This window comes from Scytonema sp. NUACC21 (assembly GCF_054684315.1).
This window is the reverse complement of record NZ_BAAFZH010000081.1, coordinates 57,672-115,342: the sequence shown is the minus strand read 5'-3', so window position 1 is coordinate 115,342 and position 57,671 is coordinate 57,672. Positions and strand designations below refer to the sequence as shown.

Sequence of the window (57,671 nt, the reverse complement as noted above, 5' to 3'; positions counted from 1 at the left end):
CATAGGGAATAGTAGCGATCGCCAAAGCACTTTGAGGAACAGCCCCCATTGCAAAAATATCGCTCAAGCAATGGTTAGCACTAATTTGTCCAAAAATATACGGGTCGTTAATCAAAGCACGAAAATAATCAATAGTATGTACCATCAACTGTCCTGTTGGCACTTGTACCACTGCGGCGTCGTCTGGTGCATCCAAACCAATAACAATATCTTTTGTTTCTAACCCACTTGGTTGTTCTGCCTTAATGCGGTACAAAACTTTCTCTAAAACCGTATTACCAACCTTAGAACCACATCCAGAACAGCGCATTGTTTTGTCATTGGTTAATTCTCCAGTGTCTTTTGTCTTTAATCTTGTAGCATTAACAAAGGACAAAGGACTGATGACAGATGACATATCCGGCAAATGAGTAAACCGTTCCATAAATTTGCGGTCGATGGAGTCTTTCCAGCGCCACAAGAGTTGGTGAGGTGGTAAAGTAAAAGAACCGCGTGTTGCAATTGCCCGTCCATCTCCAGTGCCAATTAAACTTAAATATTCTTTTTGCGGAGTATAAGATTTAAGAGGTTTTCCTAATAGAATTCGCTGCAAATTCTCAAATAAAGGTTTTCCTTGCCTGACAGCAAATACACCAGCCTTTGGACGGGCGTGATTTACCATTGTGGCAATATCACCAGTAGCAAATACATCAGGATGAGATAAAGATTGTAAAGTATCCTCTACCATAATAAAACCATGCTCATCAGTCGCCAATCCTGCTGTTTTTATCCAATGTGGGGCTGATGCATTTGTCACCCAAAAAATTGAATGGCACTCTACTGTTAACCCAGATTCACAAATGACTGCGTGGGGTTTGACTTCACACACAGCTTCTCCTAGGTGTAATTGAATACCTTTCTCCAACAAAGATTTTTTAACAATATGCCGTACTGACTGGTGATAATGAGGCATCAGTTCGGTATCGCGTTGGAATAAATGAATTTCTGGACTTGGGATGGGTTGTCCGGTTGCTTGCTTCAAAATCCGCTGCAAATTAGCTTTCATAGATAGTGCCAATTCCACACCGCCCGCACCACCCCCTACAATGGCAAGGCTTATTTGTTTCTGTGTGGAGACCATGCATGGCAAGTCCCTACAAAGTTGATGCCAGTGTTGTAGAAATTGAGAGACTGGCTTTGCTGGAATTGCATATTTTGCTGCACCTGGTACAAATACTGTAGCTGGCGTGCTTCCTATATCTATTGACAGCAGGTCGAAAGAGACAGGAGGGCGGTTGGCACAAATGACTTTTTTGTTTTCCAGGTCGAGATTCACGGCTCGGTCTATATACAATTGTGCCTGAGCAAAGTTTGCTAAACGTCGCAAGTCTATATGACATTCATCATAACTATAAAACCCAGCGATATGTCCTGGTAGCATCCCTGAGTATGGTGTATTATAATTTTCACTAATCAGGGTTATACGTACTCCAGGTAAGGGTTTCATGCCAAGCATTCTTAAAGCGATCGCGTGGCTGTGACCGCCGCCTACAAGTACTAAATCTTTAACAATCGGTTGTAAACTTTGTTGCATTTCTTGCTTTGAGGCAAATGCTTTGTTTTCTCTGCCAAGAGTGTTGGGTTTACTTTACAAATTTACCTTATCAATAATAATGCACGACTATCAGCAGAGTATAAGAACCACAACTTTCTATGTTAGCTTAGATTTTGCAATTTATTTATTTATTCACCAATGAGAGTTTTTATATTATTAAGTCAATAACGAAGAAGCGTAAACGTTCCTGAAGGAGGCTGCATGAAAATTTGATTGAGTATTAATATTTGCCATCTTACTATCGGCAGATATTGAAATTTTGAGACAAATGGTATACCCTTTTTCCCTATAATCTACGTATAAATTCCGTGTTGTGAGAAGTAACGCTACTATGTCTGCTACGAAAACAGACTTTGTAAAAAATTGGTTGATAGCAATAACAGCTATATTTAGCCTATCACCAATGCTTATTTGCTTGGCGTTTAATAAAATGGAGGGATTGTCAACTCAGCAAAAAATAGAAGCGAGAACGCAGGCATTATCTACAACTGCAACTTTCTTTTTAGGATTGGCAGTGATGATGAATGCCTACTTTGCAGCAAAGCGTGCCGAGGCTAGCCGTATTGGAGCGATCGCAGCAGAGAAAAGCAATGAAATTGAGACACAAAATGCTCAACTAGCTAAAGAAAAGCTGATTGCGGAAAGATTTATGACTGCAATTACCCAGCTTGGGCATGAAAGTGTTGCTACAAGAACAGGTGCGATTTATACCTTAGAAAGAGTTGCCCAGGATTGTCCCACAGAATACTGGACTCATAGAGCGGGTTTCAGCCTTCATCTTAGTAGTTCATTTGTTCGCGTTGAAAGGACTGGGTGGGCACTGCCCACCAACCCTCCGGTTGCTTAATATCTTTGAGCCAGTTTCAGCCCCGTTGCCGGGTATCGCTAGGTTTCAAGAAAAACAACAAGCAGAATTTAAAAAACGTCAACAATGTTTCAGTCCCGTTTCCGGGTATCGCTAGGTTTCAAGTCCCCACCCCAAAGCTTCAAGCACTTTATGATAGGTTTCAGTCCCGTTTCCGGGTATCGCTACGTTTCAAGTTTTTGAGCGAGCATCCAGAGCAGACTGTCAGCGATGTTTCAGTCCCGTTTCCGGGAATCGCTACGTTTCAAGCAAACAGTATTGATGTCAAACAGCAAATTGTCGCCAGTTTCAGTCCCGTTTCCGGGAATCGCTACGTTTCAAGCCTCCCAAAATCCCCAAAGATGCTCTCCCCCGCACTCGTTTCAGTCCCGTTTCCGGGAATCGCTACGTTTCAAGCCGCACTTAAATCGGAGTCAAAGCGGTCTTCGTCAAGTTTCAGTCCCGTTTCCGGGAATCGCTACGTTTCAAGCCCGCCATCTGAGACCCTTACAGAGCAAGGATTCTACAAGCAGTTTTGGCAGATCGAAAAAATGACTTCATTTCAGCCTCGCTTATTGACACAAAATATCAATAATGCTAAATATCAAAACGCTGTAACTATTAAATTGTCAAGGTTCTGGCGATTTTGGCAGAACCCCCCTGGTTTTAGCCCCCGCTTTGGTCTGCCAAACATAAAGCTACTAACCTAGTATATGATAATTGCTGCTTCTTGTCGAGGCTTTTCCGAACCATAGGTAATAGTTCGCTTCACCGCACCCGCATCAAGTACGTAAACCCGCACCGAATCTTCCTCTGGTTTGATTAACTTTTCAATCTTGATTTGCATCTGGGTAAATTTTACCGCAGTTAAAAAACATTCAAACACGCTGTATTGCGTCCAATTTCCATAACCACTTAGCATTTTATGTAAGCGATTTCGACGCTTGTTTGCTGCTTTGTTGTCGGGTAAATCGTAAATAATCAAATAAAATAGTGTTGTCATCAAGGTTTGGAATTTTAAAAATTGTGTATGATGCAGGCATCCCTTGACTTCGTTCTAGGGCAAGCTTGCTCGGGTTGGGTAGAAAAAAGAACTTTTCGGCTCCTACAGCCAAAATTGCGATCGCGAAGCATGGGCTTTGTCCAATCGTCTTAGGGACTTCCAGGTAAAAAATATCCAACTTTCTCTTGTGGTGCGGGCTTCCAGAGAGCCATTTGTACGGGAAGGGAGTCCCCGCCCGTTCCACAAGATGGATAATTTATTTCTTGAACATCCCTTAGCATCCACTACCGCAAAGCAAGTGGTTTATATGGAATCCCTTCTTGTAAATGGCGACTTAGCAACCTGGCTTGAAGCTCGATTGCTCGTCGGTAAGTGCAGCGATAATTAAAGACTGGATGGGTAAATTCATCATTCATCTTTCGCTCGAAAGCTTCTAAAAAAGTCTTTCTTCCAGCATCGGAAAGGCGGTATGCACCTAAACTTTCGGTAAAATCCTGGGGTTGAATTTCCCGTTTGCTATGGCGAATTATGGTATCCCCTTCGGTAATCATTAGTTCTTCGTTAATATTGCGGTGTAAATGACGACCTAAAATAATATGCTCGTTATCTTCCATTTCCCCCAGCACATATTCCAGGTAAAATCGGCGCGGGCAATATTCCCAAGCGTTAAGATACGCCAGGGGCAAATAATTTTCAGTCATGGGTTTCAGATTTTGAATTTATGCAAAGATACCCGTAGGGGCGTATGCTGAAAGCGTTCTCGAAGAGTACGACCCTGACTTAATTAGGGATTTCAACCTGTCCCATACCCATCGCAGTTTTTCTGCCAACTCCAGCAAATATGGCAAAGTGGGCTAAGATAGTGGCAATTCTGGCTTGTTCGCTGTCTGCAAATTTATATCGAACTAATCCCTCCGCACCGATTTCCGCCCCACCTTCCATTTTCATGGCATAGGTTTTTAGGTCGTAGGCAGAAACAATGGCATTCCATTCGATTTTAGGGAATTTCAAGGCTTCTGGTGCAAATGTATTCCAACGTCGTAATAGTCCGTTAAAAACCAAGTCGGGTAGGGGAAAAGGTTGGACGTTTTTAACTTGTTTGAAGCTAGTGGGGGTGAGAAATCGCAAATCGATTGTATTTTGGGTTGGGACTTGGGCAATTTTCTCGAAGCTAGTTGTTTGGGTAATGTCAATCCAACCTTCCATCCGACAGGGAATATCTGCTAGGGTAAATTCCTGCCCTAAGTCTGCATTCATTCCCCATAATAAAGGTGCGAGTAAATCTTTTTGCAACAAGCTGATTTTGAGGAGAACTTTTTTAGGAGAACAATATTCCCATCCTGTTGTCAGGGGTAGGGTTTCTTGTTGGTGTATGATTTGGGCTAATTCTGGGCTGGTGTTGGCAAACCAGCGAAGACACAATGCGTGGATAGCGCGTGATAGGGTGGGAGGAAAGGGTTGAACTGAATTAACAGTGATTTGAATTCTGTGAAGAGAATCGGAATTAACTTCCAGACCACTGATTTCATAGAGTTTTTGTCGCCATTCAACCAGATTACTACGGGCAATTTGCCTCCACAGCATCCCCATTAAATTGTCGTATAAATTTGCGTTTGGCAGTACGGGCATAATTTTTGTCACGCCATCGGTTTTGCGTAGGGGTATCCAGATGGGGTTAATATCATCCTGAATATCTTCCTGGTGTAGCCATTCGCTTAAATTAACCGGGGCGGCGTTTGTTTGAGTGGGGCGTAAAATGACATTTAGTCCGGCGAAGGTTGGTTCTGTTTTTGGTTGATTGACCCAGAGATTCGCAGTTTTTGAAGTATCAGTCTCTTTGGTAGAAGTCATAACGGGCACTGGTAGAGCGAAGTTTTAAGGGTAAAAATCCTGGTTTGATGATTCTATCTTTGTCGAGTTGGGCTTTGTCGTTAGAAAAGGGATTTATCCGGTTGAAGGTAGTTTTTGAACTAAAATCATCCATTGGTTGGATGGTAAAACTGTCGTTAGGGTTGGGGATAAAAGTAGGTTGGTTTGTTGTTTGGGTACGGTCAGGCAAGTATTGAAAGAAGCAACCTTTTTTACCAAAATAGTTGATTTGGGCAAAAAGTTGGGTTAATTCTTGTAACTTATTTGACTCATCTTCATGAATGCCCACACAAATTTGCAATTCTCCCTGGAAATGTATCCATTCCCGAAATACAAACCCGTCCTGCATGGGAACAGTTGTTCTACTTTTGTCGGCTTTATCTGCGGTTTGGTCGTAGTATCGGAGTTTGTAACCGTTGCGATTGACTACTAGTTGTTCCGGTGGGAGGATATATATTTGCAAATCCCGAATCCAGGTAAATTCCCTTTTTATCCAGGTATCAAAATTGTCCTGGTGTTGTTTTCCCTGGCTCTCAAGTAAGGCTTTGAGTAGTGCCATTTTAATTGCATAGGGTGTGGGAACCAGGTTAGAACGAGCTGCCATACTGGTTGCATCGGAACGTTTGAGGGTGAATAAGCTCACGGGTTGGTATGAGACTGTCAACCATACCCTCTCTAACCTCTCCCCTAACCCCTCTCCTCGTAAGGGCGGGGAATTTGCATTATTCGACTGCTTCGGCATTTTCGCTCTCCCAGGGTTGTCCTTGTTCTATAACGATTTGGATTTGTTGGGCGAATTGTGCCATTGAATCGAATTCAAAGCAGCGAATTGTTCCTTCACCGTTGAGGTTATTTAAGGTGTCTGCCAAGCTGAGAATTTGACGGTTGTAACTTTCTTCCAACGGGCTTAACATGGGTGCGGGACAGCGACGGGTACTAACGGTGATGACTCCCTCAAAATAGTCGGGGTGAGGTAAATGGGTGTTGCGTTTGGCTCCATTGGGTTGCATATAGGTGTAAAGAATACTTTTGAGGAGTGCGTCTAAGCGTTGTTTGCGTTGGGTTGCGTCGATGCTGTAGCTAAAATTGTGGGGATTGTAACCGATACGGAATGCTTCCACATTGAGGACGGTTGCATACAATCCGGAACTGACTTGGACGTTGTAAGGGGTAGGATTTTCGATACCGTATTTAGCGTGGAAATAGCTTTGGGTTTTGACGTAGGTGGGTAAACCAACAACCGCACCAAATTCAATGACTGATTCTCGTTTCAGGGTTTGTCCCTTTTTTTCTGTCACCATAAATCCTTCTAAATCGCTAATGGTGCAAAGTTGCAGAACTTTGGCGGTTTTGGCGGCTAAATCCGTATCTTTGTCAGTAAAGACAGGTAGGTTTTTCTCGATATCGTAACCAATGCGATCGGGATTAAATTGTTTTCCTCCAGCGGATAAACTTAAACCAGATTCTAAAGCGATGCGGTGTAAATGTTCGGCTTGAATATGTTTGAGCATATCGCCAGAAACACCGTTAACATATTCGGGTTCGGTTCCGCCTTTTTGGATGATATAAAAACGACGTGTTAATGATTGATTACCTTCATTACCTTCGTTATTGAGGGCGTGAATTTGCCAGGAAAGTAAACCGCTAATAGAGAGGGAATAAACTGGAAAAATTTGGTTAGACATTTTGGTTTGATTTGTGAATTATGAATCGTAACATCATGTTCGGTTAAGAGCTTATAAAATAATTTGTTCGTAGTAGCGCTATGGCTGACGCCGAGCTACGCGAACAGCGCATGCATCGTCACGACAAACCTAGTGTAAGTGTTCATCCGAACACGATCTAAGTTGTAAATTGGATAGTTCTGGTTTTATGCTGCTTCGCTTTCGCTATCAGTTTCATCTTCTATATCTTCGCTTTCTTCATAAATTTTATCGGGTTGTTTCTCGTCTCCTTGGTTATCTTTACCTTTAGCCCAACCTTTGGCATATCCGTAGGCAATTAAGAGATTGGCTACTAAACTAGAGCCATGTCTCTCTATTAAATCAATTAGCCGATCTAAATCATCTTTGGTTGTCCAAATACGACGGGGCTTATTCTGTTTTCTGAGTTCGTCGTCAATACGTAAATTCTCATTTTCATAGCTGGCTAAAAATGCGCTGATTTCAATAATAAAATCTTTTTTAGAGCCTGATTGACTGCTCAATCTTTGTGCTAATCCATAGATTCTTTCCCATCCTGTTTCCTTTGCTTTCCCTTCCTTATCGTAGATAGTTCCTGCGTAAACTGTAGCACTATTAATGGCTTTAGCGATATTTAAAAAGCCTGGGTTTGTGGTAATTTCTGTTAAATTCAAATCGCTATCATTTTGCCGTAATTTACTACTAAAACTTTTCACCATAATATCGATTCCCTGTTTTGAGAATAAACAAACTCTTGATTTTCCGTCGGCTAATTTCTTTGTGATGTAATCAGCATAGCTGACTTGGAAGCGGAAAAATTGATATAATTCATTCCCGGTAATAAAATCCCTGTATGCTGCAAGTAACTCGCTAGTTCCCTCGTCAATTGATAGAGAATACACTATTCTCAGATGCTCTTCCAAGATATTCAGATATTCATACAATTCATCTTTGCTGCGGGGATGTATCCAAGCTGGAAGTCCCAAGCTAAAAAGTTCTTTGAATGCATAAACCTGTCCTTTGGAACCGAAATTAGTTCCCGCAAAGTTGCTGGCAAATTTATTGACGGGTTTAGCCGAAATGTCAAAATCATCAAAATCATCGTCTGACTTTTCCGGTTCTTCGATTTCCTTGGGAACAAAATGGTGGTTGAGCAATTCCTGACAGAACCTCAGTACTAACTCCGCATCAAATCGAGCAATTCCATGTCCTCCTCCTGGCGGGTTGTGTACAAGTAATTTTTTAATGACACTGCAATAGTCCTGGAATTGGATATCATGGGGTTGCAGTGCTACAACTCTCCAATCAAAAACGCGATCGCTTATTTTTACCCTCTCAGCAATTCCATAATGAAATAACCCGGTAGCAATTAACCACAAACTCAACCAATCTGCTTTTTGCGAATCGAATTTATTGCTATCGGCTTTAATCCGGTTCACTCCTTGTACAGAGGTTGGTAAATAAACTCTCACCGCACTCCCCATACTTGGTAATTTACGACCCGTGTTTTTTTGGAATATCCCTGCAACCGTCTCAACTCCCCCATCTTCCTGACTAAAACCCTCAAAAAGTGCTGCGATTAAAGCACCATAGTTTTCCTGCAATTCCCAACTACCCATCCATAGGTCGTTATGATTGCGATCGCAACGCATTTGTGTGAGGAAAACACCATTTTGGGTGCGTGAATCCGGTGGTTTGGGTGCTTCTTCTGGGTTGTCAATTTTTCCTCGCTGTTGAAAGAGAAAATCTCGATAAAGCTTGCGAGTCTTGCTTTGTTCTACCGTGTCAAAAATTTCCACATCAGGGGGAATTGTACTGATATCGGTTTTTTGTCCTTTCACCACAGGAAAAGGGTCAGTATAACGGATTTTGGTAATGGGTTCGATATTGATAGGCTGTTTGAATTGGAGAATATAGGCTGTACCTCTATCTATCAATTGAATTGAACTTTTTTGTTTTGTTTTATGCAAAGCATATTCGGCAAGTCGGGCTAAACCCAACATGAGAAATGTATCAGCGTAATTACTGAATACTTTAGTAATAATTAATCGCTCTGTCATCGGGACTTGAGCCTTAGGTTGTTTGCTGAATTATTTATAGCATGGCTATGGAAAGGGGATGTTCCGGTTGCGCTTGCTTTAGCTGAATTATTTATAGCACGGCTATGGCAAGGGGGTGTTCCGGTTGCGCTTGTCTTTATTTGATTAATTGGTTTAATATTGATAAGAGTTGTTAGGGAGGTGAGATGATAGAAAAGTGAAGGCTTGGAGTTTTAGATAAGGTTTATAAAGAGAAACTAAAAAGATGAACGCATTAGAGGTAAAACTTCCGCCGAATATTAGTGTTGAAGAAGCACGACTGCTGTTGATGGTTAAACTGTTTGAAACAGGAAAATTAACGGTTGGACAAGCAGCAGAAATGGCAGGTTATTCTAAACCTACTTTTATTGAATTACTTGGTAAATTAAGTGTTCCCGTGATTGACTATCCTCCTGAAGAATTAGAGAAGGAGATGAACTTTTGACCACAGAAGCGGTTACGAATAGCACCTGTTTAATTGGACTAGAACGCATTGGGTAGTTGAAATGGTATGGGTTCAAACGATAATGTAGAGCGTCTCTATTCCTTGTTATTCTTCCTCAAAAATAGCTGAAATATTTCGTGCTGCATGAATTACCCGTACCACCTCGACATACTCATCAGTATACAGGTAAAAAATCAGGTACCTTTCAAAACCCTTTACAGCCCACCTCCGCATATCAACCAAGCGGGAATTGATAGATTTGCATGAGCTACCAATCCCAGGAGTTTTTGCCAACTGGGAAAAAGTTAACCTGATTGCATCAAAAAACTTTAATGCTGCATCATAATTATCTTGAGCAATATAAGCAAACAATTCATCAATATCTTCGCTTGCTTTTGGCGTAATAATAATACGTCGTGTCATTTATTTTTTTGTGGAAAACGTTGCATAATTTGAGCGCGTTTTTGTTCCCACCATTCATCTGTCACCTCAATCGGTTCTCCACTATCTAAACCCTCTAACAACATTACTTCTAACTTTTTTTCTTCAGCCTTTTTCTGAGCTTGACGAATTAAATCGCGAATATACTCACTGGCGGTACTGTAACCACCCTTGGCTACTTCCTCATCAATAAAAGCTCGCATTGCTTCAGGCAAAGAGATGTTCAGCGTTGTCATTGGCTATTGACCTTGGCTACGTTTATTTAAGTATGACAAAATTTGCCAATATATGCCAAATATCAAGCCTGACATGAATTTTACGGCAGTCCCGTTACCGGGAATCGCTACGTTTCAAGAGAAGAATTTATCATCATAGCTTCAGCCTCAGGAATAGTTTCAGTCCCGTTACCGGGAATCGCTACGTTTCAAGTTAATCGAGAGAAAAGAAGAATATGACGACTTCGATGTTTCAGTCCCGTTACCGGGAATCGCTACGTTTCAAGAAGGTGGTCACATTCAAAAATCTCAAAGGCGAAGTGCGGTTTCAGTCCCGTTACCGGGAATCGCTACGTTTCAAGGGATAATAGGAAAGCCTTTATTTTCTCATTTAAGTTTCAGTCCCGTTACCGGGAATCGCTACGTTTCAAGCCAAAGAATTATTAGAAGAAGATGTAGAAATTAGATCGTTTCAGTCCCGTTACCGGGAATCGCTACGTTTCAAGTTTTAGATGTTGGATGCGGTTATGGGAGAAAACTGATGTTTCAGTCCCGTTACCGGGAATCGCTACGTTTCAAGTCAAAACTTCTTGTTACTTGAACCATGAGATGGCAGTTACTGCCACGATGTGCTTCCACAAGGGTACTGCCACGATGTGCTTCCAGATAGAGGAGAAAGTATAAAAGTAGGGAAGATAGTAAATATTATACACGAGGTTTAAAAGAAGACTTGTTGTGTAATTTATAACGTGCAGAGATTTGGCGACACAAATCGGGGAAGTGTCGGTACAAATCGGCTGGGTCATAGCCAATTTTAAATGCAAGTTGTTTTAAAGATTGGGGTGGGCTTGATTCTTGATGTAGCTCTAAAAATTCTCGGACTTTGTCAGCATCAAATGAGCGATTAGTTTTAGAGTATTGTTCGGAGAGAGGTAACTCTTTTAAAACTATAGGGTGCTCAATTTTCAGCCGACCTAAATAGATATCAATTAAAGAAATTGAGAGTCGGTAACACACACGTAAAATCAAATTGAGTTGGGGTAATGCTTTACCAATACGCCAATCTCTAGGAACAGTTAAACTTAAATACATTTCTTGTGCAAAAGCTTTGGCATTACCAAGAGTAGCAACTTCAATACACTGATTGATAGCGGGAGCGACTGATTCTCGACTGGGGGATTCAATCAAATAGACAGCTTGAGCAATTAGTTCTCCAACTTGTTGTGCAACAAAATTTTGCCATTCTACATCTTGGTTATGATATAATTGCGACTCAAGGGTTGAACAACTTGTGCCTAACCAAGAATGACATCTACAACAAAATCCACTTTTAGTATTCCATGCTAACAGATAAACATTTTGACCACAATTGGGGCAATAATTCATTAAAGGATATTGATGTATAGGACAAATTTTAACAGCTGAGACACACCAAATTAATGGTTCGTAAAGCGGCATTCCTTTCTGGCTCCATTCCGAATAACATAACGGACACCAAGCTTTGTATTTACGCAGCAAATTTCTGGTTGGCAAAACTTTTGACCAAGGCATTAATGTTAAATATTTTAAAGTGGGTTGTTTAGTCAGCTTTTGTAAAACTAATAGAGGTTCAAGTGCCATAGTTCCAGTTCCATTCCATGCACCTGTCTGGTTAAAAAAAATATGGAAAAATACCTGTGACAAACTATCTGGATTTGGTCCTTGATAACGGCTAATTTTAGGAGCTAATTCTTGAGCAAGTAAAACTCCTGTGGGGACTTGGTGAGTGGCAGCTAAACGTGTTATGTAACTGGTAAAACTTTCAGTTAATGGTGTTCCTAGCAATAGTGGTGGTAACGGATACAAATGGCTACGCTGTGGTATATTTCTTTGTTGAGGATACCAATGGGATTGTAGATTAAATTGATTATCCTGCATTTTCACCACCTCCAACAATATCCCTATTTAGATTTCGTTCACCAGGACGGCGTTTGTTGTTTTTAATTTTCTTTGACGAAGTCGATGAATAATTATCACCTGGTTTAGCTTGAATAGTTGTATTTTGAAGAGAATTAATTTCTAATCCTAAAGATGAGCGAAGTTTTTCTACTTGACTTTCACTTGAAAGGAAAATATTCTCGCCCTCAATTGCTTCAGTTAACATCCGCATAGATTTAGATATGGCTGGTGCATAAGTTTGTAAATGCTTTTCATTTAAAGAATTTGACGATTCAGATAAAGCTTTTCTCAATGATTGTGTTAACCAATCTTTAACTATTCCTACACAACCAATACTACGTTCATAAAAATAATCCCAACGCTTTTCCAAATCAGGAGTTTCAGGTAAAGGCATAGCGATGGAAAAACTTTTTAACACTCGTTGAAAATCTTTTAGATCTTCTGGATTTTCACATTTGTAGCGAGGAAAGTGGATATCTATACTTCTTCGACTGAGTTGACCACTCAAATTTCTTAACTGTAATAGCTCGTAGGTGCCAAATAGCCCATGTCTTGTTTCAGTGAAGCTAGCCATTGATTGAATTGCATCCATTTGGTCTTGTTGCTTTCGTCCAGATGCTATCTTTGCAAAACGCTGTGCTTCGTCAACTAAAAAAACTCTTAACCGTCTTTGTTTAAAAATCTGCTCCACATCTGCTCGTAAATCTGCCAGATTCGGCTTAACTTTTACTGTTTTTTGTTCGCTACCACTCCCATAAACTCTACTACTAGATGTTCTCACTTTATAATCAGCAAATGGTTCACTTAAAGCAATTAAAACACTTTTGTAATAACTTTTCCAATCAAATGAGCCACTGTCTGGAGAACGTGCTTCTACTCCTGCAATTGGAAGATATACTAAGTCTTGCATCATTAAAGCTTGATTCTGTTCCTCGATGATTTTCATCACTTGACCCAGCAAAGTTGTTTTCCCAACTCCTGTGGGACCAAATAAAAAAATTAATGATGCACCTCCGGGATTATTTACTGCATCTAAAAATTCTTCATAAGCTTTTTTTAAAAGTCTATGTACAACGGTAAAATTCGTAAAATAATTAATCTTATCAGCATCAGACGCCGTGAGTAATTCTCTGGACTCTGAGGTGGAATGCATTACCAAAACTCCTCGTATGGGTGAATTTCTTCTGTCATAATTTCTGGAAATTCTGGTTGTTTAATTGTTAGTTCTAACACCTGATTTTCCAGTTTTTGGATGAATCCTTGATTGACAAAACCGGGATTATATATTTCTTTTGCTTCTAGATCTTGCATTCTTTGTAGTAAAACTGTTTCTTGCTGTTCTGACTGATTTAAAAATTCTGCCAAACTAGAAGCTGTAACTACAAATTGTTTATTTGTAGAACTCTTTAGCTTACGTACTTCTTCAGATGCCATCATAATTTCTCTTTCCGAATGCCCTACTAAACTGCTATAGTGCTGTGAGATGCAACTCACCCACTGGTTTTTAACATAAGCGTAAGCAACCCCCATATCATATGGGTCATATCGTACAGCTACTTGAGTTTTTTCCACCTCTGGGCTACGGAAACTATTATGCCAGTAATAAATATTATTGATTTTTATGCCATTATTTGGTACTACTTTTGCAGTTCCTTTAGTTGTTGTTGGTAAAGTAAAAATTCTAAAATTCTCATCATATGGAATGATTTTGTGGCTACGTAATCCGGTTTTCACTAATCCATATTCAAAACATTCACGGGGGCTTTCATTCAACGCTTGATGTTCTTTCTTATCATAAAATTCATAAGCCCAGTCACACAAGTTTTGGTATAAACTACCCAATGTCCAAATCGCTAAGTTTTTCGGATTTACACTTTTAGTTACACCTCTAGGATGACGCATAATTTGTGTATTACCTTGAAGATTGTGAATGAACATCGTGTTGGCTGTACCAAAAATTCTCTCACATACTGAACCAAATCTTGGTTTGGCTCCAGGTCGAGTTTTTTTAGTACAAGAAAAAGCGGCTAACAACGTTTCAAAATAAACACTTTGAAATTCTTTTCCTCCGTCTACTACTAAAGTATTAGGAAAACGTCCATAACGACGAACGCATTCTCTTATCACCATCATGCAACTCCGGTAAGAAGGTGGGTCAAACGTTAAGTAAATTGCTAATATTCGTCGGGAGTAAGCATCTACGAGAAACGTTAACCAAGGACGACCAAGGTTTATTTTAGAGAAAGAACTGACTAACTCAATATCAAGTTGTGTATGATCTATATGGCAGATTTCAAATGGTCTTCGATGGTGGGGCACACCGTATTGATTGAACCATTGTATACTGCTGTGATGACAAACCTAGTGATGTATACCACTCGCTTAACTGAAATTCTGTCAACATTGCTACCTCGGTATACAATTTCTACCTTAATTGCATACTTCCATTCAAGCGAATATTTTGCCTTCAAAACTTAAGAAACGTTAATTTTCTTCTACTTACTGCCACGCACTGCTTCTATGAAAATTTGCTTTGCAATCGCTCAAACCCTTCTGTGTTACTATATCTAGCGCTTTTACCAGACCGATAAATTCTCATAGTTCCATCATGAAATTTTCCTCAACTCCATGCTTTTGTACTATTAAAGCGGGCTACTTTGGTATCTTAGTACTAATGCAGATGGCCTTTTTCGTTTTCAAATTAGTGTTCTCACAACCAAAGTCCGCTCAATGCTCTCTCTTGTAAAACCTTAAAACCATTCATATATCAAGGCTTTTGTGCTCTTGAAAATTTTTACATACTTACTGCCACGATTGTGGTTCCATTTTTCTACTTACTGCCATCCACTGCTTCCACTTTTTACGAATTGCCTTTTTGGCACAACCCATTAATCAGCATTTCGGGCTTTTTTACTGCCATCAACTGCTTCCACTTAAAAACCAAGGTTTGGAAGTCCTGTTTATGGACTCCTTCATCGACACCCACTTTATTAACTTCTTAGAGCGGGAATATAATGATGTCAAATTTACACGGGTAGATTCTGACTTAGATAACACCCTGCTGGATCAAGACAAAGATAAAGAGATTGTCGATCCAAAAACAAACAAAACTCGGAGCGAAACTGTCAAAGAGCTCTTCGAGAAAGCTCTCAACAAACCTAAGGTGAACATCCGCACCGAAGCTTTGAAAGCAGACGATCCCCAAGGGACACCACCAGCAATGGTGCTTTTGCCAGAAATTCTGCGCCGATTGCGGGAGATGAATGCTCTAATGCAGCAACAACAAGCAGAGTTTCCCGAAGACCATATTTTGCTGGTAAACACATCTCACCCGTTGATTCAAAATTTGGCGAGTCTCAGTCAAAGCAGTATTATTCAAGGGGAAGGTGAGTCACCTACCGGACAACTTGTGAAAATGATTTGCCAGCACATATACGATTTGGCACTGATGTCCCAGAAGGGCTTCGATGCTGAAGGAATGAAAGCTTTTGTTGAGCGTTCTAATGACGTGCTCACCAAGCTGACTCAAGAAGCTACAAAGTAGAATAACCCCAAGCCTTTCCCTACAACCAATGTAGAGACGCGCCATGGCGCGTCTCCAGACACCTAAAATTCTTACCCACAAATCTTTTATCAAGCTCTCCCTCATGTCCTGACAATCAGTCAGCCAGTGGCTCAAAAAGAAATAAGGACAAATTGCCACCGATTTGGCAGGCAATTTTATAAAATAGGAGATTGTGCCCAAAAGAAATCGGAGAACTTTGTTATGTCTCGTCGCTGTGAACTAACTGGTAAAAAGGCAAATAACGCCTTCGCAGTTTCCCACCCTCACCGCCGTACCAAACGCCTTCAGCAAGTTAACCTGCAAACCAAGCGTATTTGGTGGGAAGGAGGAAATCGTTGGGTGAAAATGCGTTTATCTACCACAGCCATCAAAACCCTGGATAAGAAAGGGTTGGAAGCAATGGCGAAAGAAGCTGGGATTGACCTTAACAAATACTAAGGCATTACCAACAAATAAATTATCCAATTTGTAGGATGGGCATCCCTGCCCACTCAAATAGACACAAGACATTTGGATATTGTGTTATTAGGAAACCCCTAATAGCTTGTGTATCAAAGCGTTGTAGTAACTGGAAGCTTTTTAACCCCCATTTACATGGGGGTTGAAATTTTTAAGTGAGGTTGCCAGAGCAATACCTGCACACAGCATTAAACAATTTTATTTGATGCATTATGTACCTGACGATTAAGAAGAATATTTTTTATTTTTTTGCCAAAATTTAACAATGTGTAAAAATCATTTTGAATAGCATGGCATCCGATGTAAGCCTCAAAATCATCTAGAGGTTTACGCTTCTCTGTGTAAGAAAACTCACCTTGAATTTTTTCATGCCATTTTGTTTGATTTTTAGTTGCAATACAAAATATATATACCGAAGCATTTTTATGACCGTTAAAACTTAGGTATAGTAAAGACATCCCGTTCTCCTCAAACATTCTTTTAATAGTTAAAGGAGTAAATCGCCAGTAATCTCCATATTCTGTGTGCATTTGTTGAAGAAATGGAACAACGAGAAGAACAATATCTCTACTTATTAAACATAAATTTTTAAAAGCAGTATTGAACTGGTAAATATGCTCTAAAACTGTATGATTAAAAACCACATCAAATTTATTTAAAAGTTCCTCTGGTATTTCATCTTCTAAATCCAAATAAATTTCATTAGTATAACCTTGCAATCCACATGCTTCAGTCTTGTAGTTTGTGATCGTGTAACTACTGGCATTTATAAAGTAGTCTTTGTATTTTCTACCCTCTTTGTCTCCATCTTGCCAACCACTAACATTGACAATATCACCAGAAAAAAAATGGGCAAATTTTTCTAGCTCTCTATTCGACCAGATTCTCGGAATCCAGTACTTTCTATCTATAAATATAGATGGTATTGTTCTAGTAATTTTTTTAACCTGTAACATTGTTATGTTCTCCATTGTTCTTCAACTGAGTTATTAACCTTTGCAATGTTTTTATTGTTTACTTCCTTCCCAACAGAAGACTAACTAAAAGTTTAGGTTGAACATGACTTGCCATTGAATGTCCGGCAAAACCCTACTTAGATAAATCAGTAATTTTAGAGTGGGAAGGAAGTAGCTTAGTGTCAAGAGCAAAATAGCTGGTAGTTAAAATTGCCGACTTTCTAAGCTGTAAGAGAAGTGATTGTTCAATCAATAACCTTCATACTAAGTGACGACAGCATGGCAATTTACTTACCTGTTTACGTACACTTAATGCTATTCAGTTTTAACTGACTATAAGGTTAGATGGCAATTGCTAATAAGCTGTTACACACTGAATTTACATATTTGCCCTAAGGACTGTTAGTAAGACGGTGAATGGTCGTGAGACCAGTTCTGTAGACAGTAATCCTTGCCTCTTTCTTTAGTACGCTTCGCTTTCGGGGCATAATATATGGCAGTAAGCCGAGCATGAGCTTTGCTCTTAACGTTTCCGCAAGAATATAGCTAAGGGAGTTGAGCGTGCCTTAGAAACTAAGACATCAGAAGGGTTGAAGAAATGTGAAGGTCATTAGCAGTCTCTTAACAGCACTTAGATCTCAGAAGTTTGATATGAATTTTTACCTGAGTGATATGTTTTCTTCAATAGATGGGTATTATAAGCTTACTCTGTCAGGTACTAATGTTTGATAAAGTCAGGTTCGGAAAGAATCAATTCCCACAAATTTAATATTAAGTTATGACACCATTATCTTTTTTCTGTATCAATTTGTTTGGCAAAAGCGGTATTTCCCGTAAGAAGTCGAAGAATTAGCAAATGGTATAACTTCAAATAGTTAGTTTGTCTCAAACTACTACTTTTATAAGTTCTGAAATTAGGGAGAAGGTAGTTTAATACTAAATCCCTTACTTTTTTCTACAAACTTTTATTAGTAGTTAAGAAGTCTCAACATTAAACAATCTCAAAGAGCCGGATCACACTTAGCAGGGAAATGGCTATGAAATCTAATAGCAAGTTAGTCAAAGCGATAAAACTCTTCTACCAAAACCTTTATAACCAATCTAACTCTACCATAAAATCCCAAAGATTATGGTTACTGCGAAGTTTCTTAATTACTAATAAACGCGCAGAGTCACTTAATGCTGGTTTTGTATTGCCAACAGTGGCAATGGTATCGCTAGTAGTTGTACTGCTAACAGTGGCTATTTTATTTCGGTCGTTTGAGCGCTCGAAAAATGCTAGTAACGTTCGTATTAATGAAGCCGTTCTTAATGCAGCTTCACCATCTCTTGAAAGAGCAAAAGCAAAAGTCGATCAGTTATTTAAAGACCCCAGATTACCTCGGTCTACACCCTCAGACTTCTCACTTTCCCAAGTCATTGCTGATAACATTAACCAATTTACATTTGGCGATGAGACTCAGTTAAAACTTGTTAGGGAATTCAACGGATCAACCAATATTCAAGACGAAGAAACTCTCAAAACAGCTTGGAAATATCCTACTGATACAGATAACAATGGGAAATTTGATACTTATACACTTTACGGTATTTATTTTAGAACTCCAACCACTGATAGACCCAGAGGTCCTTTAGAGGCAAGAGCACAACCGATGGATGAAGGCGCTGTTGGTAATCGATGCTCGAGCCCTATTGCTACCAGTGCTAACTTAGTAGGAACACAAGGTTGGTATAAAGTTGGCAGTAAACTAAAGCGAAGTATTTTTGTATATAGCACTAACGTACCTATAACCGAGATCGCAGGGCTAGATGCCAATAAATATGAGAAGTTTAATGGCAGTAAAGGCTTTGTGGCACTAGAATATCAGCAAGATCGAGAAAGGGTGCCTCTGAACAATAACGCAGTGCTCTATGAAAACGATCTAGAAGTTGCTCCTGGATTTGGTATCAACATAAATGGACGCATTTTCACCAATGGTAATTTGCTAACTAGAAAATCTGGCTTTGATATAAGATTTTATCTAGTTAGCAGCCCCAAATCTTGCTATTACACAGAAGAAAACAGTAAGGTCTTGGTTGCCGGTAACGTTATCAATAGCCGTATCAGTGAAAGTAGTGATGGTAGTGCTGTACAAGTAGATTTATTTGATAAATCCTATGATGTTAATGCTGCCAACCTAACTATTGCACAAGGCGAGATTAGCTCCACAAATAAGACCGTTCCTAGTAATGTTTATGGGACTACAGCAGCTTTCAACGATGAGGCATATTTCAAACGTCTCGATCGCTTAGTAGCAGCAACAAATGCGTCGTACCCTAATAATAGTGATTTGCCAGATGAAGTGCAACAAGAAATTAGGCGAAGTACTAGTTCTGATGCTACCTTAAGTCAGGCTCAAGCTCGTAACGAGCAATTGAGAATTTACTTCAAAAAGAGAACACGCCGTGTTCCTTATGCTGAAATCCCTGTTGGTGGTAATGCAGTAACATATACGGTCAACAGTGAAAATTACGACTTTGAAACCAACAGTCCCCTGACAGGAAGTGGTAACTCGCTGCGCCCAGTAGATGTATGGGTATTTCCTTTCGATCCTGCTAATGGTACTGATGCCAGTAAACACGCCAATATAGGCATTAAAGAAGTGAGTGGTGGCAATAAAATTTATCTACCAGCAACAGACCCAGCAATACAGACCACTGAGGGAAAAGAATCACGACTTGGAGATCGCGTTTTGGTCGGCAATAACCTACCTCAATATTGGTATGACACGACCAGAAACAAATTTGTGAGTTCAGAAACAGGACAGCCCATTTCTGGTAAGGAATGGGACAACAACACTAATCCACGCCAACGCTTTACTCAAGCTTATCAACTTGATGATTTAGGTAATACAGAGCGAGACGGTTTTTGGGAAAAATCAGCTACCCAACAACCTCAGGGTCCTTTGGATGTAGTTGGAGGTTTGCGAGTTATCACAGGAGCAGGAATTTACCTACCTAATGATTACGATCCAAGCAATCGCACTTTTACCAACTCTCAAAAAGTCGTTTGGTCAGATAGTATGCCAATGGGTGTGAGAACTCAAGCTCAGGGTTTGCCTCAAAACGAAACGCCTTATTTACAAATGCGAACTACAGTAGTTTATCACTACCAAGATGACCCATACGATCCTAAAGCTCCGACCAATTATCAAACCCCCATTGCCTGTGTCAGTAGCTATTACGACCCTACAAATGAAACAACCGCAATCAACCAAGATGGACTCATAGATGTTAGACAAAGAGCTACGACACCTGTTTCAAGCAGAGCCTTAGCATTGACAACTACTGTTGCTGCTGGTACAGAGGGTAAATCCAACAATGGTGTTGTATATGACCCTGGGACTTTGTCAGTTACAACTTATCGAACAGTGCTAGATTACCAAGCACAGTTAAAATACCCCAACGGGCGTTTAGTGAATGAACAACTCAAAAAGGCTTTAGCAAGAATCGATGCTGCTGAGTCTCTAACTCTTTCAGAACAATCAGCAATTGATTCTGCTATTTGCTCCTTGAAAATTTTGGATGGTAGTATTGGCTCTCCCACAGATACTGCCATTCCTCACGGCGCGATTATGGAAACTGCTTTTTTAGATCCAAGGCAGATTCAGGCAATTGATAAGCCTTCAAGTTCCAGAGCCTACGATTTAGATGTTGAACTGCGTCAGCCTTTAGAAATTCGTGCCACAATTTTAGATCTAGATTTGATACGCAGAAAATCTAAAAATTCTGGAGAGTTTTTACTGCCAAATAGTGGAATTATTTATGCTACTCGTGATGATGCATTACCAGATGATAGTGAACCTAATAACAGAGATGTAAGTAGTACCGACTTTAAACTAGATCCTACTCGCAAACCAAATGGAATCCTATTAATTAATGGTAGTGATTTGAGCCGCAATAGCGTATACAAGCCAGAAGAAAAAGGTTTAATTCTAGCTACTAATTTGCCAACATATATCCGAGGTAATTTTAACGTCCACACTCAGGAAGAGTTTACAGATATTTTATTAAAAACAGCAGCTTCCTGGGGGACTGACTTTTACAAACGTAAAGCTTTGAATCCTCAATTTGCTTGTCGTAAAAATCAATTTTCTAGTTGCGATACTGGTGAAACTTGGCGACCAGCATCTGTGATTGCTGATTCAATTACAATTTTGTCTGGTAATTTCCGCTTTGGTTTCCGCCAAGAGGGCGATTACGATCTAAGAGATAATTATGGGTACCACCCTATAGGCTATGACGTTGATGGTAGCGGTGGTTCTCTTGGAACAACACAGATATCCCTGAATGAAGCAGCTATTAGATACGATCTCAATAACAACGGTAATATAGATGGCGATGTCAATACTCTAAATGAAACTTCTATTGGTGTTGACATTGATGGTGATGGTCTTAAGACAAATACATCTGTCCCTATTACCGAGAGCAACATTACTGCGACCATAGCAGCAAGGCTTAATGGCTTCTGGGATAATAATTTCGTCACTAGCCGTCAATTTACTGATACTGATTACTCAACAAATCCCACAACTCCCCCCGCCGGTAGTTCTTACTTCAACAATTTTGTTACACCAATTCAGCGTCGGGTGACATTTTCAGAATATGTGATGGAAGTATGTCCCAAGCTAACAGTGACAGCTTGTCAACCTAATGACTGGGTGGTGGGATACGATCTAAATGGGGATACAAGCTTTAGTAACACAGAGCAAAACATTAAGGCTAATGATCTCGTTAAAGCATTGTCTGATGCTAGTATTACGTCAATACAGACTACTAGACTCTGGGCTGGTACTACAGCAACACCTGCGAAAGATCAACGCTATCCTCGTCGAATTGCATTTTTAAGATACCGTAGTGGTTTAACAGCCACAAACAGTGGTACTTCAATCATTCCCGTTTCTCCAGTCAACAACGCATTAATATTAGACTCTGACAAAACTCCTGTTCCTCTGGGAATATTTGATAACAGCGGCAATTTAGAAGTCAGATATTTTCCTTTTTCCAACACTTTAAAAATAGACGCTCGGGACTACTCTCCACATTCAAATACTAACCAACCTCGTACTCAAAGTAACAGCTTGTGGTTTAAAACATATAACAAGGACGGTAGTCCCAAAGATAGCTATAACTTTCAATATCCTTTATGGATTGAAAATCTCAGTACCTTAACTGGAACGAGGGCAACAGAACAGCCGATTTTAGCGCCAGTACTGCAAATTCACTATCCACTTACAACAAATACCGATACTGACGATTCCATTACTCTAACAGGGGATGAAGATGCAAGAAAATATGGCAACTGGATGCAAACTGCTACTGAGACGGAAACAAATCTCGTTTTCGCTCAAGGTGACACTCCAGGACGTCCAACAGAAAGCAATGGTGGTTTGGAAAACTTTGTACGTTACATAGAACGCTGGCAAAACGGACCAAATGATACCGATCTTATCAAGCATATAGCCTCTGGTGCATTCATTCAAATGAAACGCAGCGCCTATGCTACGGCACCTTTCTTGACTCTCACCAGTAATTTTGATAATCCAACGATTTTGAGAAATCGCCAAGGCTACAGACTGACTGTCAATCAAATTGGAACTTTAGGACGTACATCATTTTATGCAGCACCTAGACGTTTCTGGGGTTATGACGTAGCTTTACTAACTCAGTTGCCTGACTTGTTCTCTCAGCGCTTTTCTGCACCATCGGTAGGCGCTCCTAATGAGTTTTATAGAGAAGTCGGTCGAGATGATAATTGGGTGAAAACCTTGTTATGTGCCGCTCAGAAAGATACTGGCTATGATGATGCTCCTACTACCTACGGAACTGATTTCAAATACGCTCTTAGCCCAGATCAACGGCCACAAGACCTATGTCCTAAGCCTTAGTTGCCAACCAAGCTTGACTACAGATAAAAAACTCGTGTCATTTCATGACTAAAGCTAAAGCTATGATTGACCAAAAACAACAGCCAATACCCTCATCTAGCGAATCAGGTTTTACTATTATCGAATCATTAGTAGCAATCATTGTTGTTAGTATCTTGTTAGCAGCAATCTCACCTGTGATTGTTCTGTCTGTGGCAACAAGGGTACAGGCAAAGCGCGTTGAATTAGCAACTGAAGCTGCAAAGATCTACGTTGAGGGTCTCAGGACAAAAACAATTCCTGCGCCTCCCATCGCAGTTAGAGATGCAACGGCAACAGCCGATCCATCGTCACCAGATCCCCCTTCAGGTACCTTGAGTTGTTCTACCACTGGAGTCTGTAGCATTTCCCCTACAACCACATCATCTCAACTCTTTTGCGTAGATGGAGATACAGGAGGGTGTACAAATTCCAGAGACATGGTTATCCAAGCCTTTGGGTATAACTCCAGTTCCACAGATTTCCAAAAAGGGTACAAATTGGGGTTACGAGTCTACAGGGCGGATGCTTTTAAAAGTGGCATCACATTGAAAGCATCGAAAGACTCTAATGTCAAACTACAACAAACTTTTACTGGAGGAACTGGTTTGCGATCGCTCCAAGCTCCTTTAGTGGAAATAACAACAGAAATATCACATGGCACGACGACCTTTAGCGATTTCTGCGATCGCCTAAAACTTCCAGCTAATGGTAGTAATATTAACGCTCAATCTCAGTGCTAAAAATCCGCAGCTTTAAGGGGAAAAGGTAGCATCATGAATCCACTAAAATGGCTTTTCATTAACCAGCTAAAACATTCTAGGTTGAAACAAAAATTTGGTGGTTTTACCTTACTTGAGTTGTTGGTGGGTATGATTCTAGCCTTCCTAATCATCACACCTTTGATGGGATTAATGATCAACATCATGGCATCCGATCGCCAAGAGCAAGCAAAGACAAATACCGAGCAAGAAATTAAGGGCGCACTTGATTATATTGCAAGAGATTTGCAGCAAGCTGTTTATATCTACGATGATGATGGTATTGCTGCCATTAGACAGCAATTACCCAAGTACGACGAGAAAGACAATTACTTTCCTGTTCTCGTATTTTGGAAGCGCCATTTTATTCCTGGAGGATTAACTGTCACTGGTGGGTCTGATGATACCTTTGTTTATGCCCTAGTTGCTTATTACATGATTAAAGATAATAACTCTGCATGGTCTGGGGCTGCTCGAATTGGTAGATTTCAAATTAGTGGTGGTTATGGAGCCTCGCAGACAGATAGAGACAACACGCGAGACAGTGGTTTTCAATTGTTTGAGTTGAAAGATTCTGGCGACCTGAAGACTAAGATGAATCGATGGACTAAGAAAAGCGGAGAAACTTACGACCAGCAAATTTTACCTCTCGTTGATTACATCGATCAGACACCGATAGATAGTAGTACGAATCAACGACCCACCTGCCCTGACACTAGTGATCCTGACACTAGTTATAAGTTAGTACCGAAATACACTGGAACTGGAGATGCTGTTGCCACTGGTAATGTAAACACACGCGGTTTTTATGTCTGTGTCCTAGCAAACAATGCAAACAACGTTGCAGCAGAAGTTTATTTACGTGGTAACGCTCTTGCACGTCTTCAGAACAATAACCTCAATTTCAGCCAAAACCGAGAAAGCCAAAGATCTTATTTTCCCCAAGCAAGTATTAGTGTGAAAGGACGCGGATTCTTATTTACTGAATAAGCAAGTGTAAGCCAGCCAACGTTAGTTAGGACAATGATTGAAATTTTTCATATGTAGAGTTATTTAAGGGAAGCGTGCTATCATGTATATCCTAATTTTATCCAAAATATTACAGCAAATCCCTACAAGGGTACTGGCTGGAAAACCACACCGCTCTTCTTACCTTTCTCAACACAGTTCTGGCTTTACCATGATCGAAGTCTTAGCTGTAGTCCTCATAATTGGAATTTTATCAGCGATCGCTGCTCCTGCGTGGCTTGGCTTTGTCAACAGACAACGGGTAAATAAAGCTAATGATGTGATTTTGGCAGCAATTCAAGAGGCTCAGCAAGAAGCTAAAAAGCGAAAACTTAGTTACAGTGTTAGCTTTAGGATTAACAATAATATCTCACAAATTTCTGTTCATCAAGGCTCAACACCAAATGTCTGGCGCAATCTGGGCGAAGACTTGGGAATCAAACCAGGAGAGATAATACTAGGTACAAATCTCACTGATAAAAATACTACAACTGCCACTACTGCTGTATCCTATCCTCTCGCTTCCAATGTCACACAAACAATTACTTTTGATTACATGGGTGCTTTAGATTTGTTAGTTAAGACAAAGACTAACGGCTTAACAGCAGTACAGAACACAAATCTTGGTAATAGAGGATTAATTGTAGGAGTAGCTGGGACTAGACCTGGCTCTTCTAATCAAGCTACTAATGTCAGACGATGCGTAATTGTGAAAACTCTTTTAGGCTCAGTAAAAACTGGAAGAGATAATGAGTGTAACTGAAAGTTGGCATAGAATTACTTCATTGAATAAATTCAGTAACGCTACTGAACACTAAACATACACCTAAAGTTCAAAATTGATTTACTAGGTGTGTTTTTTGCGTGGTGTAATGACAATGCACGTTGATTTTACTGTAGCTATACCGACTTACAACGGGGAAAGCCGTTTACCCGAATTGCTAGACAGATTGCACGCTCAAATTCAAACCGAGCATTTTTCTTGGGAAATTATTGTTGTAGACAATAACAGCACAGATAATACAGCTAAAATTGTTCAAACTTATCAAGGCTATTGGCAGCGTCCTTACCCCTTAAAGTATTGCTTTGAAAAGCAACAGGGGGCAGCATATGCCCGTAAGCGAGCAGTTGAAGAAGCAAAAGGTCACTTAATTGGTTTTCTAGATGATGACAATTACCCAACATCAAACTGGGTTGCAAAGGCTTATCATTTTGGTCATCAATATCCACAAGCAGGGGCTTATGGTAGTCAAATTCACCCTAAGTGGGAAGTAGAGCCTCCAGAGCATTTCCAACGTATTGCTCCATTTTTGGCAATTACTGAGCGAGGAAACTTGCCATTGCTGTACGATCCGAAAAAAAGACTATTACCACCCTCCGCAGGACTAGTTGTCCGCCGAGAAGCTTGGTTAAAAAGTGTACCACATCAATTGGTTCTTACTGGCAGAGTCACTGGCAATATGCTTACTGGTGAAGATACTGAAATGTTGTCTTATATTCAAAAAGCAGGGTGGGAAGTTTGGTACAACCCAGAAATGGAAATTTATCATCAAATACCTCAATTTCGTTTACGAAGAGAGTATTTAATTCCATTTTTTCGTGGTATTGGATTAAGTCGTTATGTTACACGTATGGTAAACATTAAACCTTGGATAAGACCGATTATGTTTTGTGCTTTTATGATAAATGATATGTTGAAAGCAGTGCTACATTTATTAAAATATGGCATCAAGGTAAAAACTGAGTTAATTCCAGCTTGTGAAATGCAACTATTGTTAGCTAGTTTAGCAAGCCCTTTCTACCTTTGGAAAAATGGGTATTTAAAAAAAATTAAGAACTAATATCCTTTAACTTAAGATTGTTTATAAGATTTAGTATATATAGAGGCTTTCCATAGTATGTCTCTAAAACTTATTCATCGTGTATTGTTTAATTCCGTCGAAAAAAACGCAAATGAGAAGTTTTGTCTGAAGCTATATCAAACAATGTACTGAGTATCCGGATATTAAAAAATATATCAGTAAAGACAAATAGATACTTCTGGTGATTTTTTAATATCCAAATTAATGCAGACAAAGCGTTTGAAAAATCGCTCTAACAGTGGCTTCACAGTGTTAGAAATTTTAGTTATTGCTTTAGTCATTGGCTTATTAGCTGCGATCGCAATTCCCAACTGGCTAGCCTTTGTTGATATTCAACGACTCAAAACAGCCCAAGGCGAAGCTTACCAAGCCATACGTCAAGCACAAAATTTGGCTACAAAAAACAAGTTAACTTGGCAAGTCACTTTTCGCGAAAAAAATGGTGTTGTGCAATGGGCTGTTCATCAAGCGCAAGCCCAGTCTTTCATTCCTGATACTATTCATGCCAACGATAAACTATGGCATAACCTAGATAATAACATTTGCATTGATCTGTTAAAAAATGATAAAGGAAAATACGAGACAACTTTCCCAAAAAACCCTTCAGAACAAGCTTGGCGAATAATGTTTAATTACCAGGGTTGTCCCATTTACCAAGTTGGAGATGAATGCACTCAAACATCACTGAGAACGCTAGGACAAATAACCTTCTCCAGCAAGAATGGCGGTAAAGCTAAGCGTTGCGTCTATATTTCCACAATATTGGGTGCAATGCGAACGGGCAAAGAGCACCCTCGGGCTAATGGTAACGGTAAATATTGTTATTGAAATTTTGGATGGGGACTGTTAGGAATTAGTGGATAGTGGTTAGTAGTTAGTGGTTAGTGGGAGGGATACTGTTAATTAAATTGGTTAACTCACATCTTGCACCTGTACGAGTAAACCGCAAATAAGCTTACTTACAGCACATAAATTTAAGACTAAAAGAAAGAAAGCGTTCGGCTGAAGACAAAGACGTACAAAAAATAAGGTGCAAGGAGTGTCTTTGTGTTGGCACTTCAAGCATTAATCCTAACAGTGCCAGCCATCCAAAAGGTAGAAGGTTGAGCTTCTCTCTTTTGTTATACTTCTTACTGTACAATGATGGTAGTAAAATTTACCCCTTGTTCATTAAATTTTGCACAATTCTAATTTTTCTTTTTTTACAAGAAACTTATGTCTTCGGGAAGATGACATGGAATTGAACTGTAGACAAGAGTATTTTATTAACCGAGGGCTGTGTGCATCAAAAGTTACTGGTTAGCAAAAGCACAGCTATTAAGCAGTTAGTCTATAGCAAATTAGCTATCGCTCTAAGTATTTATACTAATCATTACAAGATACCATGGACAACAGAACAAAATATTCCTCTATCACAAGGTAGAGATGAGCAAAGAATTTTTTATATCTCAGGTATAGCCCTACAACTGGCAAAATATCAGAAATATCCGCCTTTAGACATAGCTAACGAACTACTTTCTCATATATCAAAAAATTATGACAATCATTTAATAATTAAAATAGTCTCTCCTGGCTGGATTCATTTGGAAGTGGCTCACTCAGCCTTAGCTAGTTGGCTCCAGGGGCTTGCCAGTGGACAATGGATAGTAGGGGAGACGGGGGAGCCCTTGAGTAGGGGAACTCCTGAGCCGGAAAGAAAAGACATTCCAATCCTATTTACAGCTCAATACGTCCATGCAAGATGCTGCTCATTAGTACAGCTAGCAATACAAGAGGGGTTGATTAAACTTGGTGAACAGGAGGTATACAGTATCAGGAGTACAAAGCAGCTTTCGCCAAGCATTTTTATCCCCAATCCTATTCCTTGGCTTGATAGTGATGAAAAACTGCGCTTTTGTGAACTGACTTCGTATCGGCTCATTAATCAGTTGGTGAAAGTGGTAGATCGGTTAGCGTGTTCCTTGCGCCATGAGTCGGTGAACTGGGAAAAAGAAGCGTTGGCTTTAAGTCAAGCCTTTGAAACTTTTTGGTGCAAATGCCCTATGTTTGGTGAGGTAAAAACGACCTTGCCTGAGTTAGCACAAGCCAGACTCGGACTAGTTATGGCTACCCAGTCTGTATTGAAATTCCTGCTGGAAGAAAAACTAAGTATTTCTGCTCTCGAAGAATTGTGACGTAACACCACAGCAACAGGAACTTGTAAAGAAAATAAAAATTCTTCACTCGTTCTTGACACTGCAAAAAACCTAGTGTATATTTTTTGTTGTGTGAGGAGCGAACCAGCAAGAGCACCGAGACGAAACACGGCCAGTCGTCGGTGCTCTTTCTGATTTCTAGTAAAGGGTCAAAAGTCAGTTTTTTGTAGCAAAACAACTAACCACTAACTACTAACTACCAACACCCCTCATGAGAACAAAAATTTTTCAATCGCCACTGCTACTCCATCTTGTTCCACATCAGGAGCTACCCATTTGGCTCTAGCTTGAACAGCAAATGGCGCATTACCCATAGCAATACCAACGCCTGCGTACTCCAACATCTCTACATCGTTAAAATTATCACCGATAGTCATAACATTTGCTCTTTGCAGCCCTAACAGTTCTTCAGCTAAATAACGCACTCCAACGCCTTTGTTAACAAAAGGATTCGTTGCTTCAAAGAATGTAGCAACAGAGGTAGTAAGATACAGTTCAGCTGGCGTGTATTGGCGGCGCAAATTTCCTAGCAACTGCTCGATAACATTTTTGTCATCGCATAAAGCCAAAATTTTTGTAGGTTCATTGCGAACAACTTGGCGCAAGTCACCAACAGCGATCGGAGTTGTACCCGAACGTTGAGCATAAATCTCAGTTTCCTTAGTGATTTCCCGTACATAAAGTTGGTCATTAATGTAGAAATGTACCGATAACAGCCAACGCAATTCGGGTTGCTCAAAATAATCTAGAAGCTTAAGTGCAGTTTCTCCAGACACAGTCAAATGCCGATGAATGTGTTGGCTAATGGGGTCTTGAATCCAAGCTCCCTGATAAGCGATTAATGGCAATCTAGAGTTAATTTCTTGGTGAAAGCGCAAAGCTGAGCGAAACATACGACCAGTCGCGATCGCTACTTGCACACCCCGTGCTTGCGCTGCAAAAATTGCCTGCTTTACAGGTTCACTAATTGTGTTGGATTTTCCTGTAATTGTGCCATCAATATCTACGACAAGCAGTCGAATATCAGAAACAGGAGCCAATCCAACCTTAGGTGATGCTGAATTCATAAATAATACGGGAATAAAATCTCTCTATAAGAATGTTACGTCGAGATATAGGTCTAAAAGAAGATACTGAAATAGCAGTGATTAATTAACCTAGGTTACTAGAGTCAGAACCAGCGCTCCAACTTAAGTGAACAACTTTGTAACCTTGTTGCAAAAGATAAAAGGGTTTCCATGAAAAAAAACAGGTTAACAGAATTTTTTGTTACTCTTGCTACCTTAGGTGGAATTTTCTCTGCAATTGCTCCCGTCAGTGCAGCCTCACTTACAAATACCAATGACTGGAACAATTTGACAGCAAATCCAATCCAGCCAAGAGCAACAGATACATCAGGGTTTCAAACTCTGATTCCGGAATTTCAGGAATTTGTACAACCAGAAGGCATAGCAATTCCCGAAAATGAGGTCAGAAGACTAGACCCTTCCAAGCTACAGCTAAAATCTGACAGTAACGTTCGTGTTTGGTTTCTCAATGAAGGCGCTTTTTATCGCAATCAGTTAGCTTACGAAGCGGTTCAACCACCGAATTATCAAGCGGGGTATATTTTTCAAGATGCCTCTTGCATCAATGGAAATAACAACAACTGCGAAAAGCCTGATAGCAACGGGACGTTAAACGTTGGTGATTATGTTGATTTGGGTACAGTTGCTGGAGGCTCACAGTTAAACTTCTGGTTAAGAGCAAATGGTGCTAACCCCCAAGAGCCAGGTGGAACTAACCCAGCAACTAATGTCAAAAATATTTACGGTGAAGATGGTACTCAGAACCCAGATGGACTTGAGCATATTGCTGCTTATGAATACAACAATTACCTGTTGATTGGGTTTGAGGATTTGTACGGACCCGTGGGTTCGACAGCAGGAGGCAACGGTATTATCACCGCAGATCGCGACTTCAACGATGTGGTTTTTGTTGTTGATGTTGGTGAAAACAACCTAGATGGTAGAGCTTATGTACCAGAACCTACAAGTGCGATCGCTATTTTGGGAGTGGGAGCAGTTGGACTGATGAAACTACGCCGTCGCCAACAGCAAGAGAACACACCGCAGTAGATTTTTTTCACCATAACCTATAAATCATGTGAAACAGGGCGCATATACCTTAGAAACCCGGTTTTTTTAAAAAGCCGGGTTTTTGGCTGTTGAAAATAGTTAAGTAAATTCAACTAGGTAGCGCTGCCTAACTTACACTGATTCAGACCTAAGTGGGTACTGCCCACCAGCAGAAGTACATTTAGGTACGGTTACGCAGCAGCTACAGCAGTTTTATTTAATAGGTAAAATTATTAACCACCAAGACGAGCCAGTGCTCGACTAAGGTTCCCCGGCTTGTTCACGTAGCGTCTCCGTAAGGAGAAGCGCCTGACCTCGCCAAGAGCGTCAAGACAAGAGAGAAGAGGGAATTTTACAAATAATTTAGGATTGCTATACAAAAATCTAAATGTATTAATTTAACGCTTTTCCTTATCCAGCGAGATTTACGCTAACTTCATGCCGCTAGGGTCTGATTTCGGAAAAGAACATACATTTTACAAATTTATGTCCGTAAAAGCGCCAGTATAAAGAGTTTTAAAAGAAGTGCTTTTCAGTGTAGACACAGAAAAGCACTCAGATAATAATAAGTACAGAACAAAATGAACTAAGTAAAAACTAGTAGTCTAATAAGTTAAATTAACAAGTTCTTAACTAAAGAGCAAAAAGAGTGTGAAGGAGTTTTCTTATGAAAAAGCATCAGGTAAAAAAACTTATAGCTGCCGTCGCTACAATAGCTGGTGTTCTGTCTGCTGTTGCCCCCGCAAGTGCTAGTATCTTTACCTGGGGTGATTGGACAAAAACTCATGAAGTAGAAGATAAATTAACTGACAATTCAGCTTTTCCGTCTTTTATTGAAAAATTTCAAGAATTTGTGCAGCCAGAAACCATTTCAATTCCTGAGAATTCATTAAACAAATTAGATCCTACAAAACTCAGTCTGAAATACGACCATAATGTTCGGATTTGGTTTTTAAATGAAGGCGCTGGCTATAAAAATCAACTGGCTTATGAGGCAATCAAAGGCAATGATTATCAAAAAGGATTGCTTTTCAATAACATTTCCTGTGACATTTCTCAAAGTGCTAATTCAAAATGCCAGATAGGTGAGGAGTCCCCAGAAGGTGTACTAGATATCGGTGATTATGTTGATTTGGGTAAGATACCAGGTGGTACGCAACTTAACTTCTTTACAAAAGCAAATGGATTCAACGATCCAAATGGCTATGTTTATGGTGCAAATGCGGAAACTAACCCAGACGGACTGGAGCATTTGGTTGCTTATGAAGTGAATGATTACTTGTTATTAGGTTTCGAGGATTTGTATGGACCTGAAGGTCCTTCGGATCGCGATTTCAATGATGTGGTTTTTGTATTAGATTTTGGAAAGGATAATATAGCATCCGTACCCGAACCAGCAAGTGCGATCGCGTTGTTGGGTGTAGGAGCAGTGAGTTTGCTAAAATTGCGGCATCGTCAAAATCAAGCAGGATAATTAGACTAAATTAACCTCTAAGTAAGAGATGATTGGTAAAGCAACTGGTTAAAATATATATATGTCCAAAAAATATTATCAAACCAGTTGGCTTCTCAATCATTAATGAAAACACACCCTACATTCATTCTGGTAGATGGGCATTCCCTTGCCTTTCGTTCTTATTTTGCTTTTGCTAAAGGACGAGACGGCGGATTGCGGACAAAAATGGGAATACCTACCAGTGTGTGTTTCGGCTTTCTGAAATCTTTGTTAGAGGTCATGGCGACCCAGCAACCTCAAGCAATGGCAGTAGCCTTTGATTTGGGCTTGCCAACCTTCCGTCACGAAGCCGACGATACTTATAAAGCAGACCGCCCTGGGACACCAGAAGACTTTATTCCCGATTTAAAAAATTTGCACGAGTTACTGGAGGCACTCAATTTAAAAATTGTTACGGCTCCAGGCTATGAGGCAGATGATGTGTTAGGAACACTAGCACAACAAGCAGCGAAAACTGGATATAAAGTCAAAATTCTTACGGGCGATCGTGATTTATTTCAACTTATTGACCCTGAAAAAGAAATTAGCGTTTTGTATTTTAGTCCGGAATCTCTCAAGCGTTCTGCATCTGCTGGTATTACTGAATTTGGACCGGAACAAGTCAAGGAAAAATTGGGAATAGAACCATCCCAAGTTGTTGATTACAAAGCTCTTTGCGGCGATAAATCAGATAATATTCCTGGTGTTAGGGGCATAGGGGAAAAAACAGCAGTACAGTTGCTAAATACCTATGGTTCTTTGGAAAAGATTTACGCTGCCTTAGGAGAAATTAAAGGTGCAACTCAGAAAAAACTAGAAACTGGGAAAGAAGACGCAGAAAAATCCCGTTATTTAGCAGCAATTGTTCTGGATGTTCCCTTAGAAATTGATTTAGAGAATTGCAAACTCAAAGGGTTTGACACAGACGGTCTCATCCCAATTTTAGAAAAGCTAGAATTTAAAACTTTTTTAAGCAAAATTAACGAACTCCAGCAAAAATTTGGTGGGACAGTTGAAGAAACGCCAGAAGCAACTGAAGAATCAGAAGACACCACAGTTCCACTTCCCAACTATGAAAGTGATGATTTGTGGTTTTTCAGTGCTGAAGATACAGAAGCATTTCAACAAAATTCTACTGATACAGCGATTCAACCAAGAATCGTTGACACTCTAGAAAAACTCACCGAGTTAGTAAACCTGCTGCAAAAATTTACTGACCCCAAATATCCCGTTGCTTGGGATACAGAAACTAGTGATTTAGAACCACGAGATGCATTTTTAGTGGGAATTGGTTGTTGCTGGGGAACAGAACCAGATAGCGTTGCTTATATTCCCCTCGGACACAAAGCAGGGAACAATTTAAATCAAAGCATTGCTATGTCCGCACTGCGTCCAATTTTGGAAAGTACAAATTACCCAAAAACTTTGCAAAATGCGAAGTTCGATCGCTTAGTCTTAAGATGTCAAGGAATTAAACTTGCAGGAGTCGTCTTTGACCCCATGCTAGCAAGTTACATTCTGAATCCCGATGGCAATCACAATCTTAGTAGCTTAGCCCAGCGTTACTTGGGTCTTTCAGCGAAAAGCTATTCTGAGTTAGTTCCTAAAGGCAAAACCATAGCAGACTTAGACATTCCCTCTGTAGCAAATTATTGCGGTATGGATGTCTATAGTACATTTCAACTGGTACCCAAATTGCGTGAGGAACTAGAGAAAATTGATGCAGACAGTCCAGGTAATTTAGAGACGAGAAGTGGTGCCTCTCTACTTCTAAAAGTAGAACAACCTCTAGAACCAGTTTTAGCAGAGATGGAATACCAGGGTATTCGTATAGATACCGCTTATTTGCAGGAACTATCTCGTGTTTTAGAAACTGATTTAGCTAAGTTTGAACAGCAAGCTTACGATCTAGCTGGAAAAAAGTTTAATTTGGGTTCTCCAAAACAATTAAGCCAGATATTGTTTGAAAAATTGAAGCTAAGCACTAAGTATTCGCGCAAAATTCAAACAGGTTATTCGACTGATGCAGCAACACTGGAAAAATTGCGAGAAGTTGATACAACTGGCATTGTTGATGCCATTGTTGAGTATCGCACCCTATCTAAATTGAAGTCCACCTATGTAGATGCATTGCCAGAATTGGTACGTTCAGATACTCAAAGAATACATACAAGTTTTAACCAGACGGCAACATCTACAGGTCGCCTGTCATCCTCCAATCCGAACTTACAGAATATACCCATTCGTACAGCTTTTAGCCGCCAGATTCGTAAAGCTTTCATTCCTGAATCAGGTTGGTTAATGGTAGCTGCTGATTACTCACAAATTGAGTTACGAATTTTAGCTCATTTGAGCCAAGAACCTGTGTTAGTGAAAGCTTACCAAAATAACGAGGACATTCATAGTGTTACGGCAAGGCTTATTTTTGAAAAGGAAGATGTGACACCAGACGAAAGAAGATTAGCAAAAACTATCAACTTTGGTGTGATTTACGGAATGGGTTCTGTGAGATTTTCTCGTTCCACTGGTGTAGATAAAGCTGACGCTAATGAATTCATTAAACGATTTAACCAACGCTATCCTAAAGTGTTTGAATATCTAGAATCCGTGAAAAAACAAGCTGTTAGTAAAGGTTATGTAGAAACTATTTTTGGACGGCGAAGATATTTTGACTTTACAAGCAATACCTTGCGGAGTCTCAAAAATACCAATGCAGCGGACATTGACCTCACCAAATTTAAGAATTTGGGTGCTTATGATGCAGGTCTGTTACGTGCAGCAGCTAATGCACCAATTCAAGGTTCCAGCGCTGATATTATTAAAATTGCGATGGTAAAACTGCATGGCATTTTACAAAACTACCAAGCCCGTTTGCTCCTGCAAGTACATGATGAACTTGTGTTTGAAGTTCCACCAGAGGAATGGGAAGAAGTACAACCTCATATTAAATCTGTTATGGAAGGCGCTGTATCGCTAAGCGTACCGTTGGTAGTAGATGTGCGTGCAGGTGGGAATTGGATGGCAACTAAGTAGGATTGTTAGTGGTTAGTAGTTAGTGGTTAATCTTTACTACTTACTACTAACTACTATCTATTAACCCTTTACATAAAAGTTATATCTGTGTTTGTCTGATTCGTCAGCTAAATTGACATAGAGTGCAGTTGAAAGAGGCGGAAAATAATAAGATTGAAATCGATTCAAGCTTTCACAAGTTTCTAGAGGAAAAGGTTTTTTCTCTGGAACATCATCCCAACCTATGATTAAAACACCACCTTTACGCAAAGATTGATAGCAAGCTGCAAATGCTTTTTCCACCTCTTCTCTATCATTCAGTCCCCATCCGAAAACGCCATTACAAAAAATAACGTCTAAATCATTTTCCGAGAAATGATTAGCAATATCAGTCATGGAGCCAACAATGTGTTTTTCAGCCCCATATATCTTTTTCATTGGGTTGATATCAATTGTCCAATATTCTTTGTTCTTAAACCATTTTTCATAATGCTTGGTATAAGAACCGCATCCTACAAATAGGACTTTTCTAAACTCTTCTTTTTGAACAAAGTACGGGATTATCTTCTTTTCCAAAATATGGCGATCGTGAGTTTCTAGAGGCATTTCTCGCCCCAAAACCGTATAAGTGATTACTTTTAAGCCTCTGATAATCATTTGAGGATTAGTAAACATACTGCAATTTCCTGCTGAACTTTTTCAGTTTTTAGCTAGTTCTACTTATATTGATTACGTATTATTACACAGGAATAACATCAAGAACAAATTAAAGGAAGATTAACTTTAGCTTAAAAACAAGTGCATCTACAAAAATGTCAAAAGAAAATAAAAAGTAATCTTTTTTTCGTACAAGTCATGGTTAAGAAAGACTGCACAGCTTAAATCTAATAAATTTTTATATTGATGGATAACTATATTTCTAAAAAACTATCGATCGAGTGTCATCAATACTTCGATTAAATGTTGGGTTTCGTGACTCAACCCAACCTACGGGGATGATTTTCCTGATTTTTTCATCCTTGATACTTCATCCTTCATACTTTGTGATGTGTTGGGTTTCGTGACTCAACCCAACCTACGGGGTTTGATAAATTCTTATATTAATGATAACTAGATTTCTGAATGATTTTAAATTGTTAATAACTGCTCATGGCTATACATGAACCTGACCCAATTACTTTTGATGGTATTAACAGTTATCGTTATTGGTTTAACGAACCATTTCACTTTACTGGCATCACTGAATATTGATGAACAATTAAGCGATTTCCAGTTGCAATTTTCTTGCCAAACAATCGACCTGCAAATCGAACACCATTGGTTATAGGTTTGCAGGGAATGTCTGCCCCTTATGGCTGGAACGCCTACATTGTGCCGACACTAACGCAGATGGGTTACAATGTGTTGCCCGATTTGGCAACTTCCCCTTTGGGTCATCTCGTGGAAAGAGTGCAACCGGATTTAAAGCCTCTAGTGAAGGTTTTGCAAGTCGTAAAAAAAACTAAAAGATGGCGAGCGCTACAGTCGGGAGTGTAACCCAATGACCTATGTTGAGCAGGTTAAACCTGGTCGTCGTGTTCGATTTTTAGTAGGAAATTGCGATCTGCCGAAGGCAGTAAGCTAAGCTATCGCGTTGTTTGGGTTCAAGATGCGCGTGCTGGGGCTCAACGTTCTCCCGATGGTGCTTGTTATGTTGTTCCAGGGTTGGGACACGGTTACTGCTCATCTACAAAAAATTCGGCATCGTCTTCCGATTCAGAATTTCTTTGCCCCGAACCTGCAAGACCCCACAGGGGTTGTAACAGCGCCGTGCCAACCATCCCGATTGCAGCACAAAAAGCCAGTACTACACCCACTGGGATTTGAATTGACCGAAATGTAAAAAATCTTAATGATACTAGTTCGGCGTTTTGTACTGAGAGGATAGCTATCCCTATCACCCAAACAGCTACAACGATCGCTATCAGTAAATTAGCAAAAGTTTTCATAGAAATTTCACCCAAAAAGGTTGTTTTAAGTCATCGGCATATTTACATTTTGTAATACAGTGTTGTTTATTCCTGCCCAGCTACTTCTAACAGTTTCTTTATTTATCGTAATGACTTTTAACGCAGCACCCTCAATTGTTTCCATATTTCGGACGATACACGGGAGCAACAAGTCGTTTAAGTTGGGTTGGAAGATAAAAATTTAGCCACTAGGGTTACCATAGGATGACAGAGTATCCAATACATCTCCAATAATTTGCCACAATAGTATCAGTAATTTCTGGAATGACAGAATCGGCACGGTTGAAGGTAGATTTCATCCCTTGTTACCGTGTTAGATTTTGGCCTAGCTGTCTTTCACCCAAGCCGAAGCAATGTTAATCTCGGATCGGCCTTTTGCCAGTTATCATCTTTGGTCTTTAATTGCCCCAGCCGCAGGGCAACGGTACCATTGTCAAATGAGAAGAGGTTTTATCAAAGCACGACAGCACGAACCTCAAGTCAAAGCCCTCTTGGCAAAAGCTACTGCATCCCAGCGAATTGGGTTATTGGCGCAGAAAGGAGTGTATGAGTTTCATCACCACCTCCATCTGTTGAAGCAGTCAGATGGGGTACAAAAAGTTGCACAGCTTCTAAAATTAAGTCATTGTACCGAGGAAGTCAAGCAACGCGTATTGCAAATTCTGAAAAAATATCACAATACTCCTTTGCTTTTGGACAAACGTATTCTTTTATTAACTCGCGGAGATGAAGGCTTTCCCAAACCAATTTTTGTTGAACAGCAGCATTATTGCTTCCGATTGTATGCTGCAATGGATTGTGTGTTTGTTGAGTCTGATAGCACTTTACATATTTTAGACTTTAAAACTGGTAAATCCGCCTTCGATCGACGTCAGGCATTGGTTTATCTACTAGCTGCTCGTTATCTTTACCCCAAATACAAAGCAATAGCCTCATTTTATAATTTAGAACTTTGTAAAAACTCTGAAATAATCAGTGTTACAAAGAAGGAATTAGACTCTATTGAATGTGAGTTATCTGAAATAGCGAATAAACATCAAAAAGACCTGCAAAAATACCAGGAAAGACATAGTAAATTCAATGACATATTTCCCCCAAATCCTGGTTATCACTGCCGCTTTTGCCCATTTAATTCAATCTGTGAATTTTCAGCAGCAAAACCTGGTAACAATAATTTATAGTTGAACTAGAAAATAAGGACTAGAGATTAGGTCATTACTTCCTAATCTCCAATCTCCAATCGCAAAATCTTGTTCATCCATTATGGTCAATGCAGTTTGTGAAAGCCACTTATAACTAAAGAAATCGACCTTCATAAAGGAGTTTATGTCCTACAGATAATGCTGAGAAAGCAACAAAGAAATTCCATAAACTTGTTGTTCTAAATATAACTCCTCCGCTTAAGAAAGCCAGAACCATAGCTATTCCCAACAAAATCCATCCTAAATTATCAGTATGCTTGGAAAAGAAAATTAATGTAAAAATACCAGAAATCATTGCTAGCATTGAGCCAGTAGCAAGAATGATTTTATCAAAATAGCTATAATATCTACTAGCAAATATAATATTTTGACCGAGATAGTAAATGCAAACTAGTAGTAAAATCAATCCTGCAACTTTGATTGACAATTTCCTCATATATGTAATGGTTAAACAAGCTAATTTTGATATTATTTAGCTTCAACCCATATATGCCTGCGAAATTGTACTTATTTTTTCTTGAAGTTTTTATGATTGGTCGGTGGGGCGCAATGCATTGCGCCCTATAGGTTATTCGTCATTGGTTACTGGGAGGAGGTAATTCTCCAAGAATTTTAAAGCGAATGTGATTGATCGCTAACTCACCAATCGAAACATCTTCTTTGGTAAGTCTTGCACCTTTACTCGTCATAGTTTCAAAAGAAATGCCTTTGCCAATCTCAACATGATACCAGGCCAAACCCATAAAAAATCGTGTGGGATAAGGACCACCATAACCCATGTCATCGGGATTGGATTCCATAGGTAACCAGCCAAAACCGGGTACATAGAACTCCAGCCAAACATGGTTGTACTGAGGTTGTAGGGGAACTTGCTGGTATTCAGCGTAAGGGGGACATTTATACCGACCAACAGTACGACAGGGGATGCCATTTAATCGGCACAAGGCAAGAAGAACACCCACATATTCTCCACAGGAACCGATACCTCGTTCTAATACAATGTCTGGCGTATCTATGTGGGGTTTAATGCCATAGGACAACTCATCGTAGACATAGTTACGAATGCTGTACATTTTACGCAGCACGTTGGTTTCAGTTCCAACTGCTTCACGGGCGGCACGACGGACAATGTTAGTATCCATTGCCAAATCGTCATTGTCTACTAGGTAAAGGGCTTGGAGTTCACTAGAAGGTTCGGGAATATCTTCCACATCTTTTGGGGTGAGACGATACTTAATTCCTCGTACTTCTAAAACTGCCCTCCAACCAAACAAATGGCGTTCCCCAGGAGCGAGAGCATCAAATTTAAAGACTGCTACGCGTTGCCCGTTGATAACTTCTTCTGTAAAGGGTAAGCCAATGGGTTCAACGTATTTTACTTTTTGGCGTTCGGTTTCTGATGGTAGAGCAATGCGCCATTCTACCTCTGGTATGTACACCTCATCTAAGGGTGCAAGCTCCTCCACATAGGACATCTCTAGGAGATAGCCGTTAGAGAGGGCATAACGTTTTTCTCGATTGTAATAATAATGTAACGGATGAATAAAAGTGCGATCGCGGTATGATAAGGTCAGCATGGAGTGGCGACTGCAACCGTGTGCGCTCGTTTTGGTTTGCAGTGCGTGATTTACATGGGTATTCACGATATGCAACGTCAAGCCCTCAACGTTTTTCGGATGAAGTTGATGGGAGCAGAGGTGCGTCCGGTAGAGGCTGGCACTGGAACGCTTAAGGATGCAACTTCTGAAGCTATCCGGGACTGGGTGACAAATGTGGAAACAACCCACTACATTTTAGGTTCCGTTGCAGGTCCCCATCCTTATCCAATGTTAGTTCGTGATTTCCACGCTATTATTGGTCAGGAAACCCGCGCTCAGTGCCAGCAGAAATGGGGAGGTCTTCCCGATATCCTTTTAGCTTGTGTGGGTGGTGGTTCCAATGCAATTGGGCTCTTTACTGAGTTTGTTAATGAATCATCTGTACGTATCATAGGAGTTGAGGCAGCAGGTGAAGGTGTTAATACCCAGAAGCACGCAGCTACCTTAACATTAGGTCGTATTGGGGTTTTGCATGGTGCTATGAGCTATGTGTTACAAGATACTGAAGGTCAGGTTATTGAAGCACATTCGATTAGCGCAGGTTTGGATTATCCCGGTGTGGGACCCGAGCACAGCTATCTCAAGGATATTGGTCGCGCCGAGTACTACAGTGTTACAGACTCTGAGGCTTTAGCAGCATTCCAACGTCTATCTCAACTAGAAGGTATTATTCCTGCTTTGGAAACCTCTCACGCGATCGCTTATCTTGAAACATTGTGCCCGCAACTGAGTGGTAGCCCTCGGATAGTCATCAACTGTTCCGGTAGAGGAGACAAAGATGTGCAAACCGTTGCTAAAGTACTCAATCCGGCTTGATACTGATTTTAGATTTTGAATTTTGAATTTTAGGTTTTGGATTGAACACATTAATCCAAAATTATGAAAAACAAAGTTCTACATGGTGACTGCATCAATCCAAAATCACAAATCTAAAATCCACTCATAGATTATGGTAGTCTTAACACAAGATGTAAGTGATAACACCGTCACTCCCGAATCCCTCGATTTACCTGCTTTGCTCAAGCAATTACTCGATCGGCGATCGCTTTCAGTTGACCAAGCCTCAGAACTGATGAAAGGTTGGCTGACAGATACAATTCCTCCCGTGCTATCTGGGGCAATTTTGGCAGCAATTCAAGCCAAAGGAGTATCCACAGAAGAGTTGGTAGGTATGGCAGGTGTGCTGCAATCCCAATCCTCTTCTCCTGTATCGGAGATCCAACACCTAACGCCTGTCGTTGACACTTGCGGAACGGGTGGAGACGGAGCCTCTACCTTCAACATTTCCACTGCTGTGGCTTTTGTGGCTGCAGCAGCTGGGGTAAAAGTTGCAAAGCATGGCAATCGTTCGGCGTCCAGTAAAACTGGTTCTGCTGATGTGTTAGAAGCTTTAGGTATAAATCTTAGCGCCAATCCTGAGAAAGTCAAGTCCGCAGTTGATGAAGTCGGTGTAACTTTCTTGTTTGCTCCTGGATGGCATCCAGCACTAAAAGCAGTTGCTGCGATGCGAAAAACTTTGAAAGTGCGAACTGTTTTTAACCTGCTGGGTCCATTGGTCAATCCCATGCGACCAACGGGACAAATTATTGGTGTGTGTGACCCTCTGCTTGTAGAAACAATTGCTAAAGCTTTGTCCCAACTTGGAACCCGTCGTGCGATCGTGGTGTACGGACGGGAAAGGTTAGACGAAGCTGGACTGGCAGATTTAAATGACTTGGCTGTACTCAAAGATGGAACTGTTATCCCTGGTGTACTCAGTCCTGAAGAACTGGGTTTAACTCCTGCGCCTACTGAGGCATTACGGGGCGGAGAGGTTCAGGAAAACGCTGAAATCCTCAAAGCAGTATTGCAAGGAAAAGGGACACAAGCACAGCAAGATGTTGTTGCTTTAAACGCAGCGCTAGCACTTTATGTAGGTGAAGCAATTGATGATGGGGCATCTGATATTGCAGGCGCTTGCGTCAAAGGTATTGCCCTTGCCAAGGATATTCTGCAAAGCGGGGAGGCTTGGAAAAAGCTAGAACAGCTGGCTGAATATCTACGGTAATTGGTTAGTGGTTAGTAGTTATGAGTTAGCCGCAAAACAATTACTAACTATTTAAAAACGTACAGACGCGCCATGGCGCGTCTCTACATTCAACTTTTTGGAGGGTAAATAGTCATGATTGTAATCATTAAGAATGGTACACCTGTTGATGAAATTACTCGTATCAGCAAAGAACTAAGTAACACTTGGAAAGTCACAGTAGAAAAAAGTGTAGGTCGGCATAAAGTTATTTTGGGAATGATTGGGGACACTGCGACTCTTGACCCAATGCAAATTCAGAATAGCAGCCCCTGGATTGAGCAAGTATTGCGAGTAGAAAAACCTTTCAAGCGGGCAAGCCGAGAATTCCGTCATGGCGAGCCTAGTGAGGTTGTTGTATCCACTCCTAACGGAGCCGTCCACTTTGGCGAACAACATCCCGTTGTGCTGGTTGCTGGACCTTGCTCTGTTGAGAATGAAGCCATGATTGTGGAAACAGCGAAGCGCGTTAAAGCGGCTGGAGCCAAGTTTCTGCGTGGTGGTGCATACAAACCTCGTAGCTCACCCTATGCCTTCCAAGGACATGGTGAAAGTGCTCTAGATTTGCTAGCAGCATCTCGTGAAGCTACAGGTTTGGGGATCATCACAGAGCTTATGGATGCTGCTGATTTGCCAGCCATATATCGTGTCGCTGATGTCATCCAGATTGGCGCTCGAAATATGCAAAACTTCTCTTTGTTAAAGAAAGTAGGGGCTCAAGATAAGCCTGTGCTGCTTAAGCGTGGTATGTCCGCCACTATTGATGAGTGGCTCATGGCGGCGGAATATATCTTGGCTCATGGAAATCCAAATGTGATTCTCTGCGAGCGTGGAATCAGAACTTTTGATTCTAAGTATGTTCGCAATACGTTAGATTTGTCAGTCCTTCCAGTATTGCGGCAACTTACGCATTTACCAATCATGATTGACCCCAGTCATGGTACTGGGAAGTCTGAATATGTTGGACCTATGGCACTGGCGGCGATAGCAGCTGGTGCAGATTCTTTGATGATTGAAGTTCACCCCAATCCTGCTAAAGCTTTATCTGATGGACCTCAATCTCTTACTCCTGAAAAATTCGATCGCTTGGTTCAGGAATTGTCTGTACTAGGTAAAGTAGTCGGACGTTGGTCAAAGCAGCCTGCTGTAATCTCTTCAAAACAAGGTGTAGCGGCTAGGCTATGACCGAATAATTCGAGCGAAGCGACTTGACTGCTTTTATTTCTGCCTACCTACTTAACCTTTTACTTTTTACTCGATTAGGTAAATCCAACATCGTTTTCATTGGTGTAAAGTTAGCACTGCTATTAATGCCTCGAGCGGTAGTTCAGAGGTATTGATATGCAGTGTCTTTTTTACATTTTATGTTTCTTGCCGAAATTAAATATATACATCTAAAAAATTGATAGACACATCAAAAAAAACTTTATTGAAGTTATCTTCAGAATTACTTAAACTTTATGTAGAAATGTAGCTTTGTTTACAATTTTGTTAGGTTATAAGTAGGTTTAAACAAATAAAAACGATTGTATTAATAAATATTAATATATTATTGAACCTACTAAGTTCTAACAATCCTTTCACAAAGTTGTTTTTTTCACAACGCTCCACTTATGTATATCATCACAAAGCAAAGTTAATAGCTTCTACCAGACAATAAAGGGTGCTTCTTAAAACTCAGAAATTATCATTAATTAGAGCTATAAGAATAAGCAGAAAATTATAATTCATCAGGCTTTTTTGTCTGTTTTATCTTCATTTACTTACGCAATTTGAACCTTAGAAATTAGAGGATTAGTCCTAATGGCAACTGACAATGTTGATAATAGCAATCCATCTACTAGTGGTAGTGACGATCTCGCAGGTCTGCTGGAAAGATCTCCTTGGGGTCGCTTAAGTGAAGTCACTTCTACTGAGAGCGTATTAGAAGGCTTTGGGAATGCAACCGGAGGTAGTGGAGGTAGTGCCCCAATCGCTAGTGGTACCGGCGGTGGTGGCAATCCGTTTACTAACTTTGGCAACCCCAATGCTTCTGGCAGCCCGTTAACTGGTAATGAAAACCCTTGGGCTGCTATTAACAACGCCAATGGAAGCAACAGCGCTCTTACTGGTATTAGCATCGGCGACTTCAGTGGTGGTGACATCTCTGGCGGTGTCAGCGCTGGTGGTTTTGGTGGCGGCAACACCTCTGGCGGTGGCAGTGCTGGTGGTATTGATTTTGGAAGCGCAGGTCAATCATTGTCGTTTCAGTACAGGGTTGAGATTGACAATCTCATCAACGAAGGTCCCACCGACGAAAGTGTACAGGGGTTGTCGTCGCGGATAACGGATAGTGTTGTCAACCAGGTTGCTTTGGGTAGCACATCATCTGTAAATAGTGGTAGTGGCAACCAGTTTACTGGTGGTAGTGATAACCAGTTTGCTGGTGGTGCTGGCAATCCATTTGCTGGTGGTAGCGATAACCAGTTTACTAATGGTGGCAACCCATTTGCTTAAAGTATGTTTTTGAAGGTCAAATCTTTGAATTAACCAATTTCTAGGTGATTTTTTCCTTAATAAATCGTAGTTAATTGAGGCAATAAAGACAAGAAATTATAAATAAGCGGACTATTTTTGTCTGTGATATCTGCCTAAACTTCCGCGATTTCTGCTTTAGAAATAGGAGGATTATTCTCAATGACAACTGAAAGTTCGTCTACCCAAACCAATTCTGGAACCCAAAGTGTTTCTGGTTTCTCACAATCTCCTTTCGGTCGCTTGGGTGACGCCGTTGGTACCGAAAATTTACCAGGCTTTCCCGGTGGTGGCGGTCAAAATGGTGGTACTCAATCTGGTGGTGAAGGCGGCAACTCATTTGCTGGTGGTGGTGCGCCAATCTCACCCTTCGACCAGATAAGGTATAACATTGACCAAGCAATTTACAATGCCTTTCCTCCTGGTGGCGGCACTCCTGATGCTAACACCAGTATTGACACTAGCAGCCTAAATCCGTTTAATCAGCCGCCCGGTGGTGCCAGTCAGCCCAGCACTGATGGTGGCAGTCAAGTAGCTGGTCCAGAAGGAGCATCTTTTGGTGGTTACAACCCATTTGACCCTAGCTTTGGTAGCAATGTGAACAACCAAGCTATCCAGGCTAGCCAAGGTGGTGGCTTTGGTGGTAGTCAAGGTGGTGGCTTTGGTGGTAGCCAAGGTGGCGGCTTCGGTGGCGGTGACAGTAACCAAGCTGGTAGCCCCTTTGCGTCAAACCCACAAGCAAATCAGATAGACGCAACTCGTGCCGATTTGACTAACTCTGTTACAGCACAAGTAAACAGCGGTAACGTTGACAGCGATGCAATAGAGACAGAGATTGGCTCTGCCGTGAACGCCATAGTTACCTCCTCGACAGGTAGTACACCGTCCTTAACTGATGCAGGTATCAGTGAAAGCATCCCTACTGAAGATAGTGTAAGTGACACCACCAATGCGATCGCTGAAAGCGTATTTGTCGAACAGCCACTAAGCGAGTACACAGACAATGCTGAGGCTCAAATCACAACTAACACCAACAGTGATTTAGCACCAGTTTCCGAAGTATTGGAAGCAAGCAGCACCAATGACTTTGATGCTTTCTTAAACAATGTCAGTCCCGAGCAAATAGCAAGCTTTGCTGACTTGATCGGTCAATATGGAGACAGCACAGAAAGTGATGATTTAACAAAAGTCACCAATTTCTTAAATAGTGTTGCTGCTAGTACTGGTTGGGAGTCGAATGATAGCCCCTTGATTACTGATGGCTCTAGCAGTCTTGAAACCTCAAACTTCGAAGAGCTTCTGAGCACTGGTATAGGCAATAATGTTTCACCAACAGGTCAAAGTATCTTTAACGAATTGCAGGGGAATATATCTTACTACCGTGATATTTTCCAACCAATAGTTGGAACTAATGAGTCTGGTAGTAACAGCACAATAGTCTAATCAAAAATTCGCGATCGCCAAGAACATCGTTCCAGTCATCCCATACAACCCGGCTTTTTTGAGTTGCGACAACTCTAAATCGGTCTTGCCTCAAGCAGAGAAACCGGGTTTTTATCCGCGATGCGTGATTGACGAATCGGCTTTCTAGAGTTTCATAATGAATAGAAAATGTTGGGTTAATCAATTAACTAAAAAACCCAACATTATTTCAAGAGCTACTAGCTGTGAATGAGTCTCCGCTTCAGGAGCCAAAGAAGAAAGTCATAAACCCAGCTAAAAATGCTGATTTTATTTTCCTAAGTTCTGAAACATTTTTTTTCTAACAATAGGAGGATTTTTGTTTATGACAACAACTTCAAATGTTAACTCCACTGCTAGTAGTAATAATGTGTTCCCTCAGTTATCAGGTGATGTTTTGAATGCGATTCAAAACAACATCTCAACCTTCACTGACATTGTCAGTAAATATAGAAGTGGTAACGCGGTGGCAAGTAACGACTTAGCTTTGGCACCCGTGGTTGAGTTTGTGAATTATGCCTATGGCAGCAATTCACCTTTTTTAAATGGCACTGGTAGTGGGTCTACTGGTAATAGCACGGTTACTGGTAGTGGCAGTGTGTTTATTGGTAATAGCCCAGTTACTGGTACTAGCAATGTGTCTGGCGGCACTACCTCACTTACTGACAGTAACAGTGTATTGCCAACGCGATCGCCCTCTGATGTTTTGAAGCTGATAGAAGCTGATATCACAAATTTTTACAACACCACCAATCTGAATTCTGGTATTGGCGGTAACAATCAGCTTCCCCAATCTGCTTCTGATGTTTTTAAGCTCTTGCAAAATGACATCGCAAGTTACAGTAACACTATCAATCAGCTTCAGTCTGCAACTAGCCCAATAGCTGGTGGTAGTGACAACAACACCATCATATAAAGTGTATAAAGCTCTCGCACGAACACGAGAGTACTGGGTTACCCTTATAAAGGCACCCACCCAATTGATGCCACAAGCTACTAGCTCATGATTTAGTTTCTGCTCCAAAAACACAAGAAGAAAGTTGCATTAACAGGCTTGTCTTTAGACGTTACAGAACAGTTTTTTCTGTTTGCGTCATAAAGCAAGCCTTTTTCTTTAAAAAGAAAAAAGGGAACAGGGAGGAACGACCCATTCAGAGTACTGTAGGGTGGATATACCCACTATATCAACCTGTTACTAGAGTACTGTATCATTGACCACCATATCAAGCTGTTACTAGGCTATTCCCACCCTAGATGAATTTCAAAAATTAAATAGGATTTTTATAAATATAGTTTGTCATCTTTAGTATAGCAAAAAAAATGCAGTATTTATCAAAATAAAATTTATTGTGTTTTGCAAGACCTTTCTTAAATTTTATTTTTATTTAAATATCAAAAAAAAAAATAGGAATATCTAAAAAATAGACAAATTTAGCGAAAGAAATCTTGTTGTTGTTCGCCTCAAAATTGCTTAATTTTTAATTTAGCAGTGTTGATTACAGTCTAAACAGACAAGTAACAACGCCATTAATGGTGGTAGCATCTGTCTTCAATTCTATTGTTTCAATTGTTTAGATAATATTTATGCAAAAAACTCAATGTTTGGAATGGCAACACCAATAAACCTAGTTTGACCAGCTGAATTGATTCTAATTGTAGCGTATTTTCATTTTCTTTTTCTTGTAACTCTCGCAGATGGTATTGCAAAAACAAGTAATTCTGTCAGCAGAATTAGATTGGGTAACGAGTTTTTAACTAGCATAGCAGCGAAAAAATTCCAAGTTTCAGTTAGTGAAGTGACGAAATGCTGGGTTCAACCCTTTGTAGGGTAACCCAACAAACTTTCAAGAGCTACTAGCCAATTGATGCCTGCACTCAACAAACAGCCATAGCTGATTGATATAGCAGGCATGGCTTTATATCTCCTATATTCTACGAGATTTCTGCCAAAAAACTTAGGAGCATTATCATTCATGGCGACTTCTGTTGAATCTGAATCCCTTTTCCCCACAGACAGCGTGGCTGTCTCAGATCCCTTGAATAGTGGTGACGTTTCTCTACCTATTGCCACTCCTCCAAGCACTTCTTCTACTGCTGATACTCTGTCTCAAACCAGTGATGGCAGCAACCCGTTTGTTGATGCTGTAAGTAGTAGCGGTAGCAACCCGTTTGCTGGTGGCGCAGGTGGTGTAGATAGTAGTGTTAGTTCGTTAGAAGGAACTTCCACTGGCACCTCGATTCTTAATAACTTTGGTGCTGAAAGCAGCTTATTTGGTAGCAGCACATCCTGGAATTCGGGTACTAGCAGCAACTCCTTTGCTGGTGCTCAAAACAACCCCTACGCTGGTGGTGGCGGTTATCCTTTTGCTAGTCTTGGCAACACGGTTGTTGGAAGCAACCAATGGATTATCGGTAAAGAAACTACTCCAGAGAGGTTCTCGAAAATCATAAATTACACTACAGAGGAGTTGGTTGACTCCATCATTGTCAAACTCAGTAATAGAGTATACGAGAGTGGCATTACTACTTCCTCCAGTGGAGAAAACCCATTTGCTGGTGGAAACAACCCGTTTGGTACCACCAATGCGCCAGCTCTCAGTTTCTTACAACAGGCATATGGTACAAACTTCCCCATACCTGAATCAGCATCGAATTTCTTAACATCTGTATACAGTCAAACCTTGCCTGGTGGATCTAGCAACCCATTTTCCAGTGGTGCTGCTGGTAACTCGGGTGCTGGTGCAACTGGTGGTAACACCAATACTGGTGGTAGCACGATACCTCAGCAACCATCCTCCTTTGATATCACAAAGGTTATCTTTGGTGAGAGCTTAGGTAGTGGTGGTCAATCGCCCTCAGAAACCTTAAGGATTACTCAAGATGCTCTGTTAAACTTTACCAAAACAGTCAACTCTGCTACAGGTAAAAGACTTTTCAGTGGTAACAGCACGCCTCTGAGATCGCCCTCAGATTTGTTAACGCTCTTTAGGAATGACATATTAAGCGCCAATACCCCCATCAACACTGTCAACGATCTCGCTGGTGGTGGCGATCCTTATACCAACGTGCTTGCTGGTAGTGACTCTCAAGCTGTTCAACCACCCTCCGATATTTTGTACACTGTTCTTGGTGGTTTGTTGCCCTTTAGTGGCACTGAGAACATTTTTAATACTCCTGATGGCAGCATACCTATTGGTTATGGCAACAGGGACTTTGGTAGTGACAACGCGGTCATTGGTAATTCCAACTGGAATTACGGTCAGTCCAACGCAAGCGTAGGCAATGCCAACTGGAATTGGGATTCCACTAAGAACAACGCCAGCATCGGTAACGGTAACTGGTATTTAGACTCCAGCCAAAACAACAGAACCCTTGGTAATGGTAACTGGTACTGGGAGTCAACCGCCGATAACATCACCTTGGGTAACGGTAACTGGCACTTTGGAAATAACAACACCACCATTGGTAACGGTAACTGGGACTTTGGTAGCAACAACACAATCATTGGTAATGGCAATTGGGTCTTCACCAGCAACAGCATCGTTATTGGTGATGGCAACTGGTCTGTCATTATTGACAAATCATCCACTCTTGGCGGCAACTTCCTCGGTCAGTTGGATAATTTGGTGTTGACAATGGGAATTAAGGATGCTGCTGACAACCTAGTGAATTCGCTTGTCGGTCGCTTCGGTGGTGCTTTTGAACCACTCACAGGCGAGTTGAGTGAAGGCGGTCGCAAGACTTACGATCGGCTCTTCTACTCTGATAACAGTAGCGCGATCGCAGCAGCTCCAAGCCCATAAGTTAATAATCGATCGCTAACGATTGACCGTTAGCGGTCAACATCAGAAGTTTCCAATATTCAGTTGCTTATTAAAACGCAGTTATGAGATTGTTCGTAACTGCTGTTTCTACTGCCCGAATACCTTGTCTAATGTTTAGCTTAAGCCAAAAGAAGCCTCTCACTCAGTTCGTAAGGACGAGTGATGAGACGGACAGTTCGCTCAACGGGGGAAACCCCCGCACGCGACTGTCCTCATGAATTTTGGGGCGATGACGATTCCATTTTTGCCCGGAGGCAAGCCCTTGGCTTTGAGGGCAAATATGGATGAGGAATCGCCAATTATAACGCGATAACACACAAGCCCGATCTCCTTTTAACAGGATTGACTTTATTAACGTTAACCACCTTATTTTTGACTCCAGGATAGTTTTTTAATTTAACGCCAGTACCTAAGTTTTGCATTCCAACAACTTCGTATACCTTCCCTTCAAATTGAACTAAATCCTTGGGTTGGTATCGGTAACGGTATTTTTTAATTCGACGTTGCCCTTTTGATACTTTACGTTGACGGTAAAGTCTTAGGTCTTCACCATTTTTTTGTTTGTTGCGAGTTCTTCTACCAGAGGATAGTTCTGAACCGGATTTAGTTGAGCCATCTCTTGCATCGATATATTTGGCATCATAGAACTGCTCCATTGAGCGCTTATTTCGCCTAATTTGTTCTAGAATTAATGATTCTACTCTTTTGTGAATAGTACCACCCGCAATTACGAAGGCATCATTGTGATGAGATTTTTCTATTTTAAATTCTCTCCTGACTCCTTTGGTAATATAACCGTAAGTTGAACTATATTGTCCATCATTAGTTAAACGCCATCTAACCGAAGTCATAAAGGTTTCGCCTTTAAATGACTTCAGCTTTGGCTCCCATCCATAAAGGAAGCCACTCTTTTGATGATTTTTGGATGCATGGCATTTATCACATAAGGTAATCAGGTTTGCAGGTCTATCTGTTCTGTCTTCTCTCCAAAACCCTAAGTGATGTACTTCTAATATTGGATTGATCTCTTTATTTTTACAATTGAGGTTTTGACATTTATGCTGGTCTCTATGCAAAATATATTCACGTAAATTGTCGAAACCATACTGTTCTCCCTGTTGATATCCTACACCTTGGATTTCAGCATCCTTTATTTTCTGGATGTCAAAACTAGCTACTTCAATCGCAACTTTTTTGACTGGAACTACACTTCTTATTTTGTCAATAATTTTGTCATGAGTATCTAGTTTATGCTGAATACTTGGAGCTAACCAATTGTCCTTACGTCTACGATTGTCAAATCTTGGCGCACGATATCTTTTTCTATTTCGACGTTGAAAACGATATTTTTTCCGTTCTGTCAACCTTTCCGACATACCTTTTAACATCCGAACTTCGCCACCAATTAATTCTTCTTTTTCGTTAACAACGCTGTAACCTATATTTTGGTAACCAGCATCAATGCCCAAATTTCCTGGTTGAGTATAACCACTAGAGCCATAAATTAATTGAATTGTAAACGGGTTACGAGAATAAATTTTGGCTTTGCTCTCCTTTAATAATAATCTAGCTCTCCGGGGAGAAGTTGGCATTAATGGTAACCCGTATTTGTTGACAACGTAGACTTTCATGATTTGTATTCCTAATAAATAGGTAATCGCCTTACAGCGTGGTTCCCTTTGCCAATGTTTATCCAGGTTTTATACCAGCAACACTTTTCCTCTTCCTGTAGAAATGTTTAATTACTGGTCGTAGAGTTCAGAACTAGGGATCGAGACGCTACTCTCTGTATTCTGAAGTACCTATGTATTCTGGATAAACGTAGTGATTTCTTGCGTAACGAATCACCTAGGCTAATGACGTACTTCCTAATTTCTTAAGAAGCCCACACTTACCGCAAGCGGAAGTGTGTGGAGTCGTCACCAGTCGCTGATGTCAGGAGTGACTGCTTTTTTTGTTTCAGTACTTATCTTAGCCGCGACTGGTTGCTTGATATAAACTTTTGTAAAAACCGCACTCATATTGGGATAATTTACGGAAAGAATATATCAAAATGATTAAATTTTCACATACTTAAGACGTAGTAAACAGTCTCACTTAGGATTCAGAATACTCTCGGTGTCAGCTTTGCCAGTAAAACTGAGAATATTTTTCAAATCTTAGCAATGTCAAGATATAATGACAAATAGAGTATAAAGTATTGGCAGCTTTAAGAAAATAAAGTCAACAATAACCTTAATTAAAGCTATTGTGACGCTGACCTATGCAGCCAATTCGCACTTTTAACGTATCTCCATCTCTACCGCAGCGACTTGAGCCGCTGCGAAAGTTAGCGTATAACCTCCACTGGGATTGGAATGTTGAAACTAAAGACCTATTTCGTCGCTTAGATCCTGATTTGTGGGAATCTAGCCGTCATAACCCTGTTTTGATGCTCGGTACCATCAGCCAAGCAAGGTTGATGGAAGTTGTAGAAGATGAAGGCTTCCTAGCGCAAATGGATCGAGCTGCCCGTCAATTAGAAGATTACTGGCACGAGCGCACTTGGTATCAAAAACAGCGAAAACAGGACGAAGGATTAAGGATAAAGGATGAAGTAGAGAAAGAAACATCCTCTTCAGTTCATCCTTCATCCTTAAAACTTCATACTTCAAAGGCCATAACTGTGATAGAGAAAATCTTTGATTTCCACACCTTGGGCAAGCTGCAAAGCACCCTGAGCAATAGCTTCAAAAGGACGTTCGCAACGGATTTTTTCTGATGCAAAATACTGCTTTACCCATGTCTGTACTGCTGGTAGTTGCACCGTACCACCGACTAACAAAACAGCATTAATATCCGATAGCTCTATCCCTTGGCGTCGTGCTTGCTGCAACACAGAGGTCATCGACTCATCAAGTCGTTCAAAGAACAAGTTTTCTTTGAGGATATTTTCCAGAGTGTCGCGGTTGATTTCTAGTTCATAACTCTCAAAGGTCTCATCATTGAAATAAACTTCGCTGGCTTGAGTTTGGGTCGAGAGTTGAATCTTCACCCTTTCTGCCAATCGCGTTGTTAAAGGGCTGACTGCGAGACCTTGAGTTTTAGCAAAGTAATCAACCAACCAATTATCAATGTCAGTACCGCCTAAATTTTGTCCCGCCTTCGCCAATACACGAGCAGTTTTTACCTTTTGCTTGGAATCTTCTGCTAAAGACTTATTCCCCCACTTAAGTAGAAATCCCAAAGGTTTTTGAGTCGCTTGCACGCTTTTATCCAATTGGATGATAGATAAATCTAGGGTTCCGCCACCAAAGTCAACAACCAAAAGAATTTCTTGGTCTGCCATGCCATAACCCAAAGCGGCTGCTGTAGGTTCATCTAGCATTCGCACTTGGTCTACAGGAAGGGCTTGACAAACCTTTCCCAACCAGTGACGGTAACTTTCAAAGCTATCCACAGGTACAGTTAGTACCAAAGAATCTATACCCCCTTGTAGCGGAGCCAATTGTTCAATAACTTGGGAAAGAAACCATTGCCCCACTTGCTCAAAAGTAATAATTTGACCATCTAATTCCGGTAAGAACCCTTGAATGTCTGCTCCAATACCGCGCTTGAAACTGCGGAAGAATCGCGGGTCAGTTTTCAGATCCAGACCGCGATCGCGCACCTGTTGACCCACTAAAACTTGTCCCGAGTAAGCGTCTTCAACATACAACAGGCTGGGAATCAAAGGAGGGTTGAGACTCTGTTGAATGGATAAACCAGGTATATTAATAGTTTCTGGCCCTTGGTTAACGGGGTTCCAGCGAGCAATAACCGTGTTGCTAGTACCAAAATCAATTGCTATTGCCATAGTTTTTTCATTATCTCACGCCGAGAAACACTCGTTGCAAAGAACTTTTTGCAGCTTAGGAGCTTTGCGTGAGACTATTTTCCCACAACCCACCAAGAACGCAAATTGGCTATTGCCTCTTCCTTGTGCTTGGCTTCAACCTCTATCCAAGGGGCTTCCCTGTAGACACTTGGCATAGCAGTAATAAAAGCACTGTGTTTTCTGTCGCGGAATCCTTCTTCACCGTTGGAGATGTGGACTAACTGCCACTCTGGGTTTTCCCAAGTTTCCCGTGCAGCATAAAACATTTCAGCAACACTTGGGTCGTCATAACTCTCTAAATTTTCATGACAAATATGGTGGTGGGCATCAAACACCAATGGAACTTTAGCCCGTTGGCAAACTTCTAAAATTTCCCTCGCACTGTATGCGTTTTCATCATTTTCCAAAGTGAGGCGGCTTCTGATGTTTTCTGGCAATTCCGAAATTACCCGTACAAGTTGCTCTAGACGTTGAGATTTGCCACCATGAATGTTCATGAGCGACCAAGAAGAACGCGGTAAACCCAGTAAGTCTAGTGTGCGGGCGTGTCGGTCTAAAATTTTTCTACTAGATGCTACCACTTGCGGCGAATCGGAACTTAACACCACATATTGATCCGGGTGCAGTACCATTCGGATACCCACTCTTTCTGCCCTCTGCCCAATTTTGGCTAAATCTGCACTCATGCTTTCTAATAAATTTGCACCAACTTCATCTTCAAGATCGCTCATGGGGAATAAGCCCGAAGGCATACGGTAAAGCTTTATTGAGTGTCTCGCACAGAAAGTTAGGGCAAAATCCAAGCGTTGTAAGTTTTCCCGATAAATAACTTTTAGGGCAGTTTCACGCTGATTTTCCGGTAGTTCTAAATAGCGCGTGCGCGTTATTGTTCGGTAGCGCACCTCTTTAGAAAATGTAATGCAAACCAGCCCTAAGTGCGGTTCTGCGGCAGTTGCTGCAATTTTGTTTCCCATACCAACCCAGGGCTGAGTTTTTGCTAACTGCTTTGCATCAGATGAATTATCGGCTGCAATCCCCGATGGAGATTTTGGTTCCCGCACTGCTGACATACTATCTATCGCCATTACGCCACTTCTTCCATCTAACTCATTGCCAAGCGCGATCTATCAGTATCTAAGGGCTGAAGTCCTTTGAAAGATGAGGTGTGAAGCTACGAGTTATTTACACCTCTGGCTTCATACCTTTGAGCTATTGAAACCTTGTAGGGTGGGCAGTGCCCACCAATTGATAGGCGGTGGGCACTGCCCACCCTACTTTTACTTATCCAGCAATTAATAGGGGATGTTGAGACTGTATCTTTTTCTACAGAAATCTCAAACTAAAAAAGTAAATAATTATTACATTAATTTTAAAATATTTAACAAAAACCTTGATTTTAGTATCTGGAAACCCTTGACAAAAAGCACATTCGGCTCATTCGCCAGAAAAAATCTCAAATCCAAGCAATCGATGTATCTTTTGGTAGTGATGTCAAGTCTATTAAATATTTATTAATATAAGAGTAACTTAACTTCAGGAGTCAATACCAAAAAATTGATAACTGGTAGAAGTTATTACACCGAGAAATTTTCATAACCAAAACCTGTTACTGGTGCATCCTCTAAAGCATCAGATTCCTTACTAATGGAGCAAATACATGAATAACCAGCAACCATCAAGCGCTAATCAATTTGTGGGAAACCTCAAGAATGGGATTTGGCTGTTTGGCATCTCATCTTGGGTATTTGGGATTACCGACCGCAGCATTGCTTCGTTTTCAGACGGCTATCTGTCTGCCTTGGATTTAACGCAACTATTCACTGCTGCTACCTTCTTTGTAGCTTGGCTGTTTCTCAAACCGACATCTAAAGCATAATTCAAGGCAGGGATTTTAGATTCAAGTAAATGTAACACCCATAAAATTGAATAATATAAGCTAGGGCATTCGTCTTAAATGGTGCCAGTTCTGTAATAAATAACGGTTAAGCAATCTGAAAGGAAAACACTTTTTAAAGTTATGAAGGGTGCGCCGAAAGGTACTGTGAATATTTTTTTATAACAAAAAACTGGGGCTGTTGGAAAACTTGAACAGTACCCAGCTACAACGTTAATAAATGACACTGGACAAATGACAACCAAAACCCGTAAACTTGATTTGTACCGATATACTTAAACTGCCTTTGTGGCATCGATAATTGTGTCAAAGCGAAAATCATTAGTCAGTTGTTGAAGAACATTGATTAAAGTTGCCTGTTCTTGTGGAATCTCATTTATCAGTTGAAAAATACGTTCATCACTACCACCAGAGGCAGCTTCGTAAAGCTTTTGTATCCATTCATTCGGCATCACTTGTAAATCTTCTTGCTTGAGTTTGTCATTGGAAAGGTGTTGTGTGTCATCAGTAGGAACGGAATCAACAAAGTAGGTATAGCGTACACCTAAATGTTGAGTGATTTTGTCAAAAATTTCTTCTTCTTGAAATGGCTTGCGAATAAAATCATCGCACCCCGCTGACAGGATAAGCGATCGCTCATCATTTAATACACTAGCAGTTAAGGCAATAATGACAGTGGCTTGTCCGGAAAGAGACGCTTTAATCTGTTGAGTGGCTTCATAACCATTCATCACAGGCATTCGCATATCCATAAAAATGAGATGTGGTTTCCAGCTTTGCCAAATTTCTATTCCCTGTTGACCATTTTCTGCTTCCCTCACCTCAAATCCCAAAGGTGTCAGTAGTGCGTACAAGAGTTGGCGATGTTCCCAAGTGTCTTCCACAATCAAAACTCGATAAACGGGTTGATTTGGTGCCAGACTCTTCACTTTTCTACTGAATAATTGAGTTTGTACCTGTGTTGTCTGCGGTACATGCACTAAAATATGAAAAGCAAATATACTGCCTTCTCCTAAAACACTGCTAACAGTCATCTCACCACCCATGAGATTTACAAAAAAGCGGCTAATTGGTAGTCCCAAACCCGTGCCTTCTTGTGCTTGTCTACCGACAGAAGTCTGTTCAAAAGCTTCAAACAATAAGTGCATTTCTGTAGGCGCAATACCGCAACCAGTATCTATGACTTCAAAAAAGAGGCGTAGGGAAGAGGTGACATCTTGGACAGGGGAACAATTTTCTTTTATTTCTCCTTTTGCCCGTGTCTCCCGATCTTGTTCTAAAAAGACGCGTAGGGTCACACTACCACTCTGTGTAAACTTTATCCCATTACTTAGCAAATTCAGGAGGATTTGGCGCAATTTGCTTTCATCTGCAATGATATATTGCGGTACTGACGAGGCACAATCAAAAACCAGTTGGAGTTGCTTGGCTGTTGCTTTGAGGTGCAGCATATCTTCCAAGGTATCCATGAGGCGGTAAAAATCAAAAGTAGTGAGATTGAGTTTGACCCGACCTGCCTCAATCTTAGACATTTCTAAGACATCATTGATTAATTCCAGCAAGTGTTGACCGCTGCGGTTAATAATATTGAGATACTCCCTGTATTTTGGAGTAAAGGAAGTATCGCGGTGCATAAGTTGGGTAAAACCCAGGATACTGTTGAGAGGAGTGCGAAGTTCATGACTCATAGAAGCCAAAAACCGACTTTTTGCACGATTGGCAGCTTCAGCTAACTCCTTTGCTTGATGCAGTTCCACTTCTACC

General features: G+C 40.7%; 43 protein-coding genes, 5 pseudogenes and 2 CRISPR repeat arrays (2 of these 50 cut by a window edge). Of the genes and pseudogenes, 26 read left to right on the top strand and 22 right to left on the bottom strand.

Features of this window, described 5'->3' with window-relative positions; all coding sequences use genetic code 11:
* A protein-coding gene (gene selD / locus ACYRY3_RS18730) for a selenide, water dikinase SelD (protein WP_460203112.1) crosses the window boundary here: on the bottom strand, positions 1–1,573 show its 5' portion. It extends 737 nt beyond the left edge of the window; the window shows 1,573 of its 2,310 coding nt (coding positions 1–1,573); it begins with the start codon at positions 1,571–1,573; its stop codon lies beyond the left edge, outside the window.
* Between the two features lie 352 nt (positions 1,574–1,925).
* Between selD and ACYRY3_RS18725 the strand changes: the two genes are divergently transcribed.
* On the top strand, positions 1,926–2,441 hold the full coding sequence (locus tag ACYRY3_RS18725) for a hypothetical protein (RefSeq protein ID WP_460203111.1): 516 nt from the start codon (positions 1,926–1,928) through the stop codon (positions 2,439–2,441).
* 13 nt (positions 2,442–2,454) lie between these two features.
* Positions 2,455–2,930: direct repeats of the CRISPR family, unit length 39 nt; unit sequence GTTTCAGTCCCGTTTCCGGGAATCGCTACGTTTCAAGCC.
* 214 nt (positions 2,931–3,144) lie between these two features.
* Here the strand turns inward: ACYRY3_RS18725 and cas2 are convergent.
* From cas2 to ACYRY3_RS18695, 6 genes are all read right to left on the bottom strand, one after another.
* Positions 3,145–3,441: a CRISPR-associated endonuclease Cas2 gene (cas2, locus tag ACYRY3_RS18720; protein WP_460203110.1), complete on the bottom strand. Its 297-nt coding sequence runs from the start codon at positions 3,439–3,441 to the stop codon at positions 3,145–3,147.
* Between the two features lie 284 nt (positions 3,442–3,725).
* Positions 3,726–4,142, bottom strand: a complete 417-nt coding sequence (locus ACYRY3_RS18715; protein ID WP_460203109.1) for a hypothetical protein — start codon at positions 4,140–4,142, stop codon at positions 3,726–3,728.
* Positions 4,143–4,221: 79 nt separating this feature from the next.
* Complete coding sequence (gene cas6 / locus ACYRY3_RS18710; protein ID WP_460203108.1) at positions 4,222–5,292, bottom strand: CRISPR system precrRNA processing endoribonuclease RAMP protein Cas6; 1,071 nt, start codon at positions 5,290–5,292, stop codon at positions 4,222–4,224.
* The gene (locus tag ACYRY3_RS18705) at positions 5,270–6,052 is read right to left on the bottom strand and encodes a hypothetical protein (RefSeq protein WP_460203107.1); all 783 of its coding nucleotides are present in this window, start codon (positions 6,050–6,052) and stop codon (positions 5,270–5,272) included. The genes cas6 and ACYRY3_RS18705 overlap by 23 nt, the downstream gene beginning before the upstream one ends.
* Entirely contained in the window at positions 6,033–6,995 is a 963-nt protein-coding gene (locus ACYRY3_RS18700) for a DevR family CRISPR-associated autoregulator (protein WP_460203106.1), read from the bottom strand. The genes ACYRY3_RS18705 and ACYRY3_RS18700 overlap by 20 nt, the downstream gene beginning before the upstream one ends.
* Before the next feature lie 185 nt (positions 6,996–7,180).
* On the bottom strand, positions 7,181–9,052 hold the full coding sequence (locus ACYRY3_RS18695) for a hypothetical protein (RefSeq protein ID WP_460203105.1): 1,872 nt from the start codon (positions 9,050–9,052) through the stop codon (positions 7,181–7,183).
* Positions 9,053–9,296: 244 nt separating this feature from the next.
* Here ACYRY3_RS18695 and ACYRY3_RS18690 point away from each other — a divergent pair, with 244 nt between their 5' ends.
* Positions 9,297–9,515, top strand: a complete 219-nt coding sequence (locus ACYRY3_RS18690) for a UPF0175 family protein (protein ID WP_460203104.1) — start codon at positions 9,297–9,299, stop codon at positions 9,513–9,515.
* A gap of 105 nt (positions 9,516–9,620) precedes the next feature.
* Here ACYRY3_RS18690 and ACYRY3_RS18685 read toward each other — a convergent pair whose 3' ends face one another.
* The 5 genes from ACYRY3_RS18685 to ACYRY3_RS18665 all read right to left on the bottom strand — a co-directional run bounded on the left by ACYRY3_RS18685 (position 9,621) and on the right by ACYRY3_RS18665 (position 14,242).
* The gene (locus tag ACYRY3_RS18685) at positions 9,621–9,938 is read right to left on the bottom strand and encodes a type II toxin-antitoxin system RelE/ParE family toxin (protein WP_460203103.1); all 318 of its coding nucleotides are present in this window, start codon (positions 9,936–9,938) and stop codon (positions 9,621–9,623) included.
* Complete coding sequence (locus ACYRY3_RS18680; protein ID WP_460203102.1) at positions 9,935–10,192, bottom strand: type II toxin-antitoxin system ParD family antitoxin; 258 nt, start codon at positions 10,190–10,192, stop codon at positions 9,935–9,937. The genes ACYRY3_RS18685 and ACYRY3_RS18680 overlap by 4 nt, the downstream gene beginning before the upstream one ends.
* A gap of 82 nt (positions 10,193–10,274) precedes the next feature.
* A CRISPR array of direct repeats spans positions 10,275–10,751; the repeat unit is 37 nt; unit sequence GTTTCAGTCCCGTTACCGGGAATCGCTACGTTTCAAG.
* A gap of 125 nt (positions 10,752–10,876) precedes the next feature.
* Positions 10,877–12,088, bottom strand: coding sequence for a TniQ family protein (locus ACYRY3_RS18675; RefSeq protein ID WP_460203101.1), 1,212 nt, complete (start codon positions 12,086–12,088; stop codon positions 10,877–10,879).
* Positions 12,078–13,262: an ATP-binding protein gene (locus ACYRY3_RS18670; protein WP_460203100.1), complete on the bottom strand. Its 1,185-nt coding sequence runs from the start codon at positions 13,260–13,262 to the stop codon at positions 12,078–12,080. The genes ACYRY3_RS18675 and ACYRY3_RS18670 overlap by 11 nt, the downstream gene beginning before the upstream one ends.
* Positions 13,262–14,242, bottom strand: coding sequence for a Mu transposase C-terminal domain-containing protein (locus ACYRY3_RS18665; RefSeq protein WP_460203099.1), 981 nt, complete (start codon positions 14,240–14,242; stop codon positions 13,262–13,264). Before ACYRY3_RS18665 ends, ACYRY3_RS18670 begins: the two co-directional genes overlap by 1 nt.
* An 802-nt stretch (positions 14,243–15,044) precedes the next feature.
* On the opposite strand from ACYRY3_RS18665, the pseudogene ACYRY3_RS18660 reads away from it, so the two are divergent.
* Together ACYRY3_RS18660 and rpmB are read left to right on the top strand one after the other, a co-directional pair.
* Positions 15,045–15,653 (top strand): annotated as a pseudogene (locus ACYRY3_RS18660) (molecular chaperone HtpG); the annotation flags it as partial.
* Positions 15,654–15,875: 222 nt separating this feature from the next.
* Positions 15,876–16,112 carry a 50S ribosomal protein L28 gene (gene rpmB / locus ACYRY3_RS18655; protein WP_460203098.1) on the top strand — a complete coding sequence of 79 codons (237 nt, stop codon included), beginning with the start codon at positions 15,876–15,878 and terminating at the stop codon, positions 16,110–16,112.
* A 209-nt stretch (positions 16,113–16,321) separates the two neighbouring features.
* On the opposite strand, the gene ACYRY3_RS18650 is transcribed toward rpmB, so the two are convergent.
* Complete coding sequence (locus tag ACYRY3_RS18650; protein WP_460203097.1) at positions 16,322–17,089, bottom strand: class I SAM-dependent methyltransferase; 768 nt, start codon at positions 17,087–17,089, stop codon at positions 16,322–16,324.
* Positions 17,090–18,126: 1,037 nt separating this feature from the next.
* Between ACYRY3_RS18650 and hpsA the strand changes: the two genes are divergently transcribed.
* From hpsA to ACYRY3_RS18615, 7 genes are all read left to right on the top strand, one after another.
* On the top strand, positions 18,127–23,016 hold the full coding sequence (gene hpsA / locus ACYRY3_RS18645) for a hormogonium polysaccharide biosynthesis protein HpsA (RefSeq protein ID WP_460203096.1): 4,890 nt from the start codon (positions 18,127–18,129) through the stop codon (positions 23,014–23,016).
* A gap of 62 nt (positions 23,017–23,078) precedes the next feature.
* Positions 23,079–23,777: a hormogonium polysaccharide secretion pseudopilin HpsB gene (gene hpsB / locus ACYRY3_RS18640; RefSeq protein WP_460203125.1), complete on the top strand. Its 699-nt coding sequence runs from the start codon at positions 23,079–23,081 to the stop codon at positions 23,775–23,777.
* A gap of 33 nt (positions 23,778–23,810) precedes the next feature.
* Positions 23,811–24,785, top strand: coding sequence for a hormogonium polysaccharide secretion pseudopilin HpsC (hpsC, locus tag ACYRY3_RS18635; protein ID WP_460203095.1), 975 nt, complete (start codon positions 23,811–23,813; stop codon positions 24,783–24,785).
* A gap of 82 nt (positions 24,786–24,867) precedes the next feature.
* A complete protein-coding gene (locus tag ACYRY3_RS18630) occupies positions 24,868–25,566 on the top strand; it encodes a pilus assembly FimT family protein (RefSeq protein ID WP_460203094.1) in 699 nt (232 codons plus the stop codon).
* A gap of 115 nt (positions 25,567–25,681) precedes the next feature.
* A complete protein-coding gene (hpsE, locus tag ACYRY3_RS18625; protein ID WP_460203093.1) occupies positions 25,682–26,644 on the top strand; it encodes a hormogonium polysaccharide biosynthesis glycosyltransferase HpsE in 963 nt (320 codons plus the stop codon).
* Positions 26,645–26,869: 225 nt separating this feature from the next.
* On the top strand, positions 26,870–27,493 hold the full coding sequence (locus ACYRY3_RS18620; RefSeq protein WP_460203092.1) for a pilus assembly FimT family protein: 624 nt from the start codon (positions 26,870–26,872) through the stop codon (positions 27,491–27,493).
* Between the two features lie 452 nt (positions 27,494–27,945).
* On the top strand, positions 27,946–28,839 hold the full coding sequence (locus ACYRY3_RS18615; RefSeq protein ID WP_460203091.1) for a DALR anticodon-binding domain-containing protein: 894 nt from the start codon (positions 27,946–27,948) through the stop codon (positions 28,837–28,839).
* Positions 28,840–29,069: 230 nt separating this feature from the next.
* On the opposite strand, the gene ACYRY3_RS18610 is transcribed toward ACYRY3_RS18615, so the two are convergent.
* Positions 29,070–29,927 (bottom strand): Cof-type HAD-IIB family hydrolase, encoded by an 858-nt coding sequence (locus ACYRY3_RS18610; protein WP_460203090.1) that lies wholly within the window; start codon positions 29,925–29,927, stop codon positions 29,070–29,072.
* Positions 29,928–30,098: 171 nt separating this feature from the next.
* Between ACYRY3_RS18610 and ACYRY3_RS18605 the strand changes: the two genes are divergently transcribed.
* From ACYRY3_RS18605 to polA, 3 genes are all read left to right on the top strand, one after another.
* Positions 30,099–30,977, top strand: a complete 879-nt coding sequence (locus tag ACYRY3_RS18605; RefSeq protein WP_460203089.1) for a DUF4114 domain-containing protein — start codon at positions 30,099–30,101, stop codon at positions 30,975–30,977.
* 667 nt (positions 30,978–31,644) lie between these two features.
* The gene (locus ACYRY3_RS18600; protein WP_460203088.1) at positions 31,645–32,451 is read left to right on the top strand and encodes a DUF4114 domain-containing protein; all 807 of its coding nucleotides are present in this window, start codon (positions 31,645–31,647) and stop codon (positions 32,449–32,451) included.
* 105 nt (positions 32,452–32,556) lie between these two features.
* Positions 32,557–35,505, top strand: a complete 2,949-nt coding sequence (polA, locus tag ACYRY3_RS18595) for a DNA polymerase I (RefSeq protein ID WP_460203087.1) — start codon at positions 32,557–32,559, stop codon at positions 35,503–35,505.
* Between the two features lie 60 nt (positions 35,506–35,565).
* Here the strand turns inward: polA and ACYRY3_RS18590 are convergent, their stop codons facing one another.
* The gene (locus ACYRY3_RS18590) at positions 35,566–36,159 is read right to left on the bottom strand and encodes a methyltransferase domain-containing protein (protein ID WP_460203086.1); all 594 of its coding nucleotides are present in this window, start codon (positions 36,157–36,159) and stop codon (positions 35,566–35,568) included.
* Positions 36,160–36,768: 609 nt separating this feature from the next.
* Between ACYRY3_RS18590 and ACYRY3_RS18585 the strand changes: the two genes are divergently transcribed.
* Positions 36,769–37,020, top strand: a complete 252-nt coding sequence (locus tag ACYRY3_RS18585) for a hypothetical protein (RefSeq protein ID WP_460203085.1) — start codon at positions 36,769–36,771, stop codon at positions 37,018–37,020.
* 179 nt (positions 37,021–37,199) lie between these two features.
* Here ACYRY3_RS18585 and ACYRY3_RS18580 read toward each other — a convergent pair whose 3' ends face one another.
* The gene (locus ACYRY3_RS18580; protein ID WP_460203084.1) at positions 37,200–37,472 is read right to left on the bottom strand and encodes a LapA family protein; all 273 of its coding nucleotides are present in this window, start codon (positions 37,470–37,472) and stop codon (positions 37,200–37,202) included.
* 374 nt (positions 37,473–37,846) lie between these two features.
* On the opposite strand from ACYRY3_RS18580, the gene ACYRY3_RS18575 reads away from it, so the two are divergent.
* Complete coding sequence (locus ACYRY3_RS18575) at positions 37,847–38,674, top strand: PD-(D/E)XK nuclease family protein (RefSeq protein WP_460203083.1); 828 nt, start codon at positions 37,847–37,849, stop codon at positions 38,672–38,674.
* A gap of 115 nt (positions 38,675–38,789) precedes the next feature.
* On the opposite strand, the gene ACYRY3_RS18570 is transcribed toward ACYRY3_RS18575, so the two are convergent.
* Positions 38,790–39,131 carry a hypothetical protein gene (locus tag ACYRY3_RS18570; RefSeq protein ID WP_460203082.1) on the bottom strand — a complete coding sequence of 114 codons (342 nt, stop codon included), beginning with the start codon at positions 39,129–39,131 and terminating at the stop codon, positions 38,790–38,792.
* Positions 39,132–39,270: 139 nt separating this feature from the next.
* A pseudogene (locus tag ACYRY3_RS18565) lies at positions 39,271–40,263 on the bottom strand (transglutaminase-like domain-containing protein); the annotation flags it as partial.
* Between ACYRY3_RS18565 and trpB the strand changes: the two are divergent.
* The 8 genes and pseudogenes from trpB to ACYRY3_RS18525 form a co-directional block, all read left to right on the top strand.
* A pseudogene (gene trpB, locus ACYRY3_RS18560) lies at positions 40,264–41,109 on the top strand (tryptophan synthase subunit beta); the annotation flags it as partial.
* A gap of 133 nt (positions 41,110–41,242) precedes the next feature.
* Positions 41,243–42,340, top strand: a complete 1,098-nt coding sequence (trpD, locus tag ACYRY3_RS18555) for an anthranilate phosphoribosyltransferase (protein WP_460203081.1) — start codon at positions 41,243–41,245, stop codon at positions 42,338–42,340.
* A gap of 114 nt (positions 42,341–42,454) precedes the next feature.
* Positions 42,455–43,543, top strand: coding sequence for a 3-deoxy-7-phosphoheptulonate synthase (aroF, locus tag ACYRY3_RS18550; RefSeq protein WP_460203080.1), 1,089 nt, complete (start codon positions 42,455–42,457; stop codon positions 43,541–43,543).
* 618 nt (positions 43,544–44,161) lie between these two features.
* The gene (locus tag ACYRY3_RS18545; protein ID WP_460203079.1) at positions 44,162–44,854 is read left to right on the top strand and encodes a hypothetical protein; all 693 of its coding nucleotides are present in this window, start codon (positions 44,162–44,164) and stop codon (positions 44,852–44,854) included.
* Positions 44,855–45,034: 180 nt separating this feature from the next.
* Complete coding sequence (locus tag ACYRY3_RS18540) at positions 45,035–46,315, top strand: hypothetical protein (protein ID WP_460203078.1); 1,281 nt, start codon at positions 45,035–45,037, stop codon at positions 46,313–46,315.
* 343 nt (positions 46,316–46,658) lie between these two features.
* The gene (locus ACYRY3_RS18535) at positions 46,659–47,249 is read left to right on the top strand and encodes a hypothetical protein (protein ID WP_460203077.1); all 591 of its coding nucleotides are present in this window, start codon (positions 46,659–46,661) and stop codon (positions 47,247–47,249) included.
* Between the two features lie 1,057 nt (positions 47,250–48,306).
* Positions 48,307–50,136, top strand: a complete 1,830-nt coding sequence (locus ACYRY3_RS18530) for a hypothetical protein (RefSeq protein WP_460203076.1) — start codon at positions 48,307–48,309, stop codon at positions 50,134–50,136.
* 183 nt (positions 50,137–50,319) lie between these two features.
* Entirely contained in the window at positions 50,320–50,445 is a 126-nt protein-coding gene (locus ACYRY3_RS18525) for a hypothetical protein (RefSeq protein WP_460203075.1), read from the top strand.
* Between the two features lie 11 nt (positions 50,446–50,456).
* Here ACYRY3_RS18525 and iscB read toward each other — a convergent pair whose 3' ends face one another.
* Positions 50,457–51,788, bottom strand: coding sequence for an RNA-guided endonuclease IscB (iscB, locus tag ACYRY3_RS18520; RefSeq protein ID WP_460203074.1), 1,332 nt, complete (start codon positions 51,786–51,788; stop codon positions 50,457–50,459).
* Between the two features lie 632 nt (positions 51,789–52,420).
* Here iscB and ACYRY3_RS18515 point away from each other — a divergent pair.
* Positions 52,421–52,726, top strand: a pseudogene (locus ACYRY3_RS18515) (DUF3417 domain-containing protein); the annotation flags it as partial.
* Positions 52,727–52,810: 84 nt separating this feature from the next.
* On the opposite strand, the pseudogene ACYRY3_RS18510 reads toward ACYRY3_RS18515, so the two are convergent.
* Positions 52,811–53,992 (bottom strand): annotated as a pseudogene (locus tag ACYRY3_RS18510) (Hsp70 family protein); the annotation flags it as partial.
* Positions 53,993–54,066: 74 nt separating this feature from the next.
* Entirely contained in the window at positions 54,067–54,987 is a 921-nt protein-coding gene (gene uvsE, locus ACYRY3_RS18505) for a UV DNA damage repair endonuclease UvsE (protein ID WP_460203124.1), read from the bottom strand.
* Between the two features lie 683 nt (positions 54,988–55,670).
* Here uvsE and ACYRY3_RS18500 point away from each other — a divergent pair.
* Entirely contained in the window at positions 55,671–55,889 is a 219-nt protein-coding gene (locus ACYRY3_RS18500) for a hypothetical protein (RefSeq protein ID WP_460203073.1), read from the top strand.
* 293 nt (positions 55,890–56,182) lie between these two features.
* Here the strand turns inward: ACYRY3_RS18500 and ACYRY3_RS18495 are convergent, their stop codons facing one another.
* A protein-coding gene (locus ACYRY3_RS18495; protein ID WP_460203072.1) for a response regulator crosses the window boundary here: on the bottom strand, positions 56,183–57,671 show its 3' portion. It continues 398 nt past the right edge of the window; 1,489 of the gene's 1,887 nt are visible here — the last part of the coding sequence; its start codon lies off the right edge, out of view; its stop codon occupies positions 56,183–56,185.

What these genes read in the sequence shown, in the direction of transcription:
- ACYRY3_RS18525 (WP_460203075.1), top strand. Translation starts at nt 50,320, where the DNA reads ATGAGACGGACAGTTCGCTCAACGGGGGAAACCCCCGCACGCGACTGT.
- cas6 (WP_460203108.1), bottom strand. Translation starts at nt 5,292, where the DNA reads ATGACTTCTACCAAAGAGACTGATACTTCAAAAACTGCGAATCTCTGG.
- ACYRY3_RS18650 (WP_460203097.1), bottom strand. Translation starts at nt 17,089, where the DNA reads ATGTTACAGGTTAAAAAAATTACTAGAACAATACCATCTATATTTATA.
- polA (WP_460203087.1), top strand. Translation starts at nt 32,557, where the DNA reads ATGAAAACACACCCTACATTCATTCTGGTAGATGGGCATTCCCTTGCC.
- cas2 (WP_460203110.1), bottom strand. Translation starts at nt 3,441, where the DNA reads ATGACAACACTATTTTATTTGATTATTTACGATTTACCCGACAACAAA.
- aroF (WP_460203080.1), top strand. Translation starts at nt 42,455, where the DNA reads ATGATTGTAATCATTAAGAATGGTACACCTGTTGATGAAATTACTCGT.
- ACYRY3_RS18705 (WP_460203107.1), bottom strand. Translation starts at nt 6,052, where the DNA reads ATGCCGAAGCAGTCGAATAATGCAAATTCCCCGCCCTTACGAGGAGAG.
- ACYRY3_RS18540 (WP_460203078.1), top strand. Translation starts at nt 45,035, where the DNA reads ATGACAACTGAAAGTTCGTCTACCCAAACCAATTCTGGAACCCAAAGT.
- hpsB (WP_460203125.1), top strand. Translation starts at nt 23,079, where the DNA reads ATGATTGACCAAAAACAACAGCCAATACCCTCATCTAGCGAATCAGGT.
- ACYRY3_RS18700 (WP_460203106.1), bottom strand. Translation starts at nt 6,995, where the DNA reads ATGTCTAACCAAATTTTTCCAGTTTATTCCCTCTCTATTAGCGGTTTA.
- ACYRY3_RS18690 (WP_460203104.1), top strand. Translation starts at nt 9,297, where the DNA reads ATGAACGCATTAGAGGTAAAACTTCCGCCGAATATTAGTGTTGAAGAA.
- ACYRY3_RS18545 (WP_460203079.1), top strand. Translation starts at nt 44,162, where the DNA reads ATGGCAACTGACAATGTTGATAATAGCAATCCATCTACTAGTGGTAGT.
- ACYRY3_RS18610 (WP_460203090.1), bottom strand. Translation starts at nt 29,927, where the DNA reads ATGAATTCAGCATCACCTAAGGTTGGATTGGCTCCTGTTTCTGATATT.
- ACYRY3_RS18695 (WP_460203105.1), bottom strand. Translation starts at nt 9,052, where the DNA reads ATGACAGAGCGATTAATTATTACTAAAGTATTCAGTAATTACGCTGAT.
- ACYRY3_RS18590 (WP_460203086.1), bottom strand. Translation starts at nt 36,159, where the DNA reads ATGTTTACTAATCCTCAAATGATTATCAGAGGCTTAAAAGTAATCACT.
- ACYRY3_RS18675 (WP_460203101.1), bottom strand. Translation starts at nt 12,088, where the DNA reads ATGCAGGATAATCAATTTAATCTACAATCCCATTGGTATCCTCAACAA.
- hpsC (WP_460203095.1), top strand. Translation starts at nt 23,811, where the DNA reads ATGAATCCACTAAAATGGCTTTTCATTAACCAGCTAAAACATTCTAGG.
- hpsE (WP_460203093.1), top strand. Translation starts at nt 25,682, where the DNA reads ATGCACGTTGATTTTACTGTAGCTATACCGACTTACAACGGGGAAAGC.
- iscB (WP_460203074.1), bottom strand. Translation starts at nt 51,788, where the DNA reads ATGAAAGTCTACGTTGTCAACAAATACGGGTTACCATTAATGCCAACT.
- ACYRY3_RS18665 (WP_460203099.1), bottom strand. Translation starts at nt 14,242, where the DNA reads ATGATGGTGATAAGAGAATGCGTTCGTCGTTATGGACGTTTTCCTAAT.
- hpsA (WP_460203096.1), top strand. Translation starts at nt 18,127, where the DNA reads ATGAAATCTAATAGCAAGTTAGTCAAAGCGATAAAACTCTTCTACCAA.
- rpmB (WP_460203098.1), top strand. Translation starts at nt 15,876, where the DNA reads ATGTCTCGTCGCTGTGAACTAACTGGTAAAAAGGCAAATAACGCCTTC.
- uvsE (WP_460203124.1), bottom strand. Translation starts at nt 54,987, where the DNA reads ATGGGAAACAAAATTGCAGCAACTGCCGCAGAACCGCACTTAGGGCTG.
- ACYRY3_RS18530 (WP_460203076.1), top strand. Translation starts at nt 48,307, where the DNA reads ATGGCGACTTCTGTTGAATCTGAATCCCTTTTCCCCACAGACAGCGTG.
- trpD (WP_460203081.1), top strand. Translation starts at nt 41,243, where the DNA reads ATGGTAGTCTTAACACAAGATGTAAGTGATAACACCGTCACTCCCGAA.
- ACYRY3_RS18630 (WP_460203094.1), top strand. Translation starts at nt 24,868, where the DNA reads ATGTATATCCTAATTTTATCCAAAATATTACAGCAAATCCCTACAAGG.
- ACYRY3_RS18500 (WP_460203073.1), top strand. Translation starts at nt 55,671, where the DNA reads ATGAATAACCAGCAACCATCAAGCGCTAATCAATTTGTGGGAAACCTC.
- ACYRY3_RS18605 (WP_460203089.1), top strand. Translation starts at nt 30,099, where the DNA reads ATGAAAAAAAACAGGTTAACAGAATTTTTTGTTACTCTTGCTACCTTA.
- ACYRY3_RS18570 (WP_460203082.1), bottom strand. Translation starts at nt 39,131, where the DNA reads ATGAGGAAATTGTCAATCAAAGTTGCAGGATTGATTTTACTACTAGTT.
- ACYRY3_RS18620 (WP_460203092.1), top strand. Translation starts at nt 26,870, where the DNA reads ATGCAGACAAAGCGTTTGAAAAATCGCTCTAACAGTGGCTTCACAGTG.
- ACYRY3_RS18600 (WP_460203088.1), top strand. Translation starts at nt 31,645, where the DNA reads ATGAAAAAGCATCAGGTAAAAAAACTTATAGCTGCCGTCGCTACAATA.
- ACYRY3_RS18715 (WP_460203109.1), bottom strand. Translation starts at nt 4,142, where the DNA reads ATGACTGAAAATTATTTGCCCCTGGCGTATCTTAACGCTTGGGAATAT.
- ACYRY3_RS18670 (WP_460203100.1), bottom strand. Translation starts at nt 13,262, where the DNA reads ATGCATTCCACCTCAGAGTCCAGAGAATTACTCACGGCGTCTGATGCT.
- ACYRY3_RS18725 (WP_460203111.1), top strand. Translation starts at nt 1,926, where the DNA reads ATGTCTGCTACGAAAACAGACTTTGTAAAAAATTGGTTGATAGCAATA.
- ACYRY3_RS18680 (WP_460203102.1), bottom strand. Translation starts at nt 10,192, where the DNA reads ATGACAACGCTGAACATCTCTTTGCCTGAAGCAATGCGAGCTTTTATT.
- ACYRY3_RS18580 (WP_460203084.1), bottom strand. Translation starts at nt 37,472, where the DNA reads ATGAAAACTTTTGCTAATTTACTGATAGCGATCGTTGTAGCTGTTTGG.
- ACYRY3_RS18685 (WP_460203103.1), bottom strand. Translation starts at nt 9,938, where the DNA reads ATGACACGACGTATTATTATTACGCCAAAAGCAAGCGAAGATATTGAT.
- ACYRY3_RS18575 (WP_460203083.1), top strand. Translation starts at nt 37,847, where the DNA reads ATGTTAATCTCGGATCGGCCTTTTGCCAGTTATCATCTTTGGTCTTTA.
- ACYRY3_RS18535 (WP_460203077.1), top strand. Translation starts at nt 46,659, where the DNA reads ATGACAACAACTTCAAATGTTAACTCCACTGCTAGTAGTAATAATGTG.